Raw genomic sequence first — 52,735 nt, forward strand, 5'->3', positions numbered from 1 at the left:
TGGTGACAATAGCGTTTTGGACCCACCTGATTCCATGCCGAACTCAGTAGTGAAACGAAACAGCGCCGATGATAGTGTAGCATTTGCTATGTGAAAGTAGGACATTACCAGGCTTCAAATTCAGTCGAAGGACTTTAATTTTAATAATTAAAAATAAGAAAATTGAAAAGAATTTTCTTGGTGACAATAGCGTTTTGGACCCACCTGACTCCATGCCGAACTCAGTAGTGAAACGAAACAGCGCCGATGATAGTGTAGCATTTGCTATGTGAAAGTAGGACATTACCAGGATTTAATTAAGAGAAACCCGTTACAGTAATGTAACGGGCTTTTTGCTTTTTGAAATTAGTAAAACATTGCGCACCTAGAGAAGACACNTTTTGCTTTTTGAAATTAGTAAAACATTGCGCACCTAGAGAAGACACGGTTAATAATAGTGTAGCATTTCACTGTGACTCTCTACCGCTGTGGGCAATACGACATTACCAGGATTTAATTAAGAGAAACCCGTTACAGCAATGTAACGGGTTTTTTGCTTTTTGAAATTAGTAAACCTCTGCACGCTAAGAGACGACACGATTAATAATAGTGTAGCATTTGCTATGTGACTCTCTACTGCTGTGGGCACTACGACATTGCCAGGATTTAATTAAGAGAAACCCGTTACAGTAATGTAACGGGTTTTTTGCTTTTTGAAATTAGTAAAACTCAGCATACTAAGAGATGATACGATTAATAATAGTGTAGTATTTCACTGTGACTCTCTACCGCTGTGGGCACTACGACATCCTACTGCGTAGCGCACCGACTTCACATTGTAGAGCGCTCGAATTTAAGATTCGGGCTTTTTTACGTCTGCAGAAAAGTGAAAACGTGCAATTAACACACACTCACAGCAACACCCATCACGTAGGTCGGGCGAGCGTAGCGACTCCCGACGCTAAAATCATAAAAATCTCCGCTCGACAATGAGTACATAGCATTTGCACTGTGACTCTCCACTCATTGGGCACCATGACATTACCAGGATTTAATTAAGAGAAACCAGACACAGTAATGTGACGTTTTTTTCTATTTAAATTTAGTAAAATCTTACCGTTAAATTAAACAACAAAACTAGGTGCACTTAATAGCGCGTGTTAAAATCCAATTTTTATGAATGACGATATAGAGGTCTAGATTGCCTACAGCTGATTACCAAAAGGTGCTTGATGAAATAGCACATGAAGTACGTCCTTTATTATCACAAGGGAAAGTAGCTGATTATATACCGGCGCTTGCCGAGGTTGATCCTGAACAATTTTCTATCGCTATTTATACAACTGATGGTGAAACTGTATGTGCGGGGGATTGTTCTCAACGCTTCACTATTCAATCAGTTTCTAAAGTTATGACACTTACTATGGCACTACAGCGTTATGGTGATGAACTTTGGTATAGAGTCGGAAAGGAACCCTCAGGTACAGCCTTTAACTCGCTTACACAGCTTGAGTTTGAAAAGGGAATACCTCGTAACCCATTCATCAATGCAGGCGCAATTGTAACGTGTGATGCGTTATACAGCCGCTTATCTGCGCCAATGCATTCTATGCTCGAAACCTTCAGGTTATTAGCTGGTAATAGAGGCATAGTAATTGATAAAAAAGTCGCTAACTCAGAGTATGAGTTCAGGCACCGAAATGCTGCGATGGCGCATTTGATGAAATCGTTTGGTAATTTTGAAAACGAAGTAGATGATGTTTTGTGGGCTTACTTTAACTTTTGTTCTATTGAGCTTAACTGTATTGAATTAGCAAAAGCTTATAATTTTTTAGCTAATAAAGGTGTTGATAATCGATCGGGCAATCGTGTTTTAAGTAGTCGTCAGAATAAACAGCTTAATTCGCTTTTATTCACGAGTGGTTTATATGATGCTGCGGGTGATTTTGGTTACAGAGTGGGCATGCCAGGTAAGTCGGGAGTGTCAGGAACTATTTTAGCTGTGTTACCAAATAAGTTTACTGTAGCTGTTTATTCTCCGGGGCTTAATTCGTTTGGTAATTCGGTTGCAGGAATTGCAGCGTTGGAACTGCTATCTAAAAAGCTCGATATTTCTATTTTTTAGGAAATCGATAGGGAGCAATAATTGCTCCCACCGTTATTTATTGTTCCCAATAAACTTGTTCTAAACAATCTTCACGTTCAGGTAAACCACGAGATAAACGCGGAGAGTGCTGAACTAATACTTCATAGCTCGCTCGGTTAGCATATTTACTAATTTGCGATAGTGACGAGTAAGTAATAGCTTGTTGCTGATGTTTAGCTGAGTTTGCCACATTAAGCTTATGGTAAACATTCGCTGACAAATCATGAAGCACAGCCGCAAGTGCGCAATCACCTGCACCATTGGTGTTTTTGATTGAATCAGGTCCACCCATAAATGGGGCCGTATGACTATATGCTCTGATAGGTTCATCACACTCATCTTTACGCATAGCTCGTGAGAATTCGTAACGGTTAAAATCAGGTATGGCGCCTGGTAGTAACGGGTATTCGGTTTCACGCTTTAAGCTTTCGTCTACGTAGCCGGCCATAAATAAGCCTTTTTCGCCAGCGGTACAAATAACTAAGTCTACCCAATCAAGTGCTTTATCAGCAGCTAAAAGGGGATCTTCAAAACCTGTAATAGCTAAACCTTCTTCTTCGTTCATAGCAAGAATATCAACATGCTTTTCAACAAAGTTTGCCCACCAAGTAGGGTCTTGTTCAATTAAGAACTTAGTACCGAGTGTAAGCACAACTGGCACACCTGCGTCATTAGCGTATTTTACCGCTTGCATAGTGGCTTCAGTCATTGTTTCGCTACCTTGAGTACGCATAAGATAGGCACTAATCACTAACGCTGATGAATTCTCAATAAGGTCTTTATCGATAGATTCAGGACGTAAGTGATTCATTAGGCCTGCACTTATTGCAAAAGTACGCTCACCGGTTTCATCAATTAATGTAAAACAACGGCCTACAGGCCCATCAACTGGTTGAAGGTAGTTTAAGTCTACACGGCTTGAGGTATTACATAAAAAACGGTAAGCGTAGCTACCTATTTTTATATTTTCGCTCATTACGCCTAATAAAACTGAGCGATCATCTGCAAGTACAGAGTAGTTGTGCATGGTGTTACCAATGGTTCCACCGGCAAACTCAAAATCAACCATATTGTTTAATTTTAAACGATCGTATAAGGCGTTTGTTGTATCGCTATCAATAACTTGCGACATCCCCCTACGCAGTTGAAATTCGTCAAGGAAAGCTTGATCAACTTTTGCCTCTATATCAACAACGATCTGATCGATACCCGTAATATAACTACGTTGTAATCGCTCTGTTGCGTTAAGTTGATTGGTAAGTGGATCTTTGGCTTCCACTGGAAAATAATGTTTATGCCTGCGGCGTCCAGGAAATTTCATTTGCTACCCGTGTTGTGAGCTAAATAAAAAAAGCGTGAGATTATAGCGTAAATCAGCACGAGTGAGCCATTACAAACGGGTAAATATTGTTTTATTTTTGGAATAAAGTAATGAATGGCGCACTTTAGAGTGCTAACTAGGTATAATTACAGCATAAAAGGTTATTTAAGTAGAAATAATGAACGATCAATTTGATGATTCCTACTGGATGGAACAAGCGCTTTTGTATGCAAAGCAAGCAGAGCTGCTTGATGAAATTCCGGTTGGAGCAATTGTAGTCAAAGATAACCAGCTAGTTTCAGTCGGGTATAACCGCTCAATAACGGATAATGACCCATCTGCCCATGCCGAAATGATTGCTGTGCGAGAAGCTGGAAAAGTCCTTAACAATTACCGCTTAATTGATTGCACCCTATACGTAACATTAGAGCCTTGTTCTATGTGTGCGGGATTGTTAGTGCATAGCAGAATAAAGCGTTTAGTGTTTGGAGCAGTCGATGCAAAAACAGGATCTGCGGGTTCAATAATGAACCTACTACAAGAGCCTAGATTAAATCATCAAGTTGAGGTGTGTGGTGGTGTTTTAGCACAAAAGTGCGGTGATACTATTTCGGATTTTTTTAAACGTAGAAGAGCGCAAATCAAAGCAGCTAAAAAAGCTGCTCGGGATGCTACCAGTCTCTAATTAACGATTGGCTGGATTTCTGAACCTTCCATTTGCTGCATAGCAAACATGCGACGGCGCCAGATTATTTTTTTGTGTAGCTTGCGCAACATAACACGACGACGTGTTGCAGTTGAGTAAATTACATTACGTTTTAATTTTTGTGTGCGTCTACGTTTTAGCATGTGTTCTCCTAATGCGTAAGATTGAGCAAGACACAGGCATATCCCTATAAAATAAAGATATACAATCAATACACATTAGTGATCATTTGATGACAAGTAAACAGATATTTAATTTACTTATTTTTTGTTCTTATCAAGTACACAAACAAGATTACATCTATTTATATTAGCGATTATTAGTTTTTAGTTCTTTTGATTGTTCTGCTGCTTTTTTATCTACTACTTCTTCTAGTTTTTCAGGTGAATCTTTAACAGATTCAGGTTCAGTAGTAGATTCAGTTTCGTTGCTTTTCTCGTTAATTGGCTCTAAAACAGGGTCTATAACAGGTTCGATAACATTAACCGGATCTGCTTTTGGTTCTGGATCAATGGCATCATTTTCATCGAGCCAAACGAGTGCATCATAATATCTTCTAATATTATCAACATACTTTACAGCTACATCGCCACGGGAATAACCGTAGCGAGTTTTACGGTAATAGCGCTTTTTAATTAATAGCGGTAGGCGTTTTTTTACATCAGCCCATTTATCAGGGCTTGCGCCTTGCTGTTCGGTAATTATACGTGCGTCGTTAACATGCCCCCAACCTACATTGTATCCGGCCAAAGCAAGCCATGTGCGGTCGGGTTGCGGGATACGGTCAGGAATACGTTTAATAAGCTTGCTTAAGTATTTAGCGCCACCACGAATGTTTTGCTCTGGTTCTAACCGGTTAGTAACACCTACTTGTTTGGCTGTACTGCGAGTTAGCATCATGATGCCGCGCACACCTGTTGGTGATTTAGCGCGAGGATTCCACATAGATTCTTGATAGCTTAGTGCCGCTAATAACCGCCAGTCAAGGCTACCTGCATATTGTTCAAACCATGGCTGGTATGTTGGCAAGGTTTCTTTAATTGCTTCGATATAAGCAAGGGTATTTACATAGTTAAATTGGCGTACGTGACCAAAGTATTTTTCTTCAAGTACATAGAGCTGGTTACTTTGCTTAACGTCACCAAAAAATGGCACCAACAACGCATATAAAGAGTCGTCTTTAGATTTATTAAGTATCCATGCAATCGGGTCATTATGACTAACAGAAAAACCAATGCTTAAATTTGGGTGATAACGGCGAAACAGCGATAGCGTGTGCGTATCAGCGAGTGTGTAATCTATCTCGCCATCAATAACTGCTTGAAGTAGTTCTTCTTCATCAAACTCTTCGCTTTCTATCCAAGTTAGATCTGGATTGTTCTTCTTCATTTTTTGTAGAGTAAGCGAGTGGCTACTTTTAGCTATAACAGTAAAGTTGCCATCTAAATCGTCAAACTCTCGAGGACGAACGCGCCCTTGTTTATAAACTAACTTTTGGCTGATTGTTCTGTAAGTTGGTCCGTAACGGTATTGCTCTGCACGGGTTTTATTATAGGTAAGTCCTGACGCTATTAAGTCTAAATCACCGCTTTCAAGGCGTTCAAACATATCAGATAAGTTAAAGAAAGGGACTATTTCAAGCTCTACACCTAAATATTCAGCGAAGGCTTGAGATAACTCATATTCAAAGCCTTGCTCACCTTGAACGGCTTGATAATAATTACTAGCACTGGCAAGGGTACCCACACGTATTTTATTGTGTTCTTTTATTTGGGCGAGTTGAGTTGGCTGCTCTTGCATATCGCATGCACATAACAGCATAACTAAAGTAATGATTATTATTAGTTTTTCTTTGAACATTGAGTGCCCCTTAAGCTCGCCAGTCACCGTTATAGCAAAACTAAGCCATCGCGTCACTTTACCTTTTATTTTATTAACCAAAAGAGGCTATAAATAAAGCTAAAAAGTTAATTTTATGAAAAGCGTAATTTTGAGTTAAATCTGAATGCTAATTGGACTATAATGCGTGCCTAAAATATCGTTCAATCCCTAACCCCGGATGAAATTACCTATGTTGATCCTTCGTGGTGCACCAGCACTGTCAGAGTTCAGAGTTAATAAAATTTTAGCGCGTTGCCAACAATCGCAACTTCCAGTCACTAACGTATACGCCGAGTATGCTCACTTTGCCGATTTAACATCGCCGTTGAGTAGCTCCGAGCAAACCAAGCTTGAAAAACTATTAACTTACGGTCCAACTATTGCTGAGCATACCCCAGCTGGCAAACTTGTACTTGTTACACCTCGCCCAGGTACCATTTCACCTTGGGCATCTAAAGCAACCGATATTGCCCATAACTGTGGTTTAAAACAGGTTCACCGTGTTGAACGCGGTATTGCTTATTATGTTGAAGGTGACTTAAACGCAGAACAACTTGCACAAGTAATTGCGTTATTGCATGACCGTATGACCGAAGCCACGCACAGTGAGCTTGAAGATGCGGCACAACTGTTTCGTAGTGATGCACCGCGCCAAATGTCATCTGTTGATATTTTAGGTGGCGGACGCGAAGCATTAGCAATAGCTAATGTTGAGCAAGGTTTTGCCCTTGCTGATGACGAAATAGATTACTTGGTAGAAAACTTTATAAAGTTAGGACGTAATCCTAACGACATCGAATTGTTTATGTTTGCACAAGCAAACTCAGAGCATTGTCGCCATAAAATATTTAATGCTGACTGGACAATCGATGGAAAAGAGCAGCCAAAATCGCTGTTTAAAATGATTAAAAATACCTTTGAGCTAAATCCTGAAAATGTATTGTCGGCTTATAAAGATAACGCGGCAGTAATGAAAGGCTCAAAAGCGGGTCGCTTCTTCCCAAATGCGCAAGGTGAATATGCGTATCATCAAGAAGACATTGAAATACTAATGAAAGTTGAAACGCATAACCACCCAACAGCTATTGCCCCATTCTCTGGTGCGGCTACAGGCTCTGGTGGTGAAATTCGCGATGAAGGCGCAACTGGTCGTGGCTCTAAGCCAAAAGCAGGTTTAGTTGGCTTTACTGTATCAAACTTACGTATTCCAGGTTACGAGCAACCATGGGAAAGCGATTTTGGTAAGCCGAGTCGTATTGTTAACGCGCTTGATATAATGACAGAGGGTCCACTAGGTGGCGCTGCATTTAATAATGAGTTTGGTCGTCCTAACTTATTAGGCTACTTCCGTACTTACGAAGAAAAAGTAACAAGCCATAATGGCGAAGAAGTACGTGGTTATCATAAACCAATTATGCTTGCCGGTGGTTTAGGTAATATTCGCTCTGATCATGTTCAAAAAGGTGATATTCCTGTTGGCGCAAAATTAATTGCGCTAGGTGGACCTGCAATGAACATTGGTTTAGGCGGTGGTGCTGCATCAAGCATGGCCTCAGGTCAATCAAATGAAGATTTAGATTTTGCTTCAGTACAACGCGAAAACCCAGAAATGGAACGTCGTTGCCAAGAAGTTATCGATAAATGTTGGCAGCTAGGTGACGAAAACCCAATTGCATTCATTCACGATGTAGGTGCTGGCGGTTTATCAAATGCGTTCCCTGAGCTTGTTAACGATGGCGGACGTGGTGGTAAGTTCCAATTACGTAGCATTCCTAACGATGAGCCAGGCATGGCACCACACGAAATTTGGTGTAATGAATCACAAGAACGTTATGTACTCGCTGTTGGCGTAGAGGACTTTGACCGCTTTGAAGCAATTTGTAAGCGTGAACGTGCCCAGTACGCTGTTATTGGTGAAGCAACCGCTGAACCTCACTTAACAGTGTCAGACAGCCATTTTGAAAATAACCCTGTTGATTTACCGCTGGACGTATTATTAGGTAAAGCACCTAAAATGCACCGCGATGTAACGTCAAAGCAAGTTGTTGGTAAAGCGCTTGATACTACATTAATAAATGCAGCAGATGCAGCGCAGCGCTTAATGCGTTTACCAGCCATTGCAGAAAAAACATTCCTAATAACAATCGGCGATCGCTCAGTTACGGGTTTAGTCGCGCGCGATCAAATGGTCGGTCCTTGGCAAGTACCTGTTGCTAACTGTGCAGTAACTGCAGCAACGTATGATACTTACTACGGTGAAGCTATGTCACTCGGTGAGCGTACTCCTGCAGCATTACTTAATTACGGTGCATCTGCTCGTTTAGCTGTAGCTGAGTCGTTAACTAATATTGCCTGTGCAAACATCGGTAGCCTTGAAAACATTAAGTTATCGGCAAACTGGATGGCAGCAGCGGGTCACCCAGGTGAAGATGCTGGTTTATACGAAGCGGTTAAAGCCGTAGGGGAAGAGCTTTGTCCTGCGCTTGGTTTAACGATTCCAGTGGGTAAAGATTCTATGTCAATGAAAACGACATGGAAAGATGAAGGTGACTCACAAGAGAAGTCAGTAACATCGCCGCTTTCACTGGTTATAACTGCGTTTGGTCGTGTTGACGACGTACGTAAAACAGTCACTCCACAACTGCGCACAGATAAAGGCGACACATCGCTTATATTAGTTGATTTAGGTGCGGGTAAAAACCGCATGGGCGCATCAAGCCTTGCACAAGTTTATAAGCAATTGGGTGATGTAACACCTGATGTTGATAGCCCTGAGTTATTAAAAGGCTTTTATAACGCAATGCAAGCGCTTGTGGCTGATAGTAAGTTACTTGCTTATCATGACCGCTCAGACGGTGGTTTATTTACAACTGTTGCTGAAATGGCGTTTACGGGTCATACCGGTGTAACGGTTGATTTAGCTGGTTTAACAGGCTCTGACATTGAAGCGCTTTATAACGAAGAGCTAGGTGCGGTAATTCAAGTTGCAAATGCTGATTTAGATGCAGTAAATGCGGTGTTTGAACAACATGGTATAGCAGCAATTAGCCACAACATTGGCACGCTTAACAGTGACGATACGATTATATTTAACCGTGGCGAAAATACGGTACTTAATCATACGCGTACTGAGCTTCGTACTATTTGGGCTGAAACAACGTATCAAATGCAAGCACGCCGTGATAACCCTGAATGTGCTAAGCAAGAGTTTGATGCTAAATTTGATGCAAAAGATCCAGGCTTAAACGTAAAACTTAACTTTGATTTAAACGAAGATATAGCTGCACCATACATTGCAACCGGTGCTAAACCGCAAATGGCTATTTTACGTGAGCAGGGTGTTAACTCTCATTTAGAAATGGCGGCAGCGTTTAATCGCGCAGGTTTTGCAGCCGTTGATGTACACATGAGCGACATTTTAGAAGGTCGTTTAACACTAGAGCAATTTAAAGGTTTAGTGGCATGTGGTGGTTTCTCATACGGTGACGTACTTGGTGCGGGTGAAGGTTGGGCTAAGTCTATTTTGTTTAACGACATGGCACGCGATCAGTTCCAAAACTTCTTCCATCGTGAAGATACCTTTAGTTTAGGTGTATGTAACGGTTGCCAAATGTTATCAACGTTAAAAGAGCTGATCCCTGGCACTGAACATTGGCCGCGCTTTGTAACTAATAAATCAGAGCGTTTTGAAGCACGCTTTAGTTTAGTAGAAATACAAGAGAATCCGTCTGTGTTCTTTAATGGAATGGCTGGCTCGCGTATGCCTATAGCGGTTTCTCATGGTGAAGGTCATGCTGAGTTTGCAAACGATGCAGCCACTAAAGCGGCGCTTAATAGCGGCACTGTAGCGGTTAAGTTTGTAGATAACTACGGTAACCCTACTACGCAGTACCCAGCTAACCCTAATGGTTCTCCAGAAGGTATTACAGGTATTACGTCAACTGATGGTCGCGCCACTGTAATGATGCCGCATCCAGAACGTGTATTCAGAAGCGTTGCCAACTCTTGGCATCCTGATGAGTGGATCGAGGATAGCCCGTGGATGCGTATGTTCCGTAACGCACGTAAAAATGTAGGTTAATTACATTTGCGTTTATACAAGTTAGATTCATAATCTTACTGTAAAATAAAAAAGGCTGCATTGTGCAGCCTTTTTTGATTAGTATAGTTTTAGCTAAAAGCACAAAGCATTTAAGGATAGTATGTTTAAGCGAGTTGGTTTAATTGTTGGAGCTGTATTGCTAAGTACCTTGCTGCTTGGTTATGTATTTCGCTTGCCGCTATTACAGTGGGCTATAGCGCCTGAGCTTAAAAAAGCAGGCATTACGTTAAGTTGTCTCGATTTTTCAATTACGTCTGAACTAAATATTCATGCTGACAGAGTGTGTGTAAATTATCAAAATCAACAATTACAACTCACTGGTATTACTGCAAATACAAAGCGTGTAGATATTGAAAATGCAGTGCTAACAGTTAATTCACTCCCTAAAAGTGATAATGCTAATCAACTTGCTAAAAATCTCGATTTAGCGCTTCCCTTAAATCGCCCATTAATCAGCATTAAACAGTTTGTAGTAAAAAGTGACGAGCTCAATAAGCCACTTAAAATAAGTATATTAGAACCCACACTAAATAAATTTAATGTCACGGGTGATATAAACGCGAGTGCAATTTTGACTGCTAATAAAGTAAGTGGTCAGTTTTTAATTAATGACACTCTTTTAAAGCAAGTTATAAACACTAAAAATACATTAATTGCAGATGCTAATTTTAATACTCAGCAAGCGTTTAGCTTTGACGGTATAGAGGTTGAGGTAAATGGCGATATTAGCTCCCAGTTTGCTCACACGTATGAATTTTCTCATACAAATCAGCAGTGCCAGATTAACGTATTAACCACGGGCAAGTTGGCGACTCGTTTTAATTTAAATAGCCAAGTGTTAATGTTTAATACCGATTTGCTTAATAACAAAATTAATCTAACACCAAGCTGTACTGAGTTAATTCCACCGAGTGAATATGCAGGCTTTATTAGCAAACAAGTTCCTTTAAATTGGCAACTTAAACTCCCTCAATCAATTCGCTTAGAGGGTAGTGAGCTCAGTGTACCTGTAATTAATTTGATGAGTGAAGGCGATAAGCTATTCGATTTTTTAATAACAGATACAACACTAAATATTACATCTCCATTTGAGTACTTACAGACAACTTTATCAGCTCAAATAAATACACCCGATATAAATAATATTAACGTTAATGCTCAGTTATCTGGCGCTGTAATTAAAGGCGATTACGCCGTTATGCTTGAAAGCTTGCCTGAGTTTGTTCCTGCAACAGCGAATGGGCTTAGCCTTAGTGGTCACTTTAATATAAGTGAGTTTATAGACTCAAAACCAATTGGGCTTATAAATGCTAAATTAACGCTTAATAGTGTAGATGCGTTTGATATAAGTGCAGTGCAATACCAAGGTGATTTAACAGCAAAAATGGATAAACAGTTAAACGCAGAGGTAGCGTTAACTCAGCAATTAAAAAGCGCAGAATATAAAGAATTTAAAGCTACGGATATAAGTAACACATTAACAGCAAATGCTAATTTAGGCGTAGGTGAGTTATTTGCTGATCTAACAGCAAAAACGAATATAAAGGCTGTTAATAGCCCCGACATAAAACTTAATAATATAAAAGCAGAGTCTACAGGGCTACAAAGTCGTGCACTAAAAGCCACGCATCACGCATTTATAAACGATGTTGAGTTAGTGATAAATCATCATATGTCGTCGCAAGCTCATCCATTTGAAGTGGTTATTCCTGAACAAAGTGTGCTGCCATTAAATGCATTTATTAGGCAATTTGAGCCACTTGCACAGCTAACTAAGGGCGAATTTAATGGCAATATTAGTGGCGATGTAAACTTACAAAGTGCATCGTTCAATATGGGAATTAGTAATACAAGTGCACTGTATAACGATTACCTTGCGAGCGATTTAAACAGTGTATTTAGCGGGGAATATAATTCAGGTAAGCTTAATGTAAAACCAACTACCTTTAATTTAAATGAGTTTAGAGCGGGTGCCGTAGTTAAAGCGATTAAAGGGCAATGGCAAGTGAGTAGCAATACCGCGCTTATAAATGATGTAAAAGGAAGTGTGTTTGGTGGTGAATTTTCGTTAGATACCTACACAATAGGGAAGCCAAACCAAGTTGCCAATGTTAAGTTTGAAAACATTGATGCAAGTAAACTCGTTACACTCGACGATAAGTCGGGCATTGTATTAACGGGGCGCTTGGCGGGGTCTTTACCTGTCCATTTTGATAGTGGAAAAATTGAAATAATTGACGGTAGCTTATTTAGCCAAGGAACAGGTAATTTAAAAATTACCAATAATGCCGCGTTTGATTCAGTAATGCAGCAACAGCAAGAATTGCAACCTGTATTAGGACTATTAACTAATTTAGATATTCAAAAACTTAATAGCAGTGTGGCATTAAAAAACGATGGCTGGTTAAAGCTTGGGGTTAATTTACAAGGCTATAATAAACAAGAGCAGCAGCAAGTTAACTTTAATTATAACCACGAAGAAAACGTATTTACACTTTTACGCGCACTGCGTTTAAGTGACGAAATTACACAGAAAGTTGAGCAACAATACTCACAAAAAGGAAACTAATAATGAGACAGTCGTTTTTGATAAAAGTACTGCTCGCGCTAGGTGCTATTAGTGCACTAAGTGCCTGTACGCACCGAGTTGAGGTGTCTGCTAAAGAGCCCATTACTATTAATTTAAATGTGAAGGTCGATCACGAAATTCGCGTAAAAGTAGATAAAGAACTCGACAGTTTGTTTAGTGACGACAGTGAGTTATTTTAAGGAGCTAAAAAATGAATACGAAGAAAAAATTAAATATTATTACGTTAGTTAGTGCAGTATGTATGTCGTTCTCTGCGTGGGCTATTAGCCTTGATGACGCTAAAAACCAAGGTTTTGTAGGTGAAGATAGCTCTGGTTATTTAGGGCTTGTTGTACAAAACGCAGAAGCAAAAGCAGTTGTTGTTGACATAAATGCAAAGCGTAAAGCGCAGTACTTAAAGCTGGCTAAAAAGAATAACTTGTCACTTTCACAAGTAGAAGCACTTGCTGCCGCTAAAACAATTGAAAAAACCCAAAGTGGTCATTACGTTGAAGTAAATGGTAACTGGGTCAAAAAATAAGCGTTAGTTATTGCCTTGTTTTGTAAGCAGCTTTGCACAAAGTTTTACACAAACCAAAATAAAACCGAGCGTTTAAGCGCTCGGTTTTTTACAGCCTTCAAGTAACTGCTGCCAAAAATCAATCCCCTTACGCCTTGCTAGGTTTATATTATGCTCTGGAATAGATTCAGGTTCGTTATAACTATCAAGCGCTTCGCTCATACTTGCTTCGCGAATTAAATGCAAAGTAGGAAAAGGCGCTCTATTTGTATAGTTTGCGGCATCATTTTCATCGCTGTCGGCAAATACGTAATCAGGATGAAAGTTAGCAATTTGATACTTACCTTCAAATCCTTGCGCGACTAAAAGCGCATTTGCTAAATCGACCAAGTCTAAAAAGTCTTCAAAGTCACTAAAGCCGTTGTCAAACATGATAAGGGTTGTTTCGCGCTCTGGTTCGCGGTCAAGCTCAACACATTGCTCAAGCATATCCATTACAGCATCATCCATACTCGTTGCAGAGCTTACGATGTAATGAATACAGTTATTTTCTACTTCTTTGCGGGCAAACGGGCAAAAGTTATATTTAACAATAACAGATGACACCCATTCGCGGGTTTGGCTTATAGCTATGTTGGTCACGGTTTTGGCTCTAAATATTGGTTAATAATGATAAGTGTTTTTTGTATAGCACCTTGGTTTTTAGCTACGCATTGCGCAGCTTTAATACCTAAGGTTTGGCACGCTTTTGTGTTTTGGCTAAACGTTATGAGCTGCTTAGCTAGTTCGTCGTTACTATCAACCACTACAGCGCCTTTAAGCTTTATTAGCTCGGGATAAACATGATCAAAATTGTATGTGTGTGGACCTGTTATTACACCTACCGAAAACGCTGCTGATTCCAGTGGGTTATGCCCACCTCTGCGAATTAAGCTGCCACCAATAAAGCTTACATTTGCAGCGCCATATAAACACTGTAATTCACCAAGCGTATCAGCAAGGAGTACTTGTTCATTGTTGTAGTTATTTTGGCTACGACGGCTAAAACTAAATGGGCTTTGTGTTAAAAGCTCAGCTACTTTATCAAATTGCTCTGGATGGCGCGGGGCAATTATAAGTAATGCATTAGGTTGCTTTTTTAGTAACTGTTGGTGAGCTGCCAATACTAATTCATGTTCTACAGGATGTGTTGAGCCTGCTGCCCATACAAAGCGTTCATCGTTATTGTCTTCATTACTGTTATAAAGCTGTTTAAGGTTGAGTACTTCAGCTAATTGCTCGTCACTTGGTGTTATATCAAATTTAATTGAACCTGTTACATGGCTTTTTGAAGTTTCGAGACCAAGCTCTATAAAACGCTCCGCATCTGCCTTGTTATGACTCGCAAGTACTGTAATTGAGCGCATAATAATATGCGTTAATTTAGCGACCTTTTGATAGCCTTGCTGCGACTTTTCAGAGAGTCTTGCATTGATGACAAGTACCGGTATATTTTTTTTGTGACTTATCGCCATTAAATTAGGCCATAGCTCGGTTTCTAAAATACATAATGCTTGTGGCTTTATACGCTTTAAAAATCGGGCTGTCGCAAACGGAAAATCGATTGGTAAGTAGCTACACGCCACAGTATTTTTAAACTGGTTAAGTATTTGCTCTCTGCCTGTTGGAGTATTACAGGTTATAAATATATTTAAATTTGGATGCGCTTTTTGCAAAGCTTTAATAAGCGGCGTTGCGGCTAGTACCTCACCAACAGAAGCACAATGAAAAACTAAAGGTTTGGTTTTAGTCGTAAATAAAGACTTACTGACAAACCCAAAGCGCTCTTTAAAGTGTGCACGATAGCCTTGGTTTTTTTTACCTCGTAAAATATAGAGATAAAATACAATCAGTGGGCTAATAAAAATTAATGCTAGAGAGTAAAAAATGCGTGCCATACTGATCTTTCTTAAAGGGAAGTGGCGTTAGTTTACCGTGAAATAGCCGTTTTCTAAACATACTCGCAATAAAATATGGTCTGGGTTCAGTTATAACCCGATAAAATGCACACAATTAAATAAAATTATGGAATAATGGATTTAATTTTTCCCTGCTATTTCAGTTCCTAGAGGAATTTTTCATGTCAATTATCGATTCAGTGGCAACTAGCTACGTTGAAACATTAAACCGTCATCAAGCATTATTTGAAACGATGGAAGCTTATCATCAAGAATCTATGCAACTGTTAGAAGCATGCCACAGTGCATTACAAGCTGGTGGCAAGATTGTTTGGTTTGGTAACGGCGGTAGTGCAGCCGATGCGCAGCATTTAGCAGCAGAATTTGTAGTGCGTTACAAATTAGAACGTGGTCCGCTTGCTTCTATGGCATTGACTACAGATACATCAATTTTAACAGCACACAGCAACGATTATCACTTTGATACGGTGTTTGAACGCCAAGTTCAAGCGCTATGTAAGCCAGAAGATTTGGTAATTGGTTTAACCACATCAGGTACTAGTAATAATATTAATTTAGCATTAGAAGCTGCAAATAAACTAGGCGCTTTTACAGTGGCATTAACTGGACGTGATGGCGGTAAAGTAAAAGATATTGCTAAGTTACCTATCATTATAAAAAATGACGAAACAGCACGTATTCAAGAAGCTCACATGTTTATAGGTCACTGGTTATGTGAAGCCATGGATATGGTTGTTGCGGAGCAGCAGTAATGGATTTATCGTTATTAAAAAACTTATCAGCGGCACGAATATTAGTTGTTGGCGACGTAATGCTAGATCGTTATTGGTATGGTGATACAGGTCGAATTTCGCCTGAAGCGCCAGTACCTGTTGTTAAGGTAAGTAAATTTGAAGACAAAGCGGGCGGCGCAGCTAACGTTGCAAAAAATATAGCCCGGTTAGATGCAAAAGTTGGCTTACTGGGCTTAATTGGTGAAGACGAAAGCGGGCAGATTTTAGAGACTATTCTAAAAGGTGAAAAAATAAGTTCACAATTAGTCAGTGTATGTGATTTACCGACTATTTCAAAAATGCGTGTTATTAGCCGCCACCAACAACTGGTTCGTCTTGATTTAGAAGAAACATTTACCGAGCAACACAGCCAACTTTTATTAAACCGTTTAGAGCTTGTACTTGATGAATACGATTTTATTGTGTTCTCTGATTACAGCAAAGGATCTTTAAGCTTAATTAAAGAGATGGTAAGTCTTGCTAAGGGCGCCGGAAAAACGGTTTTAATCGACCCTAAATCGCCAGATTTACATTTATATGAAGGTGCTGATTACATTACGCCTAATTTACATGAGTTTAAGTTAGCGGGTGGTCAAACCGATTCAGAAGAAGCTTTAGCCGCAAGTGCGCGTGATTTAATTAGCAGAAATGGCATTAAAGCTATGTTGCTTACGCGTTCTGAGCAAGGTATGTCGCTTATTAGTGCAGATGAAAAATTTGATTTTGCAGCGCAAGAGCTTGAAGTAAGCGATGTAACCGGGGCCGGTGATACGGTTATAGCTACATTAGCTGTTATGCTTGGCGCGGGCATGGAACCTAAAGATGCTGTCGAAATTGCTAATTTAGCCGCAGGTATCGTTGTGAGTAAGTTTGGTGCAGCTACAGTTTCGCCAGAAGAGCTAAGCCGCAAGCTTGGTCAGTATTTACATACCACTGGTGAGCATTACCAAACACCATTTGATGATGTCCTTCAACATATTGAGTTTGCAAAACAAAATGGCGAAACAATAGTGTTTACTAATGGCTGCTTTGATATTTTACACGCTGGGCATGTGCGTTATTTAGCACAAGCTAAAGCGCGAGGTGACAGGCTTGTTGTTGGATTAAATAACGATGAATCAATTACGCGTTTAAAAGGGGCAGATCGTCCTATTAACCCGCTAGATGAGCGTGCAATGGTACTTAGCGCACTTTCATCTGTTGATTGGGTTATTCCATTTGGTAGCCTAGATGAAAACGACACTCCCGCTAAATTAATTGAGCAAATAAGCCCTGATATTTTAGTTAAGGGTGGCGACTACACCGTAGAGCAAATAGCGGGTGCTGAGCATGTACTTCGCCATGGCGGAAAAGTTGAAGTGCTTGAATTTTTAGATGGGTGCTCAACATCAAAAGTAATAAGTAAAATCAAACAGTAATTACTGATTTAAGTTACTAAAAATACAAAAAAGGGATGAAAACACGGTTTTCATCCCTTTTTTAATTTTAATAAAGTTGTTTATTAAAAGTTGTATTCGTACTTGGCAAATGCAGAAGTATCGTTTTCAGCACCGTCGTTGTTAGATGCAAAAGCACCTAAAGTAACGCGGCCGCCCATAGAAAGCATTCTGTAACGAAGTTCTAACTGCTTAGAGTTAAACCCTGTTTTAGTAATTGTATTTCCTAAGTCAGGATTGTTAGGATAACGATCGCGATTGTCACTATTATAATCAACACTGCGCAGTTTTACCTGCCAATCATTACCATTCGACAGCTGGCCTAATAAAGTTAAAACAACTGATTGCGTATCGTTATCATAAGTAGAGCCAATAGTACGGCCGTGGTAACGATAACCAGATTTGTAATCTGAGTGCTCATAGTAGCAATTTTCATTTGTAGACTCTGCTGAACATGAAACACCTGTATCTATGTACTCTACATTTATTAATACGCTTTGATCGTATATTCGTTGTGTAGTTTGCACACCATACAAATAGGCTCTGTCAACTGGTTTTATACCGCCACTAGTATCCTCGCCTATGGTGCTGGCATAGACTGCATATGGTTGATTAAATAAAGTATCTGACCAACGTATATCTATACCCGCAAGTTGATTACCTAAGCGAGTTTCTCCTTCTTTTTGACATTGCTCAGCATTACCTACACACTCTCCGCCACCCGTAACTAAATCAATAAAATCACCGGCTGAACTAGGCTGACCGTCACCGGCCCATTGTGCAGACCAGCTAAGTGCAATTTCTAACTGTTGAATAGGGCGAAAATTAACACGAGTGCTCCACAATAACGCATCAGGAATAACTCGCGTAGACTCAAGTTTAGCCATTTGTGCTGTAAAGCTCCATTGACCAATCCAACTTAACCACGGTGTTTCAAAAGCGGTACTTTTCTCTCTAGTAACACTCAATGCTGGGAGTGGTTTTGCGTTACCTGACATAATTAAGCTGTTATCAACACCTGGGCCCCAAAACTGCTCAACTGCACCGGCTCTAAAAATCCAATTACCTAAACGATACGCTAAGTAACTATCGTCAAATGAGGTATCATTACAATCAGTTAGTGCTTGTGCATTGGTTTCAATGTCATCTATCGTTTTTCCATCGACTAAACATTTTTTACCGTCTTTTCTATAATTTACAGCCACTTTAGCTGCAAAATTATCACCTAAGTAGGAATAAGCTGCAGAAAGTTCGGTTTCTTGAGTCTCGGTGGCGCCAAAGCTCGTTGCTACAATCGGGTCTGTCGCTGAAAATGCTGATAATTGAAAACTATGCGAACTACTATTTTCTGATTTATATCGATGTTTAACGCGTAATAAAGCATCTTGCAAGCTTGGAGATAATTGCTCCAGCGGCATACTATCAACATCGCTTATAAAACTTTTCCACATAAGCGGGTAGGTTGTCACAGGTGCTAAAATGACGCCTGCATCTGCTAATTGTTGAATATCAGCTCTTAGACCGTAATCATCTGGCTTTACCCAGGGTTCAGCGTTTACTGACGCGCTTACTGCGCAAAAAATAGTCGAAAGTAGAAAGATTCTGTTTCGCAAAGTTCAGATCCTTGTGATTAATATTGTGGTCAAGTTTATCAATCAAAGCAGTGGAATGCAGTAAATAATCAATTTATTAGTGTTTATTTAAATGTATAAATAAAACCCGTCTATCGTAAAAACTACGGTGTTGGTATACTACTGATCAAATAGAAAATTGAGAATATAATGAGTAACAAACGACTTTTATTTATCCCTGTATCATCACCACAAGGTATTGGTGAATATATGCGCTCGTTGTTGTTGGCTCAGAGTTTACAAAGTGAACTTGCAGACTCCCTTGATATTCACTTTATACTAAATAAACATACAAGCTACGCAAAAGACTGCCCTTTTGAAACCACACTACTAGAGCACTCCGCGACTAAAGAGCTAGATTCTGTTTGCGATTTTATAGAAACGTTTAAACCCGATATCGTTGTTTTTGATTGTGCAGGGCGTGCAGGGCATATGAAAGCGGCCAAAAAGGTAGGCGCTAAAGTTATATTTATTTCTCAGCATGCAAAAAAACGTGCAAAAGGATTAAAACTTAACAGAATTAATTTAATTGATACACATTGGGTTGTACAGCCTGATTATTGTATTGAGCCACTTACATGGGCTGAAAGTACGAAGTTAGACATGTTTCCCTTAGCACATCCTCGTAATGTAGGGCCTTTTGTTGCATTTGCTTCTAGTGTGCAAAAACGTGATGTTTTGAATCGCTATAATTTAGTACCGAATGACTACTTTATTGTTAATGCTGGTTCAGGCGGCCATAGTGTAAATAATCTCAACTGCGCCGATGTATATTTTGAAGCTGCACTTAAAATAACTAAGCTCACTGGCTTAAAAGCCATTATTGTGTTTGGTCCAAATTATAACAAAAGCATTCCTAAAAGTGATGAGCTTATTTGTTTAGCAAGTCTGCAAAATACTGATTTTTTAGCATTAATGAGTCAAGCTAAAATTGCATTGCTGAGTGGTGGCGATACATTATTGCAAGCAATTGCAGTTCAAACTCCCGTTGTGGCATGTGCAATTTCTAAAGATCAAAATACACGTTTGGAGCATTGTGCTAATAGAGGTGTTGTAATTAAAGCAAATCTTGATGTTGATGAAATTACTACGAAAATAGCCCAAGTTATTGCCGAGCCTTTTTATAATGAGTTTATTGATAAATATAATCAGTCAGATAATTCAAATAGTTACGATGTAATCATTAATGGTATAAAAAGTATGCTCGCAGGGGAAAGTCAATGAATATTGTTATTGTAATAGATTCATTAGTGGGGGAAGAGCTGAGAAAGTAATGCTTACTCTGACTGAAAAAATGGCTAACTTACACCACAGCGTCACTATTTTATCTCTTGCTAGCAATATTGAGTATGATGTCCCTGATATAGTTAATGTTGATAGTTTATTTACTGATAGAGCATCTAAAGTTGATAGATTTTGGCAACGTAAAAATAGCGTATTAAAACTAGAAGCGTGGTTTGAAAAAAAACAAAGCGAGCTGGGCAATATTGATTTAGTGCTTTCTAATCTTGATAGAAGTAATAACTTGCTCGCGCGTAGTAATATCAAAAATGTTCATTTTGTTATTCACAACTCAGTTAATGCAGAACTTGCACGTCAAAAAAAGTTAGGTCCATTTTCATACTTATATCTTAAAAAAAGTAAGCAAAATTTAAATGGTAAATCACTTATTTGCGTATCAAAGGGTGTTGAAAAAGAAATAATACAAGGGGATTTAATTAACCCAAGTGCAATTGCGACTATTTACAACCCGTTCGATTTTGAAAAAATAAGACAGCAAGCAAATGAGCAAAATAACAATATCCCAAATGAGCCCTACTTAATTCATGTAGGAAGACTCGCCAAACAAAAACGCCACGATATATTATTTGCAGCATTTGCAAAGCTCGATAAAAAATACAAGTTAGTACTTTTATGTAATAAACCGGCTAAAGCGCTAAAGCTTGCACAGGAATACGGCATAGAAAAACAGTTAGTAGTGCCAGGATTTCAACAAAACCCGTACAACTGGATTAAGCATGCCAAAGCTTTAGTGTTGAGTTCTGATTTTGAAGGACTTCCAACGGTATTAATTGAGGCTTTAGCGGTGGGTACTCCGGTAGTCAGCACTAATTGTACATTTGGACCAAGCGAGATTTTAACAGGCGAGCTAAGTAAATACTTAGTACCCGTTCAACAAAGTGAGACATTAGCCAATGCAGTTAAGCAGGTATTAACTGACAAACCTAATGTAGAAAGTGCAGCGATTTTAAAGCAAGTACAGGTAGAGCAGGTTGCTCTGCAGTATTTAGCGCTAGTTAACTAGCGCCTGATAAAGCTTTAAGGTAGTTGCTGTGTAGAGTTTGAAAGTCACTCACTTGCCAATTAAATACATTATTTCGACCCTGTTCTTTTAAAAACGAGCGCTCAAGACGTGCCATATTACTTTGTTGCCATTGTGGGTTAGGCGCTCTTATTTCACCTCTATCAAAGTCGATAATATACACATCACCAGTATCATCAAACAAAATGTTATTAATGTTTAAATCAGCGTGATACACACCTTTTGAATGAAATAGCGCGATTGTTTTAGCTATTCCCTCTAACTCATCTTCAGTCAATGAGCGTTCAATTAATATGTCGAGTACACTTTTAGCGTCTTTAACAGCCTCTGTAATAATATCACCACGATAAATTAATCCGCTACGCGTTACTTTAGCTGCAATAGGGGGTGGTACGTTTAAACCAAGCTCTATAAGTTTACTCATTAAGCTAAACTCTTTATACACACGGGTTTGTTCAAGCCCAGTATATAAATACTGATCGCTTAGCAATTTACCCACTAAGCCACCGCGCCAATAATGCCTAAGTACGGCTGTTAATTCGTCTTGTTTAAAAAACCACGCAGTTGCTCGGCCCTTTTTGGCGCCCACAATTTTATTTTGTTGTTGCCAATAATTTGCATCAAACCAATCGAGGGTAATTTGGCTTGTGTATTTAGGGTGGCTTAATACAGTGTGACTGCCTTGTACGTGTTGTTTAAACATAGCTCTGTGTAATTGCTAAATAATGTGCCTATATTAGCGCGTTTTAAAGCTGAGGATAAGTGCTTGCAATAGCGTGATTATAATTTAAGATCGGCTTTTGTATTTATTACCTAAGGGAATGTGTGACTCAAGCTCCTAACTATTCATCTATTTGTATATTAAGACTCTCAGCCATTGGTGACGTATGTCATGGTGTGAGTGCTGTACAAGCTATTCAAAAAGCACACCCTAATGCAAAAATCACGTGGGTTATTGGCAAAATAGAAGCCATGCTACTTGCCGACTTACCGGGCGTTGAGCTGGTGGTATTTGATAAAAAACAAGGTAAAGCAGCACTTAAAAGCTTAAAGCAACGCTTTAAAGATCAACAGTTTGATGTACTACTTAATATGCAAGTTGCATTAAGGGCTGGGTTTGTAGCGCGTTGTATTCCGGCAAAAGTAAAAATAGGGTTCGATTGGGCGCGTTCAAAAGAATTGCACAGCTTGTTTATTAATAAACGAATAGAGCCACAAGCTCAGGCGCATGTGCTTGAAGGTTTTAAAGGTTTTGCTAAAGCCGTTGGTGTAGCTGATTATAAACCGAGTTGGGACATGCCATATACAGAGCAAGACCAAGCGGTTGCCGATGAACTACTAACACCAGAGTACCTAACTAATAAACTGTTAGTAATATCGCCAGCAGCAAGTAAAGCACAGCGCAATTGGCTCGCGGATCGTTATGCAGCATTGGCTGATTATGCAAATGAGCAAGGCTTTAAGGTGGTATTGACGGGGGGGCCAACAGAACTTGAAATTAACCTAGCAAATAGTATTGTTGAGTATAGTAAAACACCTATTTTAAATTTAGTGGGTAAAACGAAACTCAAAGAGTTGTTGTGCGTGTTAAAGCGTGGCAGTTTAGTGCTCGCGCCCGATACAGGCCCTGCACATATGGCGGTAACGGTTGGTACGCCGGTTATTGGTTTATATGCACATTCAAACCCTGCACGAACAGGCCCTTACTTATATCAAGATTACGTGGTTGAGGTTTATCACCAAAATTTGCTTAAGCAAACCGGTAAAACGACTAAGCAAGTACCGTGGGGTACGCGCGTAAAAGGCGATGATTTAATGAGTCAAATTACAGTTGATGATGTAAAAGCGATGTTTAACCATGTTGTACAAAAAGAGTCTTTGTAATGAACGCACAACAAAAAAATAAAGCGCTTTTTTTAGATCGAGATGGCGTGGTAAACGTTGATCATGGTTATGTGTATCAAAGCGATAAATTTGAATTTATTGAAGGTGTTTTTAGTACTTGTAAAGCATTTTATGATGCGGGCTATAAAATCATAATCGTCACTAATCAATCTGGAATTGGTCGAGGTTATTACACCGAAGCTGATTTTTTAGCACTAACTGATTGGATGAAAACCCAATTTAGCGATCACAGTATTGAAGTTGCCGATGTGTACTTTTGCCCTCATCACCCTAAAAAAGCGCACCCTGAATATTTGAAAGAGTGCAGTTGCAGAAAGCCTGCGCCAGGTATGTTATTACAAGGCATACAAGAGCATAACATCGACCCTGCTTGCAGTATAATGGTGGGCGATAAACTCAGTGATATGCAGGCTGCGAAAAAAGCGGGCATTACGACCCGCGTTTTAGTGCGTTCGGGTCAAAGCTTTGATGAAAGTGCTAAGCAAGAGGCTGATTTAATTATCGATTCTTTAAACAGTTTACCTGCACTTTTAAATACATAAATAAACTAAACAGATTAGCCTGTAAACTGGCAGGAATTCCTTCCAGTTTAGGGCGTTTGCGACGAACTGCAAACCGTGCATTTTCCCCATTAAACTTTTACAATACCCCCCATAATAAACAGTCGCTTAAATGTGGTTGTTTACCCGTTCAAATTAATGGAGAACACAGATGAGAGCATCTGCTTTTTTTAGCCAGCTACAACAGCAAATTGAAGACGTAAAAACCGAAGGTTTGTATAAAAGCGAACGTATTATTAAATCTCAGCAGCAAGCTCAAATCGAAGTTGCGTCAGGTAAAGTAATCAACTTTTGTGCTAATAACTACTTAGGTTTAGCTAATAGTCCAGAGCTAATTGAAGCTGCGCAAAACGGTTTAAATAATCATGGTTTTGGTGTTGCGTCTGTTCGTTTTATTTGTGGTACGCAAGATATTCATAAAACACTAGAGAAAAAAATCAGTGAGTTTTTAGAAACAGAAGACACCATTCTATATTCTTCATGTTTTGATGCAAACACCGGTTTGTTTGAAACCATTCTAGGCGCAGAAGACGCTATTATTTCTGATTCTCTAAACCATGCATCAATTATTGATGGCGTACGTTTATGTAAAGCTAAGCGTTTTCGTTATGCAAATAACGATATGGCAGATCTTGAAAAGCAACTTATTGCAGCCGATGAAGCAGGTGCTAAAACGAAGTTAATAGCGACCGATGGCGTGTTCTCTATGGACGGCGTTATCTGTAATTTAGAAGCGGTGTGCGACTTAGCCGATAAATACGATGCACTTGTTATGGTTGATGACTCTCATGCAGTCGGCTTTGTTGGTGAAAACGGTAAAGGTACACCAGAGTACTGTAATGTATTAGACCGTGTAGATATTATTACCGGTACTTTAGGTAAAGCGCTAGGCGGCGCTTCAGGTGGCTATACATCGGGTAAAAAAGAAATTGTTGAATGGTTACGCCAACGTTCACGCCCTTATTTGTTCTCAAACTCATTAGCCCCTTCAATTGTTACGGCATCAATTAAAGTACTTGAAATGCTAGAGGATGGCGGCGAGCTTCGCGCTAAACTTTGGTCAAATGCTAAATATTTCCGTGAGCAAATGGAAGCTGCTGGTTTTACGTGTGCAGGTAAAGATCATGCAATCATCCCCGTAATGCTAGGCGATGCAAAAGTAGCCTCGTTAATGGCTGATAAGCTACTTGCTGAAGGTATTTACGTCACCGGTTTTTCATTCCCAGTAGTACCAAAAGGGCAAGCTCGTATTCGTACACAAATTTCAGCGGCGCATAGCATTGAGCAACTTGATATTGCTATTGATGCATTTACCCGTATTGGTAAAGAAATGGGCGTTATTTAATTTTATTTTAAACCGAAGCCTCGCTTCGGTTTTTTAGTTGAGTGTGGATTATGAAAGCATTATCTAAATTAAAAGCAGAACCGGGCATTTGGATGACAGATGCACCAAAGCCAGAAGTGGGTCACAACGACTTACTGATTAAAATTCGCAAAACAGCTATTTGTGGTACCGACGTACATATTTACAAGTGGGACGAATGGGCAAGTAAAACGATTCCTACTCCTATGGTTGTTGGTCATGAATATGTTGGTGAAGTCGTTGATATGGGTCAGGAAGTTCGTGGCTTTAAAGTAGGCGACCGCGTATCGGGCGAAGGCCATATTACCTGTGGACATTGTCGAAATTGTCGTGCTGGGCGTGTACATTTATGCCGTAATACAACAGGTGTTGGCGTAAATCGTGAAGGTGCATTTGCTGAATATTTAGTTATTCCTGCATTTAATGCATTTAAAATTCCAGATAATATTTCTGACGAATTAGCCTCTATTTTTGACCCATTTGGCAATGCAGTGCATACCGCATTATCGTTCGACTTGGTTGGCGAAGATGTACTGATCACGGGGGCAGGTCCAATTGGTATTATGGCAGCGGCTGTTGCAAAACATGTGGGTGCTCGCCACGTTGTTATTACCGACGTAAACGAATACCGTCTAGATTTAGCGCGTAAAATGGGCGCGTCACGCGCTGTAAATGTGGCCAACGAAAAGCTTGAAGATGTAATGAAAGAGCTAGGTATGACAGAGGGCTTTGATATTGGCCTTGAAATGTCAGGTGTGCCAAGTGCTTTTAATTCAATGCTTAATAACATGAACCACGGCGGCAAAATTGCCATGCTAGGTATTCCACCATCAGATATGGCGGTTGACTGGAACCAAGTTATTTTTAAAGGCTTAGTGATTAAAGGTATTTACGGTCGCGAAATGTTCGAAACGTGGTACAAAATGGCAAGCTTGATTCAATCTGGTCTTGATTTGAATCCAATCATTACACATCAGTATTCTGTGGATGACTTCCAAGCTGGCTTTGATATGATGATTTCAGGTCAGTCAGGTAAAGTAATTTTAAACTGGGATTAACTCCCACCTAAATTACAAGAAGGGCGGCTTTAGCCGCCTTTTTTATACTATTAATTAAAGAGACTTCAATGGCATTTAAACATATTTCTATAGCGCAAACGTTAGAGCTTTTAGATAAAGAAGACGTTGTAATTGCAGATATTCGCGATCCTAATTCGTATCAAGCAGGTCATATCCCAGGTTCTGAGGCACTTTCTAACGGTAATATTGCTCAATTTATGATGGAAAAAGAATTCGATCAGCCAATTATAATTGTGTGCTACCACGGTATGAGTTCTCAAGGCGCCGCTAGCTATTTAGTTGAACAAGGCTTTGAAGATGTTTATAGCATGGATGGTGGCTTTACCGCTTGGGAAGCAGCTTACAGCGAGAAAGTAGAGCGATGATAGAGCTTGGCAGTTTAAATAACCCGCGCGCCGCACAAGGCTTTATAGATTATTTAAAAAGCCAAGGTTTAGATGCAAAGATACACTCGGCAGATGGCAGTAATGTCATTATTAGTGTGACTGAGGAGGACTTTCATCAAGTTCAGCCGTTATGGGCTGAATTTACACAAAACCCTAATCATGAAAAATACCTACAAGCATCTTGGGATGTAGGCAGCACGCAATCGCCGCTTAAATATCAAGGGCAATCGCTCAATCTAATAGCCCGTTTTAAAGCGCTCAGCTGGTTAAATCAAACCGTAAGTATTGTAAGCGTAATAATTTATTTTGCTTTTTTACTAGGTGGTTTTGAAACCATTTACACTATGATGCAGTTTAAACCTACGCAGCCTTTAAGTTGGTTGACGCCCGCGCTCGTACATTTTAGCGCGATGCATATAGTGTTTAATTTAATTTGGTGGATGTCGCTTGGTGACAATATTGAAAAACAATGCGGAAAACTAAGCTTAATAGGCTTGTTTTTAGTGACTGCACTTATTAGTAATTGGGCACAATATTTAATGGTTGGTCCCAACTTTGGCGGTTTGAGCGGTGTGGTATATGGGTTACTTGGTTTTTGTTGGATTCATAGCTTTTTAAATCCGAACAAACCTGCGCTGGTTAGTACCGCAATTATTGGCTTTATGTTGATTTGGCTAGTACTTGGTTTTGCAGATGTATTGTTTGTTGGTATGGCTAATTGGGCGCACTTAGGTGGGTTAGTTAGCGGCATGGCTTTTGCCTATACCGCTAAAATATTTAACGTTAACCGTTAAATACTAATGATATAAATATTTAGTGAACAAGACTTCACGGATGATCTCTTGCCCTGTTTCTTCTTTTAACAGGCTTTTTAGTTTTTCGGCGCACTTTGCACGTATTTCTTCTCGACCAATAAGTGATTTTATTTTTTCTTCTGGTTCTTTAGATAATATTTTGACAAGTGCATCACGAAGCAGAGGAGTATGGTGTTCAACAATTGCGATATCAGTTGTATTATCAAGCATTAAATCAACACTGACGCGCACATATCCCATTTTTTTATTTGAGTAACTGATGTAATTGGTTACTATATCTGGCTGAAACCCAAAATAACCAACTGTAGATTCAGCACGAGCTATAAAGCTTACAAAGAATGTAAAAAGATATACGTATACTATTTTTTTCATATTTAAAGCGTTTCTAAAAACCTGTTATAAATAGTTTATACTTAATAGTAGGTAATAAACAGCGCCAACCAATTATTTATGGTTATAAAACATCACTTTTTCAAATGCTTTTGCAATGGTATCATTCTGTTGTTTTTTATTTTGTTGAGCTATTGTGATTACTTATCCCCTGTCTATGTCTGCTAATTGGCAGTTCACTTCTTATGTAAGTGATTTATCTCCTCTAGAGCGAGAGTGGCTTTTTGAGCCTAACTCTTTAACGGCTAAATTAAAAAGTAACTCAAAAATTTTTAGTGTAAAAGTATTAAGTGAGCAGTTATTTACTTTAAGCACAGAGCAAAAATTATTACTAAACAGTACTGCTAAAACGGCGATTAATCGAGAAGTACTTTTATTGTGCGATAACAAACCTATGGTGTACGCACAAAGCTGGCTTCCTAAAAATGATTCGAGCAATCCTTTGCACAATATGGGCGAACGACCTCTTGGTGATGTGATATTTCAAGACCCTGGACTAAAACGAACTGATATAGAAATTGCTTCTTTTGATGCCAAGCATCCCGTTCAGCAATTAGTTGCAAAATTAAACTTACCTGAAAAAAACTTGTTGGGTCGCCGAAGTGTATTTTCACTCAAAGAATATAAGTTTTTAGTGTGTGAAGTATTTTTACCCGGGGCGTATTTGTACTCATGAGATTAGCTACTTTAAAACCAAAACATATTCCTTACTATATACAGCTAATGCGTATAGATAAGCCCATTGGTACCTTGTTATTACTGTGGCCAACATATTGGGCATTGTGGCTTGCTAATAGCGGAATGCCGAGCTTACTCAACTTTATCATATTTACTTTGGGCGTTATTGTTATGCGAAGCGCAGGGTGCGTAATTAATGACTTTGCAGATAGGAAAATTGATGGCTCTGTAAAGCGTACTGCTCAGCGACCGCTTGCTTCAGGGCAGGTTTGTAGTGGTGAAGCACTTAGCCTATTTTCACTGCTAATTGTTATAGCATTTATTTTAGTATTAATGCTGAGCGTTAATACTATTTTGCTTTCTTTTGGGGCTTTGGCTTTAGCCTTTTGTTATCCCTTTATGAAACGCTATACACAATTACCTCAAGTCGTTTTAGGAGCTGCATTTGGTTGGGCTATTCCAATGGCGTATATGGCTTCAATTAATGCACTACCACAGCAGGCGTGGTTATTATTTATAGCTAATATTTGTTGGACAGTCGCCTACGATACGATGTATGCCATGGTTGATAGGGATGACGATTTAAAAATAGGGGTAAAATCAACCGCTATTTTATTTGGTAAATACGACCGCCACATTATCTTTTTACTTAATGCCGTATTTATAGCGCTGATTGCTTTTATTGGTATAAGTAATCATTTAAGTGTCGCGTTTGGCGCTGCTTTAAGCATTGCTGCGAGCCTATTGGTATACCAACAAATGCTTATTCATAAACGAGAGAGGGACGCCTGCTTTAAAGCGTTTTTGAATAATCATTATGTGGGCTTGGCTATCTTTATAGGGTTATTACTTTCATACCCAATAGCATTTTAAGGCCACAATAAAGGCTGTTAAAATGCACTATTTAGAGCTACCTGGGCGGATCAATAATGCCGCTAATAGAGGCGTTTTTTCTAAACCATCCAGCAATAGAGTAGCGCTCATCAACGGCGGGAAGTACTTCGTGAGCAAAACGTTCGCTTTCAAACATAACCAATGTTCCAGCCGTTGGTTTAATGGTTATTTCTACTTCTTTACTTTTAGGTTTATAAATAACAAGTTCGCCACCTTGCTCTGGCGTATTTAAATAAAGCACCGTTGTAAATACACGATTAGATCGACCTTTAAATGCATCTAAGTGCTTTTTGTAAAAGTCCCCCTGTGTATATTTTGCATAATGACATTCGTAATCAAATAGCCCCATAAAAAAGCTGCGATTCAACGTGGTCTTTATACTTTGCATTATTGCCTGATAAGTAAGCTGTGCTTGAGAACTGCCATCAAACCAATAAGTTTTGTCAGTACGAATAGTTTTATCTATTTGTAAGTTATTTAATCGACCAATACCGGCAAGGCTAAAGTGAGGGTTTATACGGTGGCAGTCTGCAACTAAATCGTTAACTAAATCGGCAATAAGCGCGTCATGAATTACGGTGTATCCTTGGCGTTCTATATCATCTAAATAGACATCAGGACCAAAAAGTGTGTTCATCCACATCAGCTGTTTAAAAAAGGTGCGACAGTGTAGCCGAAAAGCGATTTAAAGCTACTGTTTATTACGCCGCACTTTTTAAAATATTGGATTAGCTAAATGTAGCTCCCGCTTTCTTTATAAGCGATAGTAAATGCTCTACATGTTCAGTAATAGAGGTTTGCTGGCTTGTTTGTACTACGAGTTGTTCGTGGTTTAAATCTTTATTTGTTTTCAGTTGCACGAGTTCAGGGTTTTCTGCGATTGTGTTTGCATGTTCAATGCTTGCAATAGCAAAATGATCTGATTTAACTACGCCAGCCATTACTTGCTCAATACTGCCCACTTTAATACTTGATGATTTATTTAAAGAATCAATAGCTTCATTAAGCATGGTTTGCACTTGTTTCGATTGAGAGAAGCAGCCAAACATAGGGTAGCTATCAAGGTTTTGCTTACTTATATCGTTTTTATGTGCAAGAGGGTGATTTTTTGAAACAAATAATACAAGCTGATCAGGTAAGTGAATATCACTGCCAATACTATTAATAGCTTGAGAGTATACACTTATATCTATTTCTCCTTGTTGGAGTTTACGTGTTAGCTCTTGCTGATCTTGTAATTGCATTTCAATTTTTATATGTGGATATTGAGCTAAAAACTGCCCACAAGAAATAGGTACTATGCTGCTTGCCTTATTGGTATAGCCAATAACCAGCTTTTCGTTAGCATTACCGTTTACTGATTGAAAAATCCGTTTTTTCGTTAGCTCAAGTTCCGATAGAGTCGTTCTAGCATATTCAAGAAAAAGTTCGCCTTCAGGCGTTAATTTAACAGAACGAGTTGAGCGTTTTACTAACTCATATCCCATTTCATTTTCAAGTGTTTGAATGCTGCGCGTTAGCGCTGAAGTACTGATTTGGGTTTGTTCAGCAGCTTGTCTAAAATGACGTAATATACCAAGTGCTACAAATTGTTCTAATTGTTCAAATCTCACTTTATAGTCCCTTTTTATAAGTAAGTCGCAGATACTACGGACATCAAATATATTAATTTTTATTCTAAAGTTTAGTAAAATTCTATATTGATATACTTTTGTAAGTTCATACGTGTTTCCAGAAGGATACCCCCCTTTTAGTATTAATTAAAGAGAAAAGCGACCAAATAGTATTGCTTTTATAATTAATAATCAGTTTTTTGTTGTTCTTTATCTATATTTTTGCAATTAATTGCTTAGATTAAGTTATTTTTAGTCAGTAGGTTAGTTGGAGGGCTGGAAATTAATTGTTTTAAATAATAAAAGGTACGCCCCAAAATGAGGCGTACATATAACATGATTATGACAAATAATAGGGCACTTGCTGTATATGAACTTACTTTATGAAATTTCGATTTATTCGGCTGCTTAATGGTTTGTTTTCGATGCTTTGCAGTTCTATCTCAATCGCATCACAGGAAATATGTATTTCGAATAAAGACGTTAATAACGATAAACTTAAACAAGCTAAGCTAATGCCAAATAAAATAATCCCTGTGGTATTAAATTCAATAAATAAAGCAAACATCGAAAATGTACACAGTAAAAAAGAGGCTACGCCGTACACCTGCATTGTTCTGATTAAGTTTATTCGTTTACGTAAGTTAGTGATTTGAGCGACTACAACAGGTCGGATAGATTCACCTTCGCGCGCATTTAACTCCCTAATTAATTGCGCTAAAACTAAAAATCGGTTTGTATAGGCTAGTAATAGCAGCGATATGGCCGGGAAAAGTAGGCCCGGGGTTGTAAGTGTCATGTTTATTCCCTAAAAGTGCAGCATGCTAATAATTTAGCGCAGGATATTGTTAACACAAAATAAATGAGGTGAATATTGCAAAATATTAATAATAAAAACTCAACAGATAGCTCCTTTCAATGGGTTACAATTTATAAAGCCGAAAACACCCTTGAAGCTAATATTATTAAAGGTTTAATACAAACCAGTGGCATTGAATGCAAAATAAAAGGTGAGATGCTCCAAGGCGCAATGGGAGAAATTCCATTTGATCAAACACAAGTTAGTGTGCAGGTTTATGCGATAAAAGAGCGCCATGCGCGACAAATATTGGTAAACTATCAACAAGTAAAACAATCCGCTCCAGATTGGGTATGCCCTAACTGTAATGAGCATAATGGATCAACATTCGATTTTTGTTGGTCGTGTGAGACGTTAAAGAATGACTAAAGCAAATAATTTTCAGCGTATTAGAGAGCTTAACTATTTACAGAAAGCCGTTTTAGCGAGTGCTTTAATAGAGCGAATGCTGCCAAATTACGGTTTATTTAGCGAAGCAACGGGATTTGGTGACGAAACCTTATTACGTAGTTCGCTTAATGTTTGTTGGGAAAAAATATTACTGCCTAAGAGTAAAATAGATCTCGAAAAACAAGTTGAAAAAATAGAACCTAATGTTCCTGAGCTTGCTGATTTTGATATGTTTGGTACTTACCCTGCTATTGATGCTGCAACGTCTTTACTTAGCTTAATGCACGGTTTAATGGCGCAAGATGAGCAAGAGTTCATTAGCGTTAGCAAAATATCTCAAGCAACCGTAGCGCGCTTTATTGAATATCAAATGACGGTTGAGGGCGAGGTTGCAGATAACACTGCAGTTAGAGAGCATCCATTAATGCAGTATGAAATTGAAGTATTAGGTGAGCTAATTGATTTTGTAGAAAATATGGGGCGTATTACCTCTGATAGCGTAAAGGCACTTAAAAAGTTTGCCCTTGAAGATGGCCAAACAAATATTGGTCTTACGTTATAAAAGTAGCAAAGTAAAAATTTAAAAGGCAGGAGAAGTACTGTGCGAATTTTAGGCATTGAATCGTCATGCGATGAAACGGGCATTGCAATATACGATGACGAAAAAGGCTTGTTAGCTCATCAATTATACAGTCAAGTAAAAGTACATGCTGATTATGGCGGTGTAGTGCCAGAGCTTGCATCACGCGATCATGTTCGTAAAACGCTACCACTTATAGACGCTGCTTTTGCACAAGCGGGTTGTGGCCCCGAAGATTTAGATGGTATTGCTTATACCGCAGGCCCAGGTTTAGTTGGCGCGCTATTGGTAGGTACTTCTATTGGTCGCTCATTAGCATATGGTTGGGATATTCCTGCTGTTGCAGTTCATCATATGGAAGGACATTTACTTGCTCCTATGCTTGAAGAAAACATCCCTGAGTTTCCGTTTATAGCACTACTTGTATCGGGCGGCCATACCATGATGGTTAAAGTAGCGGGTATTGGCCAATACGAAGTATTGGGCGAGTCAGTTGATGATGCCGCAGGTGAAGCATTTGATAAAACGGCTAAGTTACTTGGTCTTGATTACCCTGGAGGTCCGCGCTTAGCTAAAATGGCCGAACAAGGCGTTGCGAAGCGCTTTATTTTTCCTCGTCCGATGACAGACAAACCAGGTCTTGACTTTAGTTTTAGTGGTTTAAAAACAGCGGCATCAATTACTATTCGTGAAAACGACGATGATGAGCAAACTAAAGCTGATATAGCGCATGCATTTCAAACTGCAGTTATTGATACGCTGGTTATTAAGTGCAAGCGAGCGCTTAAACAAACGGGTATTAAGCGTTTAGTAATCGCCGGTGGTGTAAGTGCAAATACACAACTACGTTTGCAGCTTGAACGCGTAATGAAAGGTATGAAAGGCGAAGTTTTTTATCCGCGTACTGAATTTTGTACCGACAACGGTGCAATGATTGCGTATGCCGGAATGCAACGTTTAAAAGCAGGGCAATTTGCCACGCTTGATATGAAAACAAAACCTCGTTGGCCAATAGATAGCCTTGAGCCGATTTAACTGCTCATATTTTAAAGATTTTTGTTTTCATCAGTGGGTGCTTTTTTAGCGCCCACTTTTGGTTCGTCCCCACTAAATAATCTAATAACATTAGTACGATGACGAAATATAATTAACAGCGTAATAAAAGCAACAGGAAGTGTATAAAGTGGTTTTATCAGCCATGTATATAAAGGCGCTAAGGATACAGCTACAAGCGCTGCAAGTGATGAATAGCGTGTTATTGCTACAACAACGAGCCAAGTGCATACAAGCAAACCAGCTAACGATAAGCCAATAGGTAATAACGATCCAAATGCAGTTGCTACAGCTTTACCGCCTTTAAAGCTAAAAAACAGTGGGTACATATGGCCCAAGCAAGCTGCTACAGCGACTAAACCAAGCTCTAAAGGTTCAACTTCTAAAAAATAAGCGCCCCAAACCGGAATAGTCCCTTTTAAAATATCAAACACTAAAACCAAGCAAGCCGGAAATGCTCCGCCTAATCTATAAACATTTGTAGCGCCTGGGTTGTTAGAACCACTATTACGAGGGTCGGGGAGTTTGAACAACCGCGACACTAAAATAGCCGACGAAATCGACCCAAGTAAATAAGCTAAAACAAACATTATAGTGGCTAACACACGCTTCCTTATTTTTTTAATTGCTATACCAATTGATAGTGCTTTTAAGCTATTATTGGCAGCAAATTTATCGTGAAAATTATTAACAGGCTATTTAATAGCTAGTTTATACCAACCTGCATAAATCTTTGATCAATTTAACGAATTAAATTGCACTATAACGTCGTTAGAAATTTTTTATTTAGAACAACTAGATACAAAAATTTTTGCCTAGTTCTAGCGTAATTTCCTTAACGTTAAATAGACCCCGTATATAAGCAGATTGGTATTAGTTATTTTGCTATTGTAGAAGTTATTTTTACATATTTAAACACTGGTTAAACCATAGTCAGTATTAATTTTATTAATGCTTTGTATAGTTGCTTAGTAGTTTGTTGTTATTTGGAGTATCAATGGATAAGGTTTTTATATCTCAATTGCACGTCGACACCATCATTGGAGTGTACGACTTTGAAAAAGAAAGTAAACAGAGCCTTTATTTTGATATTGAAATGCTCAGCGATATTAAGCCTGCAGCCGCAAATGACGATATTAATTTAGCACTGGACTATTCAAAAGTAAGCGAACGCGTTATTAAGCACAGCACTGCAAAACCTGTTGAGTTGCTAGAGACTTTGGTTGAGCAGTTGGCTGAGATTATTTTAAGCGAGTTTAATACGCCACAAGTTACTATAAGAGTAAGTAAACCTGCAGCAGTAGCACAAGCACAAACTGTGGGTGTTGAAATTACACGTGTTAAGGCAACTGACTAAATGGCTCAAATTTATATCAGCCTAGGGTCAAATATAAATAAAGCGCATTATATACAATGTGCATTAATAGCACTTAAGCAGCACTTTGAGCACATTGTGCACTCGTCTGTTTTTGAAAGTGAAGCAGTTGGGTTTGCTGGCAATAATTTTTATAATTCAGTAGTTGGCGCTACAACTGATATGTCGCTTGCTGATGTATGCGCTTTATTAAAACAAATAGAGCGTGATAATGGGCGTACAGCGAACGATAAAAAATTTAGTCCACGAACGCTCGATTTAGATTTACTGTTTTATGATGATGTAACTTGCGATTCCCCAGCGCAATTACCACGTGATGAAATAACTAAAAATGCATTTGTATTACAACCTCTGAGTGAGGTTGCCCCAGATTTTTATCATCCTGTAGCTAAGCAAACGATTGCGCAGTTATGGAATGAATATAATAACCCTCAACAAAAGCTATGGAAGGTGGAGTTTTCTAACCTATGAGTATTATCGAAATAATTATTTTAGCCCTCATACAGGGATTTACTGAGTTTTTACCAATATCGAGTTCTGCGCATTTAATTCTCCCATCGCAAATTTTAGGCTGGGAAGATCAAGGGCTTGCGTTTGACGTAGCAGTACATGTTGGTACTTTAATAGCCGTTGTTATTTATTTTCGTAAAGAAGTAGTAGATATACTAAGCGCATGGTTTAAATCTTTTGGTAAGCAAGGCACTACCGATGACAGTAAATTAGGCTGGTGGATTATACTAGGTACAGTGCCTGCCGCTATTTTAGGATTACTTTTAAAAGACTTTATTGAGTTATACCTGCGAAGCGCTTGGGTTATTGCTACTACCACAATTGTATTTGGTTTATTGCTTTGGTACGCGGATGCAAAAGGGAAGCAAATTAAAACTATTTATCAGCTCAATTGGAAAACGGCACTTATCATTGGTTTTGCACAAGCTGTTGCAATGATCCCGGGTACTTCTCGATCAGGTATCACGATGACAGCTGGTTTAATGTTGGGTATGAATAAGCAAAGCGCAGCGCGTTTTTCGTTTTTACTAGCGATTCCGATTATTTCTATGATGGGGCTTTATTATATTGCAGAGCTTGCACTGGGTGACCATGTAGTTGATTGGAATACATTATTGCTTGGTGTGGTGCTATCGTTCTTATCGGCTTATGCATGTATATTTATGTTTTTAAAAGTAATAGAGCGAATGGGTATGTTGCCATTTGTAATATATCGTTTATTACTCGGTGTCGGTTTGATTGTATTTTTAACGCTATAAAAAAACTTAATTAGTAAAACCAAAAAAAGCACCTTTAGGTGCTTTTTTTGGTTTTAAACTCAGCTTATAAATTTAATAAATAAGCTTCAATAAAGCGGCGTTGGTTAGCGGCTTTTGGCGCTGTTTTAAATATAAGTGTATTACCATTTTTACGTAGTTTTAGCTCATTAGTAAATTTACATTCGATAGCATTGAACTGAGCTATGTCGTTTTTAAAACTTTGGTCTTTTTCGCACATGTATGCCATTTCGTTTGCAACTTGTGCACAAAATGAACCCACTGGATATTCTTTTAGGTTTTCATCATCAATGCTTTCCCAATCAACATTGGTATTTATTTTTAATCCGCATTGCTTATCTATTTCGCTATTAGCGGCAGCTATATTTTTTTGTTGATACCCTAAATGCTTTTCACGATTAAACTTCGCTAGTTTAGCTTGAGTACCTTTATTTAATTGTTGATCGTATTGGGCTTTTAAATCTTCAACAATGGCAGGGTTTGACTCTTCTTTTTTTGATAAGTAAATTCCATCACGAGTGTCTGGAATATAAAGATTGTAAGAGCAACAGCGGTAGCCTTCCTCAACACTTACTAAACTTCTTTGTGTACCATCGTAAGTATATTTGTAAGCTTTATTACTACCATGAGGTTTTAAATCGGTTAAAAATACGATGCCATCAATATCATGGTTTATGCCTGTTACTTTTATTAAAGCTTGTTTTTTATCTGTTGTGGGGGCAATAACAACATTAACGCCTTCGCCCGAACTTAGTTCTATTGGGTACTTAGCAAATTCCAAAGCAAAGCTTTTTTGACTAAGTAAAATACAGGCTATAAAGAATAGTTTTTTCATATTAAGTCCTTTTTAAGTTTTAAAGTTATACAGCAAGCTGGTTTATAACATTGATAATAATTGATTAAAAGCAATACAGGGTAGGTGAACGTGCCTATTTTTTGATTTTTAGCGTTTAAAAAACTAATTGACGTGTTTTTGGCACGAGTGAATTGTGCAGACGTACATAGTAACTAAGCACGAATTTTGGCATTATAGCGCCATTAAACTTTGCATAGCTGTAAAGTGAGCATACGATTTAAGGAAAGTATATGCATATACATATTTTGGGCATTTGTGGCACGTTTATGGGTGGTATTGCAGCCATTGCTAAATCATTAGGCCATAAAGTAACGGGTTCCGATCAAAACGTTTACCCACCAATGAGTACGCAACTTGAAGAGCTTGGCATTGAACTGACTCAAGGCTACGACGTATCTCAATTAGAGCCAAAACCAGATATGGTAGTTATCGGTAATGCAATGAGCCGTGGTAACCCGTGTGTTGAATATGTGCTTGATAAAGGCCTGCCTTATACATCTGGTCCTGAATGGCTTAAACATAACCTATTACAAAACTCGTGGGTACTTGCTGTAGCCGGTACGCATGGTAAAACAACTACAGCAAGTATGCTTGCGTGGGTATTAGAGTACGCAGGTTTAAAGCCAGGATTTTTAATTGGTGGCATAGTCCAAAATTTTGGTGTATCGGCCAAAGTGGGCGAAACGCCATTTTTTGTTATTGAAGCCGATGAATACGACACAGCTTTTTTTGATAAGCGCAGTAAGTTTGTCCACTACCTTCCGCGTACACTTATTTTAAATAATCTTGAATTCGATCACGCTGATATTTTCGAAGATTTAAACGCAATAAAAAAACAATTTCATCACTTAATGCGTACATTACCTCAAAGCGGCAAGGTAATTTGGCCTAAGCAAGACGTAGCGCTTAATGACGTAATAGCACAAGGGCTTTGGAGCGAAAGCGAAACACTCGGTGATGACTGGGGCTATGAATTAATAAAAGCCGATGGTAGTGAGTTTAATGTGCTTTTAAATAACGAAAAGCAGGGCACTGTTTGCTGGCAAGCAATAGGCGAGCATAACGTTAAAAATGCAATTATGACTATCGCAGCAGCGCGCCATGTGGGTATAGCTGTTGATCATAGTATTGATGCCTTAGGAGAATTTATTAGCCCTAAAAGGCGTATGGAGCTCAAGGCTGATATAAATAATATTAAAGTGTATGACGATTTTGCGCATCACCCAACAGCAATTAAAACTACGCTTGCAGGACTGCGTGCAAAAGTAGGCGATGAAAAAATTATCGCTATTTTAGAGCCGCGCTCAAACACAATGAAAATGGGTGTGCATCAATATACATTATTAGATTCACTGCGTGATGCTGACGACGTACTACTTTTTGAACCAGAGAATCTAAATTGGTCGCTAAAAGAGCAAGCAGATAAAGCGGGTATGCAGTGCTTTAGCAGCACACAAACAATTATTGATACGGTGCTTGAAAATATTGAGCCTAATCAACATATTTTAATTATGAGCAATGGCGGTTTTAATGGCCTTCATCAACACCTTGTTGATGGTTTAGCTGATAAATACAGCGGAGAATAGTGTGCAATTTAAAGATAGAATTACGCTCGCTTTTAGCGGTGCATCAGGTGCGCCTTATGGTTTAAGGTTACTTGAAGTATTGCTTGAGCAGCAATTTCAAGTTTACGTACTTATCTCAAGTGCAGCGCGAGTGGTGCTTGATACAGAATCAAATATTAAGCTCTCTGGTAATGAAGACAAAGCCACTGAGCAGTTAAGTACGCTGTTTAATGCTAAATCTGGGCAGTTAAAAGTATACGGTAAAGATAACTGGTTTAGCCCTGTGGCTTCGGGCTCTGCGGCGCCTAAAAAAATGGTGGTATGCCCGTGTAGTGCTGGGTCGGTTTCTGCAATTGCAGTAGGGGCGTCAGATAACTTATTAGAGCGCGCCGCTGATGTGGTAATTAAAGAACGCGGTCAGCTAATTTTAGTGCCACGCGAAACACCATTTAACGAAATCCATTTAGAAAACATGCTTAAGTTATCTCGTTTAGGTGTGACCATAATGCCAGCAGCACCCGGTTTTTATCATAAGCCACAAAGTATTGAAGACTTAGTTGATTTTATGGTGGCTAGAATTTTAGATCATTTAAATATTGAACATAACCTAACAAAACGTTGGGGTTATGGTGAGGGTAAGTAATGAATAAGCAAAATATTGCTTTAAATATAGAAGGCCTTACCAAGGTTTATAAAAATGGTGTTGAGGCTATTAAAGGCGTTGATTTACAAGTTAAAGAGGGCGACTTTTTCGCTTTACTTGGTCCAAACGGAGCAGGTAAATCAACCACCATTGGTGTTATTTCGTCACTTGTTAATAAAACAAAAGGCAAGGTAGAAGTATTCGGTTGTAATATTGATACTGATTTAGAAGCTGCAAAAGCGCATTTAGGCTTAGTGCCGCAAGAGTTTAACTTTAGTCAGTTTGAAACACTTAGCCAAATACTTGTTAACCAAGCCGGTTATTATGGTGTGCCACGTGGCGAAGCCCATAAACGTGCTGATAAGTACTTAGCGCAGCTTGGCTTACTTGAGAAAAAAGACAAACAAGCACGTACGCTTTCAGGCGGTATGAAACGCCGATTAATGATTGCGCGTGCCCTTATGCACGAACCTAAGTTGCTTATACTTGATGAGCCAACCGCGGGGGTAGACATAGAACTTCGTCGTTCAATGTGGGATTTTTTACGCCAAATAAATGAGCAAGGCGTTACTATTATTTTAACTACGCACTACCTTGAAGAAGCAGAGTTACTGTGTAAAAACATCGCCATAATCGATAATGGCCGAATTGTTGAAAACACGACCATTAAAGCATTGCTTGCAAAGCTTGATAAAGAAACCTTTATTTTAGATTTAAAAATGCCAGCAAACCCTGTCACGCTTGAAGGCTATAAATTTACCATGACGGACGATCATACTGTTGAAGTGGAAGTCGCTAAGTCTCAAGGATTAAATGCGGTTTTTAGTGCATTAACAACTCAAGGTAATACTGTATTGAGTATGCGAAATAAAGCAAACAGATTAGAAGAGTTATTTGTAGGATTACTAGAGCAAGGGCGGGGCGAATAAATGTTTAAATATGGCGTAGCCTTAAAGAGTTTATGGATCAAAGAGTGTATTCGTTTTTTACGTATTTGGGTGCAAACTTTAGTACCGCCAGCAATTACGATGAGCTTATATTTTGTTATTTTTGGTAACTTAATTGGTTCACGCATTGGCGACATGGGCGGCTTTAGTTATATGGAGTTTATTGTACCTGGCCTTATAATGATGTCGGTCATTACCAATTCCTATTCCAACGTAGCCTCTAGTTTTTACTCAACAAAGTTTCAAAAAAGCATTGAAGAGCTTTTAGTTGCACCTGTACCTAACTACATCATTGTTCTAGGTTATATGGGTGGCGGTATGACGCGCGGTATTATGGTGGGCTTTATAGTTACCTGTGTGTCGTTATTATTTGTTGATATTCAAATTCATAATATTTTTGTAATTATGGCGACGGTTATTTTAACCTCAGCTGTATTTGCTTTAGGTGGTTTAATTAATGCAATTTACGCAAACAGTTTTGACGATATAAGCATTATCCCCACCTTCATTTTAACGCCATTAACTTACTTAGGCGGTGTATTTTATTCAATTACGTTGCTGCCTGAGTTTTGGCAGAATGTATCACAAATCAACCCTATAATTTATATGGTTAACGCATTTCGTTATGGCTTTTTAGGTGTGTCGGATGTTGATTTGAGCGTGGCTCTTGGGGTTATTTTAGTATTTATAACAGCGTTATTTACATTAGCGCTTACATTGATCAAAAAAGGTGTGGGGCTAAGACACTAATGAGTGATGCAAATTCACGTAGTATTGTATCTAATCAAGCGGGTATTCACGAAAAGCTTGATGAAATAGTAAATAAGCACTTAGATGCTGAATTTAAAAAGCCAATTGCAGCGCATACCCAAGCCGCATTTGACGAGGTTAATGCTAAAGTACAAGCCTTTAGTGGCCCGCTTATTTTAGACTCGTGTTGTGGCGTGGGTGAAAGCTCAGCTAACTTAGCTAAGCGCCACCCTGATGCACTTATAATTGGTATTGATAAATCGTCGCACCGATTAGATAAGCACGATGTTGAATATAAGCAAACCGACAGTGGTCAGTACATCTTAGTGCAAGCAGACTTAAATGACTTTTGGCGTTTAGCGGTAGCTGCTAATTGGCAACCTACGCACCATTATTTGTTGTATCCAAACCCGTGGCCTAAGTCTAAGCATATTCGTAGACGCTGGCATGGCGCGGCTATTTTTCCATTTATCGTTAAGTTAGGTGGAAAATTAGAAGTGCGCAGCAATTGGGATATTTACGTTAAGGAGTTTGCTCGGGCGCTTGAATTAACAGGCAACCCTTGCGATGTAACGCTTTATGAGTCAGACGATGCCATTACGCCTTTTGAGCGTAAATACTGGGCCAGTGGCCAGCAAAGCCACCGACTCGTTATTAACTTACCTCGCTAAAGTAAGTTAAAGTGCTAATTCTTCTTCTATAACCGTACTAACATGTGGCACTGGGTGGGCAAAGTAGTTGCCTTGCATTAGTGTCACATTTGCTTTTTTAAGTGCGGTTACGATGGTTACATTTTCTACCGACTCCGCCATTAATTGCAAGCCCAGCTGATTAGCAAAACTGGCTATGTGCTCAATAAACACGTAAATATCTTTGTCATTCACTATTTGCTTTATTAGTGCGCCATCTAGCTTAATACCGTCCACTTCAAGCTTAAGTACGTTTGATATATTTGAGTATCCACTACCAAAGTTATCAATAATAACCTTAACGCCTTTCGTTTTAACCATACCAATAAATGCTTTTACCTCAGAAAAGTTAGCAATTGCCTGGGTTTCTAAAAGCTCTAACGTGATATTCCCAGGGTGCGGGTAACGCTTAAGTTCGTACGCAATAAACTCGCTTAAATTAGGGTCGAGCATATCTTGTGCTGTTATATTTAAGCTCCAGCAAATATCGGTTTTTCTAAAGCGGCTAACACATTGTGAAAATAGAGTACGGGTAAGTATGCCGTCCATTCTTGAGCGGGTAACAACATTTAAAAATGCATCAGGTTTTAATACTTCCCCTCGCGCCGTTACCATTCGAGCTAAGCATTCATATTGAACGACATTATTGGTATTTATATCAATAATGGGTTGAAAGTAAGGCACTATACGGTTGTTATCAAACGCTTCACGCACCTCTTTAGCCATTTCAACATTGTATTGATATTGCGTTTTTACATCGTGTAGCGCTTTTGAGTAGTTAACTACGCTATGCCTACCTTGTTTAGCTTGCAGTGCCGCTATATGAGCGTTTTCAAGTAGTAGCGATTTATTGCCACTGGCAATACCTGCACATAGGGTTATGTAAATAAAAGGGTCAGTTAACACTGGGGTATTAAAGTTATATGTTTTTACGAGATCGGTAAATTCGTCATTGCTCATTTCTTTAGGCGCGAGTAATACTATTTTATTTGTTGCTAGTCTGTATATATGGCAATGCGCAGAGCTTCTGAGTTTAAAGTGAATAAGTAAGTTTTTCATTACTTTATCACCCACTTCCGTGCCGTAAAAACTGTTTATATCTTCTATTTCATTAACCCAAATAACGGCTAATTGCATGTGATGGGCATTACTTTTTTTAATAAAGTACTCAAGTGCAATATGATTTGAAAAACCAGTACTTGAGTCAGTTGCTAAAGAGCGCTTTAGTAAATAAATATATATGGCGGCAACAAGTATTGCGATAAAAAAGAAGAAGCTAGCCATTGCAGCAGCTTTTGATACGCTTTCTTTAAGTTTCTCGTTTAAATTGTAAATAGTTATATCGGCACCCGTTAAATAGGTATTGCCGTTAATAGGGTCAACGTAAGGAATAAAAATAGTTTTAAAGTGACCCCACTGATCGCTCGATATTTCAAATACAGGCTCTGTTGAATAAAAAGCACTTAGGTTGGTATCGGTGGCTTCAGGATAGAGATCTAAAAATTGAGTTACTTTGCCGTTATTTTGATCGTCTTGCGTGTAACTTGATGCACTAAAAAGAACCTTGCCGTCTTTTAAAATCATTGAATACACATAAGCAATATCAAGTGCTTGAGCAAACTCAGATAGTTGTTTACTTTTATTTTGATAGTAAGAAAAACTTATGTTGTCGCCTTGATTAACCGCACTTAAGTAATTTTCACCTAAAATATGTTTAACGCTGGTGGCTGCATTAAGTAAGCGATTATCAACCGACTGCATTATTTCAGCACGTGTGGTTTGGTAAGTGTAGTAAACGTAGGTAAGCAAGCTTATTAAAAACAAGCTAAAGCCTGCCACTATCCAACTAGCTTTGACTCTTCCTTCTGACATATGTGTCCCTTTTTTGTTATCAAATTTATTATACCCAAAATAAGTAAATGCCCAATAAATAATTAGGTTTGGAAGAGTTTTAATTAAATTATCATTTTTTTGTCATCGCTTTGATTGCTTTTATAGGTTTAAACGAGACATTTTAGTTATATTGCAGTAAAGTTAGCGCAATTTTTAAAGAAACACGATTGCTCTAAATGTCTTAATAAGTAGGCGTTTTTGATGGGTAAGCGCGTGTTTTAGCTACACACACTAGGTATTGAGATGGATCAAAAGCGTTGTGCCGTCGCCTCTAAAGAAAGCCTTAAGCGTATATTTACTGTACCTGAAGCGCCAGACTCAACTTTAAGCAAAATCGAGCTTGAAATTTCGAGTAATTTAGCAGGTTTTCTAAACGAAAATATAGCGGCAATTGAAAAACCATTACATGAAATCGAAAAAGATTTTCAGTCGGCAGTGATCCCAGAGGATCCAACGTTTGTATCTGCTTATGCCCAAGACATAATGGAGCAACTTGTTGCACATTCTGTGCATACAGCTGCGCCTAGCTTTATTGGTCACATGACCTCTGCCTTACCGCATTTCTTATTACCGCTGTCAAAATTGATGGTAGGGCTAAATCAAAATCTAGTAAAAATAGAAACGTCTAAAGCGTTTACGCCTCTTGAGCGTCAAGTGCTTGGAATGATGCATCATTTAGCTTATGGGCAAGAAGATTCATTTTATTCTAAATGGATGCACAGTGCTAAAACCTCATTAGGTGCATTTTGCTCTGGTGGAACGGTCGCTAATATTACTGCGCTTTGGATTGCTCGAAACCGCTTATTAAAACCCGATGGCGATTTTAGAGGTATCGGCGCACAAGGCCTAATTGCCGGTATGCTGCATTACGGCTATAAAGGTTTAGCAGTATTAATATCAGAGCGCGGACATTACTCATTAGGTAAATCGGTTGATTTACTCGGTATTGGCCGCGATAACTTAATTGGTATTAAAACCTGCGAAAATAATAAAGTTGATGTAGGAGCTATGCGCGAAAAAGCACGTGAGCTTGAATCGCAAGGCATTAAAGTAATGGCGATTATTGGGGTAGCGGGTACAACCGAAACCGGTAATATTGACCCACTTGATGAAATGGCCGACTTAGCACAAGACATTAACTGCCATTTTCATGTAGATGCTGCATGGGGAGGAGCGACCCTTTTATCGAACACGCATCGCCCTTTACTTAAAGGGATTGAGCGAGCAGATTCAATTACCATCGATGCACATAAACAAATGTATGTACCAATGGGAGCGGGCTTAGTTTTATTTAAAGATCCCGCTGCAACTGATGCAATAGAGCATCACGCTGAGTACATATTACGTAAAGGTTCAAAAGACTTAGGTAGCCACACGCTTGAAGGCAGCCGACCTGGTATGGCAATGTTAGTACATGCTTGCTTACGTGTTATTGGTCGTAAAGGTTACGAAATGCTGATTGATCGAAGTATCAAAAAAGCACATTACTTTGCTGATTTAATTAAAGCTGATGAAGATTTTGAGCTTATTTCAGAACCTGAATTGTGCTTATTAACGTATCGTTATGTACCTAAGCAAATTAAACAAGCAATAGCCGATGCAGATGCTGCAACTCGGTTAGATATTTTTGCCTCTCTGAATCGTTTTACTGCCAGTATGCAAAAACGTCAGCGAGAGTCAGGTCGCTCATTTGTATCACGTACTCGTTTAACGCCTTCTAAATACGACAATCAACCTACAGTTGTATTTAGAGTGGTACTTGCAAACCCGCTTACCTCAGGTGCTATTTTAAAAGAGATATTAGCTGAGCAAAAAGAGTTGGCTGCAACAGATCCGGTATTCAAAAAATACTTAAGAAAGTATATGTAATCTAAATACAAAAAAGGGTCCATAAGGACCCTTCTTAATATCAAAAGTACTTATTAATGCAAAATACGTGCTCTAATTGTACCCTCAACAGCGCTTAGTTCTTTAAGTGCTACTTCAGATTGATCTGTATCTACATCAATAACTACATAACCAATAGATGCGTCTGTTTGTAGGTATTGAGCAGCAATGTTAATACCGTGCTGTGCAAACGCTTGGTTAATTTGCGTTAGTACACCAGGGCGGTTGTGGTGCACGTGTAATAAACGGCTACGATTAGCAAGCTCAGGCAGCGATACTTCAGGGAAGTTAACGGCAGTAATAGTTGAGCCATTATCTGAGTATTTAGCCAGTTTACCCGCTACTTCAATACCAATGTTTTCTTGTGCTTCTTGTGTAGAACCACCAATGTGCGGCGTTAAAATAACATTGTCGAATTGGCGCAGTGGCGATACAAATTCTTCATCGTTAGATTTTGGCTCAGTAGGGAACACATCGATTGCTGCACCACTTAGTTTTTTCTCTGTTAGTGCTTCTGCAAGTGCATCAATATCAACTACGGTACCGCGTGAAGCGTTGATCAAAATAGATCCCTGCTTCATAACAGCAAGTTCTGCTGTGCCAATTAGGTTTTTAGTTTGCGGTGTTTCTGGTACGTGTAAGCTAATAATATCAGAGCGTTGTAATAACTGAGTTAGGTTATGCACTTGTTTTGCATTACCAAGAGATAGCTTATCTTCGATATCGTAATATTCTACGTTCATACCAATGTTTTCAGCCATAATGCCTAGCTGAGTACCAATGTGACCGTAACCAATAATACCTAACGTTTTACCACGTGCTTCAAACGAACCATTTGCTGTTTTTAACCAGCCACCACGATGAGCCGCTGCATTACGCTCTGGAATACCGCGTAATAAAAGTAGGATTTCACCAAGTACAAGTTCAGCAACTGAACGAGTATTAGAAAATGGTGCGTTAAATACAGCAATACCGCGTTCGCGTGCTGCATCTAAATCAACTTGGTTTGTACCAATACAAAAACACCCAACAGCAACTAGCTTGTCAGCTGAGTCTAATACGGCTTGGTTAATATGAGTACGAGAACGAAGTCCTACAAAGTGAACATCTTTAATGCGCTCTTTTAATTCGTCCTCAGGTAAGGATGTTTTAACGTAGTCGATATTGCTGTAACCGTTACGTTTTAGCGTTTCAACAGCGCTTTGGTGAACACCTTCAAGCAAGAGAATTTTAATTTTGTCTTTTGCTAACGATACCTTACTCATAACCTCATCCTATTTAATTTGTGGCCCATTTTTAGTACCGATAATCACTTTATCAGCACCACGCATCGCAAATAGGCCGTTGGTAACTACGCCAACAATTGAATTTATTTGTGCTTCAAGTTGTTTAGCATTGGTAATTTTTAAGTTAAATACATCTAATATAACGTTACCGTTATCGGTAACTACGCCTTGGCGATAAACAGGGTCACCACCAAGCTTTAATAATTCTCGTGCAACATAGCTGCGAGCCATTGGAATAACTTCTACCGGAAGCGGGAAGTCGCCTAATGTTTTTACTAATTTGGTGTCATCTACAATGCACACAAATTGTTTAGCTACAGCGGCTACTATTTTTTCGCGAGTAAGGGCTGCACCGCCACCTTTAATCATTTCGTTTTGATCGTTTATTTCGTCAGCGCCGTCAACGTATACATCTAAAGCAGCAACGTTATTAAGCTCAAATACTTCAATACCTAACGCTTGTAGGCGTGCGGTTGAGGCTTCTGAGCTTGATACAGCGCCTACAATAGTGTCCTTTACTGAGCCAAGGACATCAATAAAGTGATTAACAGTAGAGCCTGTACCCACACCTACAATAGTGTTTTCTTTTACAAACTCGAGTGCTGCCCAAGCAGCTGCTTTTTTTAATTCATCTTGTGTCATTGCTTTGTGCTCATGTATGTCAGAAATATGCGGTTAGTAATCAAATTTAATTGTTACCAACAGTATGTTTTATCTGGGGTGATAATGGTTTTAAGTGGTACATCCCACGACTCGATTGGTAGGGCCTCAACTTTTTGGCATTCATGTGCAAGGCCAATTAGTTGTGGTTTTTGCCAATTTTGTTCATGTAAACGCGCCAATGTCCGGTCGTAAAACCCACCTCCCATTCCTAGGCGATTACCTTGTTTATCAAATGCAACTAATGGCATAAGGAGGTAATCAAGCACTGGTAATGGGCATATTTGAGAGCAGTTCAGCTTAGGCTCCAAGATACCATAGCGATTTGCTCTCATGGGTGAGTTTTTCTCATAGCGCTGAAATAGTAAATTAGCGCCATTGAATGGGTGTATTATAGGTAGGTAAACGGTATGGTTTAAACTCCATAATTCTTTAATTAACAATGAAGTGTCTAGCTCCCCATCGTTACTTAAGTAAATGGCAATATGCTTTGAATTCGTTGTTTTTTCGCTTTTTAAATGTTGAATAAAATTCATTTTTAGCGATTGCGCAGCAATTATTTGCTGATTATTTGACAAGTTTTTACGGGTGTTACGAATTTTTGCTCTTATTTTTGCGCGTTTATTGCTCATTAAATTAATTAACCATTCTTAAAAAGAGAATAAATCGGGAAAAATTAAAAAAACAGCCAGTACGACTAGCAAAATTGTGGCAGTTGCAATCAATGAATATAAAAGTAAGTTACTGCGTTTTTTAGGAGGCGCTAAATCATCATCTAGCATTAGATCGTCACCTTGCCATTCGTCAATACTTTCGTCTGGTGCTTTTAATTGAGCTTCAGGAAGGCGTTGCTCTAACTCGTCTAACTTTTCTTCAAGGCGAATTAAGCTGCTAGTGATGTAATCGAGTGCATCAAAAATACGTTCATCACGTTGATTGTTATTTGCAGCAGGGTTTGAGCCATTTTGAATGATGTTTGAAACAGCTTGAAGCTTACTTTTAATACCTAAGCTTGCTAGTAACTTAGCCTGTTTTAACGCTTTGTCTTTATCGCTTGGTGCAAACAGTGGCTTACCTTTAAAAAAAAGAGCTACTTTTTCATCTGACGTTTTTAATTTTACAGCTAAATTTGTACATGCTGTTTTTATGTCAACGTTATCGGCAAGTCCTGCAAATATAACGCGAAAGTTATCGGCCATTCAACTATCCCTAAAGCTTTTATAATGAAATGAGTATATACCTAAAGTACAAAAGAATTCGAGGTTGATTTAATAGTTATTTTGTAGACGCTCTACAAACAATATAACTCATAAGTTTTAGATGCAAAAACGGCCCTTAAAAGGGCCGTTTTTAATTTACTACAACAATTTTGGCTTAAAGACCGGCGGCTGCGCGAAGTGCGTCTGCTTTATCTGTACGTTCCCAAGGGAATTCGTCACGACCAAAGTGGCCGTAAGCCGCTGTAGGAAGGTAGATAGGGCGTTCTAAATCAAGCATTTGAATTAAGCCGTAAGGGCGCAGGTCAAAATGTTCACGAATAAGCTCGATTAAACGGCTTTCTTCTAGCTTGCTTGTACCAAACGTTTCAACGCTGATAGAAGTAGGCTCTGCAACACCAATTGCGTAAGAAACTTGTAGCTCACACTTGTCAGCAAGACCAGCAGCAACAATGTTTTTAGCAACGTAACGTGCAGCGTATGCTGCTGAACGGTCAACTTTTGATGGATCTTTACCAGAGAAAGCACCACCACCGTGACGAGCCATACCACCGTATGTATCTACAATGATTTTACGACCAGTTAAACCACAGTCACCCATTGGTCCGCCAATAACAAAGCGACCTGTTGGGTTAATGAAAAACTTAGTTGCACTTGTAATAAGTTCTGCAGGAAGTACCGGCTTGATGATTGTTTCCATCACAGCTTCTACTAAATCTTTTTGCGAAATGTCTTCGCTGTGCTGAGTAGAAAGTACAACAGCATCAATACCTACTGGCTTACCGTTTTCGTATGCAAAAGTAACTTGAGATTTTGCATCTGGACGTAACCAGTTAAGCTCGCCGCTTTTGCGTACTTGCGCTTGGCGCTGTACTAAACGGTGTGAGTAAGTAATTGGGGCAGGCATTAGTACTTCTGTTTCGTTACATGCGTAACCAAACATTAAGCCTTGGTCGCCAGCGCCTTGCTCTTCTGGGCTAGTACGGTCAACACCTTGGTTAATGTCAGGAGACTGTTTACCAATAGTGTTTAAAATTGCACATGAATCGGCATCAAAGCCCATGTCTGAATTTGTGTAGCCAATGTCACGAATTGTTTTACGTGTAATTTCTTCGATATCAACCCATGCGCTAGTAGTGATTTCACCACCAACCATAACCATACCGGTTTTTACGTAAGTTTCGCATGCAACACGGGCATGAGAGTCTTGCTCTAGGATAGCATCAAGTACCGCATCAGAGATTTGATCGGCGATTTTATCCGGATGACCTTCAGAAACTGATTCAGAAGTAAATAAATGTTTTGCCATTGTAATTCTGCTCACAAATATTGCGCTTCACAAACGTCGGTATTAGCGCTAAAAAATTAAGGGACGTATTTTATCGAAAACAAAACACCTTGCATAGTGTTTTTACGCCTAGACGTCTAAATAAAATTACTAATAACTTTTTGGTCTTAAAAAATATTCATAATGCCTCACTTTTATAGGGTTTTTAATTGCACACAGCCCCCACAATAAGTAAGAATGGTCGGTATAAACGAACCCAAGTTACTTGGGTGCATAAACAAACACATAAATACCCGCGCAAATACACATAAAGGTAGGAGAATTCATGCCATCTCGCAAAGAACTTGCAAATGCTATTCGCGTCTTGTCAATGGACGCAGTACAAAAGGCCAAATCTGGTCACCCTGGAGCCCCTATGGGCATGGCTGATATCGCAGAAGTATTATGGCGCGATTATCTAAAACATAACCCAACGAATCCAGAGTGGGCTGACCGTGACAGATTTATTCTTTCAAACGGCCACGGTTCAATGCTTATCTATTCTCTATTGCACCTAAGTGGTTACGACTTACCACTGGACGAAATTAAAAACTTCCGTCAAATGCACTCTAAAACTCCAGGTCACCCAGAATACGGCTATGCACCAGGAATCGAAACTACTACGGGTCCATTAGGTCAAGGGATCACAAATGCCGTAGGTATGGCAATTGCTGAAAAAGCGCTAGCTGCACAGTTTAACCGTGAAGGTCACGATATTGTTGATCACTTTACCTATGCATTTATGGGCGATGGCTGCCTTATGGAAGGTATTTCTCATGAAGCAGGTTCACTTGCAGGCACATTAGGTCTGGGTAAACTTGTTGCATTTTGGGATGACAACGGCATTTCAATCGATGGCGAAGTAGAAGGTTGGTTTACAGATGATACACCAGCTCGCTTTAAAGCATACGGTTGGCATGTAATTAGTGGTGTTGATGGCCACGACAGCGATGCTGTAAGTGCTGCAATTGCAGAAGCAAAAAGCGTTACCGATAAACCTTCACTAATTTGTTGTAAAACAATTATTGGTTACGGCTCACCTAATAAATCTGGTAGCCACGATTGTCACGGTGCACCACTAGGTGATGACGAAATTAAAGCGTCTCGCGAATTCTTAGGTTGGACTGGCGATGCGTTCGAAATTCCTGATGATATTTACGCACAGTGGGATGGCAAAGAAAAAGGTCAACAGCTTGAATCAAGCTGGGACGAAAAATTTGCAGCATACGCAAAAGCATACCCAGAGCTTGCAGCTGAATATAAGCGTCGTATTAATAACGAACTGCCTGGCGATTGGGCTGAAAAATCTCAAGCGTACATTGAGCAATTACAAGCAAACCCTGCAAACCCAGCGTCTCGTAAAGCATCGCAAAATGCATTAAACGCATTTGGTCCGTTATTACCAGAGTTTATGGGTGGTTCAGCCGATTTAGCAGGCTCAAACTTAACAATTTGGGATGGCTCTAAAGGTTTAACACGCGATGATGCAAGCGGTAACTACATTTACTACGGTGTACGTGAGTTTGGTATGTCGGCAATTATGAATGGTATTGCGCTTCATAAAGGCTTTATTCCTTACGGTGCTACGTTCTTAATGTTTGTTGAATATGCAAAAAATGCTGTACGTATGGCTGCATTAATGAAGCAACCAAGCATTTTTGTATACACGCACGATTCAATTGGTTTAGGTGAAGATGGTCCAACTCACCAACCAGTAGAGCAAATTGCAAGCATGCGTTTAACGCCTAACTTATACAACTGGCGTCCATGTGACCAAGTTGAGTCGGCAATTGCATGGCAACAAGCTATTGAGCGTAAAGACGGGCCTACATCGCTTATCTTTACTCGCCAAGGTCTTGAGCAACAAGCGCGTGACGCACAGCAATTAAGTGACGTTAAAAAGGGTGGTTACATCCTTAGCTGTGACGGCAACCCAGAGATCATTTTCATTGCAACTGGCTCTGAAGTGCAACTAGCACAAGATTCAGCAACTGAGCTACGCAGCCAAGGTAAAAAGGTACGTGTTGTATCTATGCCATGTACTGATGCCTTTGAAGATCAAAGCGCAGCATACAAAGAAAGCGTATTACCGGCATCTGTTTCACGCCGCGTAGCAGTAGAAGCAGGTATTGCTGACTACTGGTACAAGTACGTAGGCCTAAACGGCGCAGTAGTAGGTATGACTACCTTTGGTGAGTCAGCACCTGCAGGCGAGCTGTTTGAGCACTTTGGTTTTACAGTGGCAAACATTGTAAGCAAAGCAAACGAGCTTTTTTAATCGCTTTGATTAAATAAAGTAAGTAATTGAAAAACCCGCACATGTTGCTAATGCAGATCGTTTAAGCTAATTGAACGATCTTTCAAAGGGCTCATAATAGGCTACAACAGAAGTTGTGGCCTATTTTTATGTCTGAATTTATTAAAGAATTACACCTTACTACTGA

General features: G+C 39.1%; 49 protein-coding genes, 2 rRNA genes and 1 pseudogene. 33 read left to right on the forward strand and 19 right to left on the reverse strand.

Annotation, left to right across the window (positions count from 1 at the left end):
- The 3 genes from rrf (I6F40_RS17850) to glsB form a co-directional block, all read left to right on the forward strand.
- Window positions 1-113: ribosomal RNA gene (rrf, locus tag I6F40_RS17850) — 5S ribosomal RNA — on the forward strand; the annotation flags it as partial.
- Window positions 114-176: 63 nt separating this feature from the next.
- Window positions 177-291: ribosomal RNA gene (gene rrf / locus I6F40_RS17855) — 5S ribosomal RNA — on the forward strand.
- An 889-nt stretch (window positions 292-1,180) separates the two neighbouring features.
- Window positions 1,181-2,104: a glutaminase B gene (gene glsB, locus I6F40_RS17860; RefSeq protein ID WP_197193286.1), complete on the forward strand. Its 924-nt coding sequence runs from the start codon at window positions 1,181-1,183 to the stop codon at window positions 2,102-2,104.
- Between the two features lie 37 nt (window positions 2,105-2,141).
- Here the strand turns inward: glsB and I6F40_RS17865 are convergent, their stop codons facing one another.
- On the reverse strand, window positions 2,142-3,446 hold the full coding sequence (locus tag I6F40_RS17865; protein WP_010554383.1) for an inosine/guanosine kinase: 1,305 nt from the start codon (window positions 3,444-3,446) through the stop codon (window positions 2,142-2,144).
- A gap of 178 nt (window positions 3,447-3,624) precedes the next feature.
- Here I6F40_RS17865 and tadA point away from each other — a divergent pair, with 178 nt between their 5' ends.
- Window positions 3,625-4,131 (forward strand): tRNA adenosine(34) deaminase TadA, encoded by a 507-nt coding sequence (gene tadA / locus I6F40_RS17870; RefSeq protein WP_197193287.1) that lies wholly within the window; start codon window positions 3,625-3,627, stop codon window positions 4,129-4,131.
- Here the strand turns inward: tadA and I6F40_RS17875 are convergent.
- Together I6F40_RS17875 and mltF are read right to left on the reverse strand one after the other, a co-directional pair.
- Window positions 4,128-4,295, reverse strand: a complete 168-nt coding sequence (locus I6F40_RS17875) for a hypothetical protein (protein ID WP_166114740.1) — start codon at window positions 4,293-4,295, stop codon at window positions 4,128-4,130. The genes tadA and I6F40_RS17875 overlap by 4 nt on opposite strands.
- 166 nt (window positions 4,296-4,461) lie before the next feature.
- On the reverse strand, window positions 4,462-6,012 hold the full coding sequence (gene mltF / locus I6F40_RS17880) for a membrane-bound lytic murein transglycosylase MltF (RefSeq protein ID WP_197193288.1): 1,551 nt from the start codon (window positions 6,010-6,012) through the stop codon (window positions 4,462-4,464).
- 211 nt (window positions 6,013-6,223) lie between these two features.
- Here mltF and purL point away from each other — a divergent pair, with 211 nt between their 5' ends.
- From purL to I6F40_RS17900, 4 genes are all read left to right on the forward strand, one after another.
- Window positions 6,224-10,114, forward strand: a complete 3,891-nt coding sequence (gene purL, locus I6F40_RS17885) for a phosphoribosylformylglycinamidine synthase (protein WP_197188555.1) — start codon at window positions 6,224-6,226, stop codon at window positions 10,112-10,114.
- Between the two features lie 121 nt (window positions 10,115-10,235).
- Window positions 10,236-12,704: a YdbH domain-containing protein gene (locus I6F40_RS17890; RefSeq protein ID WP_197193289.1), complete on the forward strand. Its 2,469-nt coding sequence runs from the start codon at window positions 10,236-10,238 to the stop codon at window positions 12,702-12,704.
- A 2-nt stretch (window positions 12,705-12,706) separates the two neighbouring features.
- Window positions 12,707-12,904 (forward strand): YnbE family lipoprotein, encoded by a 198-nt coding sequence (locus I6F40_RS17895; RefSeq protein ID WP_165722906.1) that lies wholly within the window; start codon window positions 12,707-12,709, stop codon window positions 12,902-12,904.
- A gap of 11 nt (window positions 12,905-12,915) precedes the next feature.
- Window positions 12,916-13,245 carry a YdbL family protein gene (locus I6F40_RS17900; RefSeq protein ID WP_197193290.1) on the forward strand — a complete coding sequence of 110 codons (330 nt, stop codon included), beginning with the start codon at window positions 12,916-12,918 and terminating at the stop codon, window positions 13,243-13,245.
- Window positions 13,246-13,317: 72 nt separating this feature from the next.
- Here I6F40_RS17900 and I6F40_RS17905 read toward each other — a convergent pair whose 3' ends face one another.
- Window positions 13,318-13,866, reverse strand: coding sequence for a DUF1415 domain-containing protein (locus tag I6F40_RS17905; protein ID WP_197193291.1), 549 nt, complete (start codon window positions 13,864-13,866; stop codon window positions 13,318-13,320).
- Window positions 13,863-15,161 carry a lipid IV(A) 3-deoxy-D-manno-octulosonic acid transferase gene (waaA, locus tag I6F40_RS17910; RefSeq protein WP_197193292.1) on the reverse strand — a complete coding sequence of 433 codons (1,299 nt, stop codon included), beginning with the start codon at window positions 15,159-15,161 and terminating at the stop codon, window positions 13,863-13,865. Before waaA ends, I6F40_RS17905 begins: the two co-directional genes overlap by 4 nt.
- Before the next feature lie 182 nt (window positions 15,162-15,343).
- Here waaA and I6F40_RS17915 point away from each other — a divergent pair, with 182 nt between their 5' ends.
- Together I6F40_RS17915 and hldE are read left to right on the forward strand one after the other, a co-directional pair.
- The gene (locus I6F40_RS17915) at window positions 15,344-15,934 is read left to right on the forward strand and encodes an SIS domain-containing protein (RefSeq protein WP_002961065.1); all 591 of its coding nucleotides are present in this window, start codon (window positions 15,344-15,346) and stop codon (window positions 15,932-15,934) included.
- On the forward strand, window positions 15,934-17,373 hold the full coding sequence (gene hldE, locus I6F40_RS17920; RefSeq protein WP_007584706.1) for a bifunctional D-glycero-beta-D-manno-heptose-7-phosphate kinase/D-glycero-beta-D-manno-heptose 1-phosphate adenylyltransferase HldE: 1,440 nt from the start codon (window positions 15,934-15,936) through the stop codon (window positions 17,371-17,373). Before I6F40_RS17915 ends, hldE begins: the two co-directional genes overlap by 1 nt.
- Window positions 17,374-17,456: 83 nt before the next feature.
- Here hldE and I6F40_RS17925 read toward each other — a convergent pair whose 3' ends face one another.
- Entirely contained in the window at window positions 17,457-19,004 is a 1,548-nt protein-coding gene (locus tag I6F40_RS17925; RefSeq protein WP_197193293.1) for a capsule assembly Wzi family protein, read from the reverse strand.
- 168 nt (window positions 19,005-19,172) lie between these two features.
- Here I6F40_RS17925 and I6F40_RS17930 point away from each other — a divergent pair, with 168 nt between their 5' ends.
- Window positions 19,173-20,246, forward strand: coding sequence for a glycosyltransferase (locus tag I6F40_RS17930; protein WP_166377738.1), 1,074 nt, complete (start codon window positions 19,173-19,175; stop codon window positions 20,244-20,246).
- Window positions 20,243-21,327, forward strand: a pseudogene (locus I6F40_RS17935) (glycosyltransferase). Before I6F40_RS17930 ends, I6F40_RS17935 begins: the two are co-directional and overlap by 4 nt.
- Here I6F40_RS17935 and I6F40_RS17940 read toward each other — a convergent pair.
- Entirely contained in the window at window positions 21,320-22,048 is a 729-nt protein-coding gene (locus tag I6F40_RS17940; RefSeq protein ID WP_166377740.1) for a 3-deoxy-D-manno-octulosonic acid kinase, read from the reverse strand. The pseudogene I6F40_RS17935 and the gene I6F40_RS17940 overlap by 8 nt on opposite strands.
- Before the next feature lie 122 nt (window positions 22,049-22,170).
- On the opposite strand from I6F40_RS17940, the gene I6F40_RS17945 reads away from it, so the two are divergent.
- The 6 genes from I6F40_RS17945 (at window position 22,171) to glpG (ending at window position 27,432) form a co-directional block, all read left to right on the forward strand.
- Window positions 22,171-23,229 (forward strand): glycosyltransferase family 9 protein, encoded by a 1,059-nt coding sequence (locus tag I6F40_RS17945; protein ID WP_166377742.1) that lies wholly within the window; start codon window positions 22,171-22,173, stop codon window positions 23,227-23,229.
- Window positions 23,229-23,792 (forward strand): D-glycero-beta-D-manno-heptose 1,7-bisphosphate 7-phosphatase, encoded by a 564-nt coding sequence (gene gmhB / locus I6F40_RS17950; RefSeq protein WP_166377744.1) that lies wholly within the window; start codon window positions 23,229-23,231, stop codon window positions 23,790-23,792. The genes I6F40_RS17945 and gmhB overlap by 1 nt, the downstream gene beginning before the upstream one ends.
- Window positions 23,793-23,961: 169 nt before the next feature.
- Window positions 23,962-25,155 (forward strand): glycine C-acetyltransferase, encoded by a 1,194-nt coding sequence (locus tag I6F40_RS17955; RefSeq protein ID WP_197193294.1) that lies wholly within the window; start codon window positions 23,962-23,964, stop codon window positions 25,153-25,155.
- 50 nt (window positions 25,156-25,205) lie between these two features.
- Window positions 25,206-26,231: an L-threonine 3-dehydrogenase gene (tdh, locus tag I6F40_RS17960; protein WP_002961053.1), complete on the forward strand. Its 1,026-nt coding sequence runs from the start codon at window positions 25,206-25,208 to the stop codon at window positions 26,229-26,231.
- A 68-nt stretch (window positions 26,232-26,299) separates the two neighbouring features.
- Window positions 26,300-26,617 (forward strand): thiosulfate sulfurtransferase GlpE, encoded by a 318-nt coding sequence (gene glpE, locus I6F40_RS17965; RefSeq protein ID WP_077537084.1) that lies wholly within the window; start codon window positions 26,300-26,302, stop codon window positions 26,615-26,617.
- Complete coding sequence (gene glpG, locus I6F40_RS17970) at window positions 26,614-27,432, forward strand: rhomboid family intramembrane serine protease GlpG (RefSeq protein ID WP_197193295.1); 819 nt, start codon at window positions 26,614-26,616, stop codon at window positions 27,430-27,432. The genes glpE and glpG overlap by 4 nt, the downstream gene beginning before the upstream one ends.
- A gap of 3 nt (window positions 27,433-27,435) precedes the next feature.
- Here the strand turns inward: glpG and I6F40_RS17975 are convergent, their stop codons facing one another.
- Window positions 27,436-27,825 (reverse strand): flagellar basal body-associated protein FliL, encoded by a 390-nt coding sequence (locus I6F40_RS17975; RefSeq protein ID WP_197193296.1) that lies wholly within the window; start codon window positions 27,823-27,825, stop codon window positions 27,436-27,438.
- A gap of 154 nt (window positions 27,826-27,979) precedes the next feature.
- Here I6F40_RS17975 and I6F40_RS17980 point away from each other — a divergent pair, with 154 nt between their 5' ends.
- Together I6F40_RS17980 and ubiA are read left to right on the forward strand one after the other, a co-directional pair.
- On the forward strand, window positions 27,980-28,519 hold the full coding sequence (locus I6F40_RS17980; RefSeq protein WP_166377756.1) for a chorismate--pyruvate lyase family protein: 540 nt from the start codon (window positions 27,980-27,982) through the stop codon (window positions 28,517-28,519).
- Window positions 28,516-29,394 carry a 4-hydroxybenzoate octaprenyltransferase gene (ubiA, locus tag I6F40_RS17985; protein WP_197193297.1) on the forward strand — a complete coding sequence of 293 codons (879 nt, stop codon included), beginning with the start codon at window positions 28,516-28,518 and terminating at the stop codon, window positions 29,392-29,394. The genes I6F40_RS17980 and ubiA overlap by 4 nt, the downstream gene beginning before the upstream one ends.
- Before the next feature lie 37 nt (window positions 29,395-29,431).
- Here ubiA and I6F40_RS17990 read toward each other — a convergent pair whose 3' ends face one another.
- The 3 genes from I6F40_RS17990 to I6F40_RS18000 all read right to left on the reverse strand — a co-directional run bounded on the left by I6F40_RS17990 (window position 29,432) and on the right by I6F40_RS18000 (window position 31,827).
- The gene (locus tag I6F40_RS17990; protein WP_197193298.1) at window positions 29,432-30,052 is read right to left on the reverse strand and encodes a 2OG-Fe(II) oxygenase; all 621 of its coding nucleotides are present in this window, start codon (window positions 30,050-30,052) and stop codon (window positions 29,432-29,434) included.
- 91 nt (window positions 30,053-30,143) lie between these two features.
- Complete coding sequence (locus I6F40_RS17995) at window positions 30,144-31,028, reverse strand: LysR substrate-binding domain-containing protein (RefSeq protein ID WP_197193299.1); 885 nt, start codon at window positions 31,026-31,028, stop codon at window positions 30,144-30,146.
- A 376-nt stretch (window positions 31,029-31,404) separates the two neighbouring features.
- The gene (locus I6F40_RS18000) at window positions 31,405-31,827 is read right to left on the reverse strand and encodes a DUF2721 domain-containing protein (protein WP_197193300.1); all 423 of its coding nucleotides are present in this window, start codon (window positions 31,825-31,827) and stop codon (window positions 31,405-31,407) included.
- Between the two features lie 75 nt (window positions 31,828-31,902).
- Here I6F40_RS18000 and I6F40_RS18005 point away from each other — a divergent pair, with 75 nt between their 5' ends.
- From I6F40_RS18005 to tsaD, 3 genes are read left to right on the forward strand one after another with little or no spacing between them, the layout of a single operon-like run.
- Window positions 31,903-32,256, forward strand: a complete 354-nt coding sequence (locus I6F40_RS18005; RefSeq protein WP_149594119.1) for a putative signal transducing protein — start codon at window positions 31,903-31,905, stop codon at window positions 32,254-32,256.
- Window positions 32,249-32,839: a YjaG family protein gene (locus tag I6F40_RS18010; protein ID WP_182755236.1), complete on the forward strand. Its 591-nt coding sequence runs from the start codon at window positions 32,249-32,251 to the stop codon at window positions 32,837-32,839. The genes I6F40_RS18005 and I6F40_RS18010 overlap by 8 nt, the downstream gene beginning before the upstream one ends.
- A gap of 39 nt (window positions 32,840-32,878) precedes the next feature.
- Window positions 32,879-33,892, forward strand: coding sequence for a tRNA (adenosine(37)-N6)-threonylcarbamoyltransferase complex transferase subunit TsaD (gene tsaD, locus I6F40_RS18015; RefSeq protein WP_166420963.1), 1,014 nt, complete (start codon window positions 32,879-32,881; stop codon window positions 33,890-33,892).
- 11 nt (window positions 33,893-33,903) lie between these two features.
- Here the strand turns inward: tsaD and plsY are convergent, their stop codons facing one another.
- Window positions 33,904-34,515, reverse strand: coding sequence for a glycerol-3-phosphate 1-O-acyltransferase PlsY (plsY, locus tag I6F40_RS18020; protein ID WP_166420962.1), 612 nt, complete (start codon window positions 34,513-34,515; stop codon window positions 33,904-33,906).
- A gap of 392 nt (window positions 34,516-34,907) precedes the next feature.
- Between plsY and folB the strand changes: the two genes are divergently transcribed.
- The 3 genes from folB to I6F40_RS18035 are packed head-to-tail and all read left to right on the forward strand — an operon-like array spanning window position 34,908 to window position 36,553.
- A complete protein-coding gene (gene folB / locus I6F40_RS18025) occupies window positions 34,908-35,267 on the forward strand; it encodes a dihydroneopterin aldolase (RefSeq protein WP_166377766.1) in 360 nt (119 codons plus the stop codon).
- A complete protein-coding gene (gene folK / locus I6F40_RS18030) occupies window positions 35,268-35,756 on the forward strand; it encodes a 2-amino-4-hydroxy-6-hydroxymethyldihydropteridine diphosphokinase (RefSeq protein WP_007584740.1) in 489 nt (162 codons plus the stop codon).
- Window positions 35,753-36,553 (forward strand): undecaprenyl-diphosphate phosphatase, encoded by an 801-nt coding sequence (locus I6F40_RS18035; RefSeq protein ID WP_007584742.1) that lies wholly within the window; start codon window positions 35,753-35,755, stop codon window positions 36,551-36,553. The genes folK and I6F40_RS18035 overlap by 4 nt, the downstream gene beginning before the upstream one ends.
- Window positions 36,554-36,617: 64 nt before the next feature.
- Here I6F40_RS18035 and I6F40_RS18040 read toward each other — a convergent pair whose 3' ends face one another.
- A complete protein-coding gene (locus I6F40_RS18040; RefSeq protein ID WP_166377768.1) occupies window positions 36,618-37,406 on the reverse strand; it encodes a hypothetical protein in 789 nt (262 codons plus the stop codon).
- A gap of 251 nt (window positions 37,407-37,657) precedes the next feature.
- On the opposite strand from I6F40_RS18040, the gene mpl reads away from it, so the two are divergent.
- Genes mpl through trmB form a run of 5 tightly spaced genes read left to right on the forward strand, consistent with a single transcriptional unit; the run spans window position 37,658 to window position 42,003 of the window.
- A complete protein-coding gene (mpl, locus tag I6F40_RS18045) occupies window positions 37,658-39,013 on the forward strand; it encodes a UDP-N-acetylmuramate:L-alanyl-gamma-D-glutamyl-meso-diaminopimelate ligase (RefSeq protein WP_165722913.1) in 1,356 nt (451 codons plus the stop codon).
- Between the two features lies 1 nt (window position 39,014).
- Window positions 39,015-39,635 (forward strand): flavin prenyltransferase UbiX, encoded by a 621-nt coding sequence (locus tag I6F40_RS18050; protein ID WP_007584746.1) that lies wholly within the window; start codon window positions 39,015-39,017, stop codon window positions 39,633-39,635.
- Window positions 39,635-40,564, forward strand: coding sequence for an ABC transporter ATP-binding protein (locus I6F40_RS18055; RefSeq protein ID WP_007584747.1), 930 nt, complete (start codon window positions 39,635-39,637; stop codon window positions 40,562-40,564). Before I6F40_RS18050 ends, I6F40_RS18055 begins: the two co-directional genes overlap by 1 nt.
- Window positions 40,565-41,332 carry an ABC transporter permease gene (locus I6F40_RS18060; RefSeq protein ID WP_007584748.1) on the forward strand — a complete coding sequence of 256 codons (768 nt, stop codon included), beginning with the start codon at window positions 40,565-40,567 and terminating at the stop codon, window positions 41,330-41,332.
- On the forward strand, window positions 41,332-42,003 hold the full coding sequence (gene trmB / locus I6F40_RS18065; protein WP_007584750.1) for a tRNA (guanine(46)-N(7))-methyltransferase TrmB: 672 nt from the start codon (window positions 41,332-41,334) through the stop codon (window positions 42,001-42,003). Before I6F40_RS18060 ends, trmB begins: the two co-directional genes overlap by 1 nt.
- A 6-nt stretch (window positions 42,004-42,009) precedes the next feature.
- Here the strand turns inward: trmB and I6F40_RS18070 are convergent, their stop codons facing one another.
- Window positions 42,010-43,893: a bifunctional diguanylate cyclase/phosphodiesterase gene (locus I6F40_RS18070; protein WP_166377774.1), complete on the reverse strand. Its 1,884-nt coding sequence runs from the start codon at window positions 43,891-43,893 to the stop codon at window positions 42,010-42,012.
- 264 nt (window positions 43,894-44,157) lie between these two features.
- On the opposite strand from I6F40_RS18070, the gene panP reads away from it, so the two are divergent.
- Window positions 44,158-45,783 (forward strand): pyridoxal-dependent aspartate 1-decarboxylase PanP, encoded by a 1,626-nt coding sequence (panP, locus tag I6F40_RS18075; RefSeq protein WP_024594075.1) that lies wholly within the window; start codon window positions 44,158-44,160, stop codon window positions 45,781-45,783.
- A 53-nt stretch (window positions 45,784-45,836) separates the two neighbouring features.
- Here the strand turns inward: panP and serA are convergent, their stop codons facing one another.
- The 5 genes from serA to metK all read right to left on the reverse strand — a co-directional run bounded on the left by serA (window position 45,837) and on the right by metK (window position 50,273).
- Window positions 45,837-47,066: a phosphoglycerate dehydrogenase gene (serA, locus tag I6F40_RS18080; protein ID WP_166377776.1), complete on the reverse strand. Its 1,230-nt coding sequence runs from the start codon at window positions 47,064-47,066 to the stop codon at window positions 45,837-45,839.
- Between the two features lie 9 nt (window positions 47,067-47,075).
- Window positions 47,076-47,729 carry a ribose-5-phosphate isomerase RpiA gene (gene rpiA / locus I6F40_RS18085; RefSeq protein WP_197193301.1) on the reverse strand — a complete coding sequence of 218 codons (654 nt, stop codon included), beginning with the start codon at window positions 47,727-47,729 and terminating at the stop codon, window positions 47,076-47,078.
- 53 nt (window positions 47,730-47,782) lie between these two features.
- Complete coding sequence (locus I6F40_RS18090; protein WP_010554418.1) at window positions 47,783-48,379, reverse strand: 5-formyltetrahydrofolate cyclo-ligase; 597 nt, start codon at window positions 48,377-48,379, stop codon at window positions 47,783-47,785.
- Window positions 48,380-48,397: 18 nt separating this feature from the next.
- Complete coding sequence (locus tag I6F40_RS18095; RefSeq protein WP_166377778.1) at window positions 48,398-48,946, reverse strand: hypothetical protein; 549 nt, start codon at window positions 48,944-48,946, stop codon at window positions 48,398-48,400.
- A gap of 175 nt (window positions 48,947-49,121) precedes the next feature.
- On the reverse strand, window positions 49,122-50,273 hold the full coding sequence (gene metK, locus I6F40_RS18100; RefSeq protein WP_007584761.1) for a methionine adenosyltransferase: 1,152 nt from the start codon (window positions 50,271-50,273) through the stop codon (window positions 49,122-49,124).
- 304 nt (window positions 50,274-50,577) lie between these two features.
- Between metK and tkt the strand changes: the two genes are divergently transcribed.
- Window positions 50,578-52,569, forward strand: coding sequence for a transketolase (gene tkt / locus I6F40_RS18105; RefSeq protein WP_197193302.1), 1,992 nt, complete (start codon window positions 50,578-50,580; stop codon window positions 52,567-52,569).
- Window positions 52,570-52,735 lie beyond the last annotated feature (166 nt).

The organism is Pseudoalteromonas sp. SWXJ133 (assembly GCF_015864365.1).
GTDB lineage: Bacteria > Pseudomonadota > Gammaproteobacteria > Enterobacterales > Alteromonadaceae > Pseudoalteromonas > Pseudoalteromonas arctica.

What these genes read in the sequence shown, in the direction of transcription:
- hldE (WP_007584706.1), top strand. Translation starts at nt 15,934, where the DNA reads ATGGATTTATCGTTATTAAAAAACTTATCAGCGGCACGAATATTAGTT.
- I6F40_RS18060 (WP_007584748.1), top strand. Translation starts at nt 40,565, where the DNA reads ATGTTTAAATATGGCGTAGCCTTAAAGAGTTTATGGATCAAAGAGTGT.
- metK (WP_007584761.1), bottom strand. Translation starts at nt 50,273, where the DNA reads ATGGCAAAACATTTATTTACTTCTGAATCAGTTTCTGAAGGTCATCCG.
- I6F40_RS17895 (WP_165722906.1), top strand. Translation starts at nt 12,707, where the DNA reads ATGAGACAGTCGTTTTTGATAAAAGTACTGCTCGCGCTAGGTGCTATT.
- I6F40_RS18010 (WP_182755236.1), top strand. Translation starts at nt 32,249, where the DNA reads ATGACTAAAGCAAATAATTTTCAGCGTATTAGAGAGCTTAACTATTTA.
- glpE (WP_077537084.1), top strand. Translation starts at nt 26,300, where the DNA reads ATGGCATTTAAACATATTTCTATAGCGCAAACGTTAGAGCTTTTAGAT.
- tkt (WP_197193302.1), top strand. Translation starts at nt 50,578, where the DNA reads ATGCCATCTCGCAAAGAACTTGCAAATGCTATTCGCGTCTTGTCAATG.
- trmB (WP_007584750.1), top strand. Translation starts at nt 41,332, where the DNA reads ATGAGTGATGCAAATTCACGTAGTATTGTATCTAATCAAGCGGGTATT.
- I6F40_RS18000 (WP_197193300.1), bottom strand. Translation starts at nt 31,827, where the DNA reads ATGACACTTACAACCCCGGGCCTACTTTTCCCGGCCATATCGCTGCTA.
- waaA (WP_197193292.1), bottom strand. Translation starts at nt 15,161, where the DNA reads ATGGCACGCATTTTTTACTCTCTAGCATTAATTTTTATTAGCCCACTG.
- purL (WP_197188555.1), top strand. Translation starts at nt 6,224, where the DNA reads ATGTTGATCCTTCGTGGTGCACCAGCACTGTCAGAGTTCAGAGTTAAT.
- gmhB (WP_166377744.1), top strand. Translation starts at nt 23,229, where the DNA reads ATGAACGCACAACAAAAAAATAAAGCGCTTTTTTTAGATCGAGATGGC.
- I6F40_RS17955 (WP_197193294.1), top strand. Translation starts at nt 23,962, where the DNA reads ATGAGAGCATCTGCTTTTTTTAGCCAGCTACAACAGCAAATTGAAGAC.
- I6F40_RS17990 (WP_197193298.1), bottom strand. Translation starts at nt 30,052, where the DNA reads ATGAACACACTTTTTGGTCCTGATGTCTATTTAGATGATATAGAACGC.
- I6F40_RS17930 (WP_166377738.1), top strand. Translation starts at nt 19,173, where the DNA reads ATGAGTAACAAACGACTTTTATTTATCCCTGTATCATCACCACAAGGT.
- tadA (WP_197193287.1), top strand. Translation starts at nt 3,625, where the DNA reads ATGAACGATCAATTTGATGATTCCTACTGGATGGAACAAGCGCTTTTG.
- I6F40_RS18040 (WP_166377768.1), bottom strand. Translation starts at nt 37,406, where the DNA reads ATGAAAAAACTATTCTTTATAGCCTGTATTTTACTTAGTCAAAAAAGC.
- I6F40_RS17865 (WP_010554383.1), bottom strand. Translation starts at nt 3,446, where the DNA reads ATGAAATTTCCTGGACGCCGCAGGCATAAACATTATTTTCCAGTGGAA.
- I6F40_RS17875 (WP_166114740.1), bottom strand. Translation starts at nt 4,295, where the DNA reads ATGCTAAAACGTAGACGCACACAAAAATTAAAACGTAATGTAATTTAC.
- I6F40_RS17890 (WP_197193289.1), top strand. Translation starts at nt 10,236, where the DNA reads ATGTTTAAGCGAGTTGGTTTAATTGTTGGAGCTGTATTGCTAAGTACC.
- I6F40_RS18035 (WP_007584742.1), top strand. Translation starts at nt 35,753, where the DNA reads ATGAGTATTATCGAAATAATTATTTTAGCCCTCATACAGGGATTTACT.
- I6F40_RS17900 (WP_197193290.1), top strand. Translation starts at nt 12,916, where the DNA reads ATGAATACGAAGAAAAAATTAAATATTATTACGTTAGTTAGTGCAGTA.
- I6F40_RS17975 (WP_197193296.1), bottom strand. Translation starts at nt 27,825, where the DNA reads ATGAAAAAAATAGTATACGTATATCTTTTTACATTCTTTGTAAGCTTT.
- I6F40_RS18070 (WP_166377774.1), bottom strand. Translation starts at nt 43,893, where the DNA reads ATGTCAGAAGGAAGAGTCAAAGCTAGTTGGATAGTGGCAGGCTTTAGC.
- mpl (WP_165722913.1), top strand. Translation starts at nt 37,658, where the DNA reads ATGCATATACATATTTTGGGCATTTGTGGCACGTTTATGGGTGGTATT.
- mltF (WP_197193288.1), bottom strand. Translation starts at nt 6,012, where the DNA reads ATGTTCAAAGAAAAACTAATAATAATCATTACTTTAGTTATGCTGTTA.
- I6F40_RS18090 (WP_010554418.1), bottom strand. Translation starts at nt 48,379, where the DNA reads ATGAGCAATAAACGCGCAAAAATAAGAGCAAAAATTCGTAACACCCGT.
- I6F40_RS18055 (WP_007584747.1), top strand. Translation starts at nt 39,635, where the DNA reads ATGAATAAGCAAAATATTGCTTTAAATATAGAAGGCCTTACCAAGGTT.
- rpiA (WP_197193301.1), bottom strand. Translation starts at nt 47,729, where the DNA reads ATGACACAAGATGAATTAAAAAAAGCAGCTGCTTGGGCAGCACTCGAG.
- glpG (WP_197193295.1), top strand. Translation starts at nt 26,614, where the DNA reads ATGATAGAGCTTGGCAGTTTAAATAACCCGCGCGCCGCACAAGGCTTT.
- folK (WP_007584740.1), top strand. Translation starts at nt 35,268, where the DNA reads ATGGCTCAAATTTATATCAGCCTAGGGTCAAATATAAATAAAGCGCAT.
- ubiA (WP_197193297.1), top strand. Translation starts at nt 28,516, where the DNA reads ATGAGATTAGCTACTTTAAAACCAAAACATATTCCTTACTATATACAG.
- I6F40_RS17940 (WP_166377740.1), bottom strand. Translation starts at nt 22,048, where the DNA reads ATGTTTAAACAACACGTACAAGGCAGTCACACTGTATTAAGCCACCCT.
- I6F40_RS17915 (WP_002961065.1), top strand. Translation starts at nt 15,344, where the DNA reads ATGTCAATTATCGATTCAGTGGCAACTAGCTACGTTGAAACATTAAAC.
- folB (WP_166377766.1), top strand. Translation starts at nt 34,908, where the DNA reads ATGGATAAGGTTTTTATATCTCAATTGCACGTCGACACCATCATTGGA.
- panP (WP_024594075.1), top strand. Translation starts at nt 44,158, where the DNA reads ATGGATCAAAAGCGTTGTGCCGTCGCCTCTAAAGAAAGCCTTAAGCGT.
- I6F40_RS18095 (WP_166377778.1), bottom strand. Translation starts at nt 48,946, where the DNA reads ATGGCCGATAACTTTCGCGTTATATTTGCAGGACTTGCCGATAACGTT.
- tdh (WP_002961053.1), top strand. Translation starts at nt 25,206, where the DNA reads ATGAAAGCATTATCTAAATTAAAAGCAGAACCGGGCATTTGGATGACA.
- serA (WP_166377776.1), bottom strand. Translation starts at nt 47,066, where the DNA reads ATGAGTAAGGTATCGTTAGCAAAAGACAAAATTAAAATTCTCTTGCTT.